63 protein-coding genes (2 of these 63 only partly in view) are annotated in these 54563 nt (G+C 71.0%); 41 read left to right on the top strand and 22 right to left on the bottom strand.

The window, feature by feature from the left end:
* A protein-coding gene (locus IH26_RS0138095; protein WP_169789876.1) for an Ig-like domain-containing protein crosses the window boundary here: on the bottom strand, window positions 1-14 show its 5' portion. 5620 nt of this gene lie to the left of the window's left edge; the window shows 14 of its 5634 coding nt (coding positions 1-14); the start codon lies at window positions 12-14; the stop codon falls past the left edge of the window.
* Window positions 15-102: 88 nt separating this feature from the next.
* Between IH26_RS0138095 and IH26_RS0138090 the strand changes: the two genes are divergently transcribed.
* Both IH26_RS0138090 and IH26_RS0138085 read left to right on the top strand, forming a co-directional pair.
* Window positions 103-1938 (top strand): glycerol-3-phosphate dehydrogenase/oxidase, encoded by a 1836-nt coding sequence (locus tag IH26_RS0138090; protein ID WP_245665865.1) that lies wholly within the window; start codon window positions 103-105, stop codon window positions 1936-1938.
* Entirely contained in the window at window positions 1935-2201 is a 267-nt protein-coding gene (locus IH26_RS0138085) for a DUF4031 domain-containing protein (RefSeq protein WP_030441143.1), read from the top strand. Before IH26_RS0138090 ends, IH26_RS0138085 begins: the two co-directional genes overlap by 4 nt.
* Here the strand turns inward: IH26_RS0138085 and IH26_RS0138080 are convergent.
* Window positions 2169-2822 (bottom strand): HD domain-containing protein, encoded by a 654-nt coding sequence (locus IH26_RS0138080; protein ID WP_030441142.1) that lies wholly within the window; start codon window positions 2820-2822, stop codon window positions 2169-2171. The genes IH26_RS0138085 and IH26_RS0138080 overlap by 33 nt on opposite strands.
* A gap of 21 nt (window positions 2823-2843) precedes the next feature.
* On the opposite strand from IH26_RS0138080, the gene IH26_RS0138075 reads away from it, so the two are divergent.
* Both IH26_RS0138075 and IH26_RS54470 read left to right on the top strand, forming a co-directional pair.
* Window positions 2844-4019 carry an FUSC family protein gene (locus IH26_RS0138075; RefSeq protein ID WP_034216796.1) on the top strand — a complete coding sequence of 392 codons (1176 nt, stop codon included), beginning with the start codon at window positions 2844-2846 and terminating at the stop codon, window positions 4017-4019.
* A 14-nt stretch (window positions 4020-4033) separates the two neighbouring features.
* On the top strand, window positions 4034-6016 hold the full coding sequence (locus IH26_RS54470; RefSeq protein ID WP_030441140.1) for a PrsW family intramembrane metalloprotease: 1983 nt from the start codon (window positions 4034-4036) through the stop codon (window positions 6014-6016).
* Window positions 6017-6029: 13 nt separating this feature from the next.
* Here the strand turns inward: IH26_RS54470 and IH26_RS0138065 are convergent, their stop codons facing one another.
* A complete protein-coding gene (locus IH26_RS0138065) occupies window positions 6030-6326 on the bottom strand; it encodes a GroES family chaperonin (protein WP_051809257.1) in 297 nt (98 codons plus the stop codon).
* A 148-nt stretch (window positions 6327-6474) separates the two neighbouring features.
* Here IH26_RS0138065 and IH26_RS0138060 point away from each other — a divergent pair, with 148 nt between their 5' ends.
* Entirely contained in the window at window positions 6475-7740 is a 1266-nt protein-coding gene (locus IH26_RS0138060; protein WP_030441138.1) for an AI-2E family transporter, read from the top strand.
* Between the two features lie 47 nt (window positions 7741-7787).
* Here IH26_RS0138060 and IH26_RS0138055 read toward each other — a convergent pair whose 3' ends face one another.
* The 5 genes from IH26_RS0138055 to IH26_RS0138040 all read right to left on the bottom strand — a co-directional run bounded on the left by IH26_RS0138055 (window position 7788) and on the right by IH26_RS0138040 (window position 11119).
* Window positions 7788-8117, bottom strand: coding sequence for a DUF1416 domain-containing protein (locus IH26_RS0138055; RefSeq protein ID WP_034216794.1), 330 nt, complete (start codon window positions 8115-8117; stop codon window positions 7788-7790).
* A gap of 2 nt (window positions 8118-8119) precedes the next feature.
* Complete coding sequence (locus IH26_RS0138050; protein ID WP_030441136.1) at window positions 8120-8968, bottom strand: sulfurtransferase; 849 nt, start codon at window positions 8966-8968, stop codon at window positions 8120-8122.
* A 155-nt stretch (window positions 8969-9123) separates the two neighbouring features.
* Window positions 9124-9201, bottom strand: coding sequence for an Ms5788A family Cys-rich leader peptide (locus IH26_RS64305; protein ID WP_317620705.1), 78 nt, complete (start codon window positions 9199-9201; stop codon window positions 9124-9126).
* A gap of 70 nt (window positions 9202-9271) precedes the next feature.
* Complete coding sequence (locus IH26_RS0138045; protein WP_051809247.1) at window positions 9272-10009, bottom strand: LmeA family phospholipid-binding protein; 738 nt, start codon at window positions 10007-10009, stop codon at window positions 9272-9274.
* A 117-nt stretch (window positions 10010-10126) separates the two neighbouring features.
* Complete coding sequence (locus IH26_RS0138040) at window positions 10127-11119, bottom strand: hypothetical protein (RefSeq protein ID WP_034216793.1); 993 nt, start codon at window positions 11117-11119, stop codon at window positions 10127-10129.
* A 291-nt stretch (window positions 11120-11410) separates the two neighbouring features.
* On the opposite strand from IH26_RS0138040, the gene IH26_RS0138035 reads away from it, so the two are divergent.
* Together IH26_RS0138035 and mshD are read left to right on the top strand one after the other, a co-directional pair.
* The gene (locus IH26_RS0138035) at window positions 11411-12127 is read left to right on the top strand and encodes a winged helix-turn-helix transcriptional regulator (RefSeq protein WP_034216791.1); all 717 of its coding nucleotides are present in this window, start codon (window positions 11411-11413) and stop codon (window positions 12125-12127) included.
* 11 nt (window positions 12128-12138) lie between these two features.
* Window positions 12139-13002 carry a mycothiol synthase gene (gene mshD, locus IH26_RS0138030; protein WP_030441132.1) on the top strand — a complete coding sequence of 288 codons (864 nt, stop codon included), beginning with the start codon at window positions 12139-12141 and terminating at the stop codon, window positions 13000-13002.
* Window positions 13003-13011: 9 nt separating this feature from the next.
* Here mshD and IH26_RS0138025 read toward each other — a convergent pair whose 3' ends face one another.
* Entirely contained in the window at window positions 13012-13455 is a 444-nt protein-coding gene (locus IH26_RS0138025; RefSeq protein ID WP_030441131.1) for a universal stress protein, read from the bottom strand.
* 423 nt (window positions 13456-13878) lie between these two features.
* Here IH26_RS0138025 and pstS point away from each other — a divergent pair, with 423 nt between their 5' ends.
* The 4 genes from pstS to pstB are packed head-to-tail and all read left to right on the top strand — an operon-like array spanning window position 13879 to window position 17977.
* Window positions 13879-14973, top strand: a complete 1095-nt coding sequence (gene pstS / locus IH26_RS0138020; RefSeq protein WP_030441130.1) for a phosphate ABC transporter substrate-binding protein PstS — start codon at window positions 13879-13881, stop codon at window positions 14971-14973.
* Window positions 14974-15030: 57 nt separating this feature from the next.
* Complete coding sequence (pstC, locus tag IH26_RS0138015) at window positions 15031-16104, top strand: phosphate ABC transporter permease subunit PstC (RefSeq protein WP_030441129.1); 1074 nt, start codon at window positions 15031-15033, stop codon at window positions 16102-16104.
* Window positions 16105-16139: 35 nt separating this feature from the next.
* Complete coding sequence (pstA, locus tag IH26_RS0138010) at window positions 16140-17189, top strand: phosphate ABC transporter permease PstA (protein ID WP_425394432.1); 1050 nt, start codon at window positions 16140-16142, stop codon at window positions 17187-17189.
* An 11-nt stretch (window positions 17190-17200) separates the two neighbouring features.
* Window positions 17201-17977: a phosphate ABC transporter ATP-binding protein PstB gene (gene pstB / locus IH26_RS0138005; protein ID WP_030441127.1), complete on the top strand. Its 777-nt coding sequence runs from the start codon at window positions 17201-17203 to the stop codon at window positions 17975-17977.
* Between the two features lie 9 nt (window positions 17978-17986).
* Here the strand turns inward: pstB and IH26_RS0138000 are convergent, their stop codons facing one another.
* Entirely contained in the window at window positions 17987-18820 is an 834-nt protein-coding gene (locus IH26_RS0138000) for an NUDIX hydrolase (RefSeq protein ID WP_051809255.1), read from the bottom strand.
* A 95-nt stretch (window positions 18821-18915) separates the two neighbouring features.
* Between IH26_RS0138000 and IH26_RS0137995 the strand changes: the two genes are divergently transcribed.
* Genes IH26_RS0137995 through IH26_RS0137985 form a run of 3 tightly spaced genes read left to right on the top strand, consistent with a single transcriptional unit; the run spans window position 18916 to window position 22600 of the window.
* Window positions 18916-19893, top strand: a complete 978-nt coding sequence (locus tag IH26_RS0137995) for a Gfo/Idh/MocA family protein (RefSeq protein ID WP_030441125.1) — start codon at window positions 18916-18918, stop codon at window positions 19891-19893.
* 13 nt (window positions 19894-19906) lie between these two features.
* On the top strand, window positions 19907-20953 hold the full coding sequence (locus IH26_RS0137990) for a LacI family DNA-binding transcriptional regulator (protein WP_030441124.1): 1047 nt from the start codon (window positions 19907-19909) through the stop codon (window positions 20951-20953).
* Window positions 20954-20983: 30 nt separating this feature from the next.
* Window positions 20984-22600: a glycoside hydrolase family 13 protein gene (locus IH26_RS0137985; RefSeq protein ID WP_030441123.1), complete on the top strand. Its 1617-nt coding sequence runs from the start codon at window positions 20984-20986 to the stop codon at window positions 22598-22600.
* 6 nt (window positions 22601-22606) lie between these two features.
* Here IH26_RS0137985 and IH26_RS0137980 read toward each other — a convergent pair whose 3' ends face one another.
* From IH26_RS0137980 to IH26_RS0137970, 3 genes are all read right to left on the bottom strand, one after another.
* Entirely contained in the window at window positions 22607-23608 is a 1002-nt protein-coding gene (locus IH26_RS0137980) for an inorganic phosphate transporter (protein WP_030441122.1), read from the bottom strand.
* A 3-nt stretch (window positions 23609-23611) separates the two neighbouring features.
* The gene (locus tag IH26_RS0137975) at window positions 23612-24238 is read right to left on the bottom strand and encodes a DUF47 domain-containing protein (RefSeq protein ID WP_030441121.1); all 627 of its coding nucleotides are present in this window, start codon (window positions 24236-24238) and stop codon (window positions 23612-23614) included.
* 82 nt (window positions 24239-24320) lie between these two features.
* Window positions 24321-25280, bottom strand: a complete 960-nt coding sequence (locus IH26_RS0137970; RefSeq protein ID WP_034216787.1) for a PI-PLC domain-containing protein — start codon at window positions 25278-25280, stop codon at window positions 24321-24323.
* 91 nt (window positions 25281-25371) lie between these two features.
* On the opposite strand from IH26_RS0137970, the gene sigJ reads away from it, so the two are divergent.
* Entirely contained in the window at window positions 25372-26256 is an 885-nt protein-coding gene (gene sigJ / locus IH26_RS0137965; protein ID WP_030441119.1) for an RNA polymerase sigma factor SigJ, read from the top strand.
* Here sigJ and IH26_RS0137960 read toward each other — a convergent pair.
* Window positions 26239-26745 carry a DUF402 domain-containing protein gene (locus IH26_RS0137960; protein ID WP_030441118.1) on the bottom strand — a complete coding sequence of 169 codons (507 nt, stop codon included), beginning with the start codon at window positions 26743-26745 and terminating at the stop codon, window positions 26239-26241. The two genes, sigJ and IH26_RS0137960, sit on opposite strands and share 18 nt — an antisense overlap.
* Before the next feature lie 55 nt (window positions 26746-26800).
* Here IH26_RS0137960 and IH26_RS0137955 point away from each other — a divergent pair, with 55 nt between their 5' ends.
* The gene (locus tag IH26_RS0137955) at window positions 26801-28861 is read left to right on the top strand and encodes an ATP-dependent DNA helicase (protein WP_030441117.1); all 2061 of its coding nucleotides are present in this window, start codon (window positions 26801-26803) and stop codon (window positions 28859-28861) included.
* 348 nt (window positions 28862-29209) lie between these two features.
* Here IH26_RS0137955 and IH26_RS0137950 read toward each other — a convergent pair whose 3' ends face one another.
* On the bottom strand, window positions 29210-29605 hold the full coding sequence (locus IH26_RS0137950; RefSeq protein ID WP_063763794.1) for a helix-turn-helix domain-containing protein: 396 nt from the start codon (window positions 29603-29605) through the stop codon (window positions 29210-29212).
* Between the two features lie 102 nt (window positions 29606-29707).
* Here IH26_RS0137950 and IH26_RS0137945 point away from each other — a divergent pair, with 102 nt between their 5' ends.
* Window positions 29708-30547, top strand: a complete 840-nt coding sequence (locus tag IH26_RS0137945) for a hypothetical protein (protein ID WP_245665863.1) — start codon at window positions 29708-29710, stop codon at window positions 30545-30547.
* A gap of 51 nt (window positions 30548-30598) precedes the next feature.
* On the opposite strand, the gene IH26_RS0137940 is transcribed toward IH26_RS0137945, so the two are convergent.
* On the bottom strand, window positions 30599-30973 hold the full coding sequence (locus IH26_RS0137940; RefSeq protein WP_084599427.1) for a DsrE family protein: 375 nt from the start codon (window positions 30971-30973) through the stop codon (window positions 30599-30601).
* Between the two features lie 14 nt (window positions 30974-30987).
* Here IH26_RS0137940 and mtfM point away from each other — a divergent pair, with 14 nt between their 5' ends.
* Window positions 30988-31092, top strand: a complete 105-nt coding sequence (mtfM, locus tag IH26_RS64085; protein WP_020513070.1) for a small membrane protein MtfM — start codon at window positions 30988-30990, stop codon at window positions 31090-31092.
* A complete protein-coding gene (locus IH26_RS0137930; RefSeq protein WP_030441113.1) occupies window positions 31089-31691 on the top strand; it encodes a heme-binding beta-barrel domain-containing protein in 603 nt (200 codons plus the stop codon). The genes mtfM and IH26_RS0137930 overlap by 4 nt, the downstream gene beginning before the upstream one ends.
* Before the next feature lie 213 nt (window positions 31692-31904).
* Here IH26_RS0137930 and IH26_RS0137925 read toward each other — a convergent pair whose 3' ends face one another.
* The gene (locus IH26_RS0137925) at window positions 31905-32636 is read right to left on the bottom strand and encodes an aminotransferase class IV (protein WP_030441112.1); all 732 of its coding nucleotides are present in this window, start codon (window positions 32634-32636) and stop codon (window positions 31905-31907) included.
* A 58-nt stretch (window positions 32637-32694) separates the two neighbouring features.
* Here IH26_RS0137925 and IH26_RS0137920 point away from each other — a divergent pair, with 58 nt between their 5' ends.
* The 10 genes from IH26_RS0137920 (at window position 32695) to IH26_RS0137875 (ending at window position 39370) form a co-directional block, all read left to right on the top strand.
* On the top strand, window positions 32695-33087 hold the full coding sequence (locus tag IH26_RS0137920) for a Fur family transcriptional regulator (protein ID WP_030441111.1): 393 nt from the start codon (window positions 32695-32697) through the stop codon (window positions 33085-33087).
* A 4-nt stretch (window positions 33088-33091) separates the two neighbouring features.
* Window positions 33092-34132, top strand: coding sequence for a CAF17-like 4Fe-4S cluster assembly/insertion protein YgfZ (gene ygfZ / locus IH26_RS0137915; protein WP_030441110.1), 1041 nt, complete (start codon window positions 33092-33094; stop codon window positions 34130-34132).
* A 15-nt stretch (window positions 34133-34147) separates the two neighbouring features.
* On the top strand, window positions 34148-34981 hold the full coding sequence (locus IH26_RS0137910) for a beta-keto acid cleavage family enzyme (protein WP_030441109.1): 834 nt from the start codon (window positions 34148-34150) through the stop codon (window positions 34979-34981).
* The gene (locus tag IH26_RS0137905; protein WP_030441108.1) at window positions 34978-35892 is read left to right on the top strand and encodes an asparaginase; all 915 of its coding nucleotides are present in this window, start codon (window positions 34978-34980) and stop codon (window positions 35890-35892) included. Before IH26_RS0137910 ends, IH26_RS0137905 begins: the two co-directional genes overlap by 4 nt.
* A 63-nt stretch (window positions 35893-35955) precedes the next feature.
* Entirely contained in the window at window positions 35956-36342 is a 387-nt protein-coding gene (locus IH26_RS0137900) for a helix-turn-helix domain-containing protein (RefSeq protein ID WP_030441107.1), read from the top strand.
* The gene (locus IH26_RS0137895; RefSeq protein ID WP_030441106.1) at window positions 36339-36794 is read left to right on the top strand and encodes a hypothetical protein; all 456 of its coding nucleotides are present in this window, start codon (window positions 36339-36341) and stop codon (window positions 36792-36794) included. The genes IH26_RS0137900 and IH26_RS0137895 overlap by 4 nt, the downstream gene beginning before the upstream one ends.
* 74 nt (window positions 36795-36868) lie before the next feature.
* Entirely contained in the window at window positions 36869-37183 is a 315-nt protein-coding gene (locus IH26_RS0137890) for a DUF2516 family protein (protein ID WP_030441105.1), read from the top strand.
* Window positions 37180-38064, top strand: a complete 885-nt coding sequence (locus IH26_RS0137885; RefSeq protein WP_030441104.1) for an alpha/beta fold hydrolase — start codon at window positions 37180-37182, stop codon at window positions 38062-38064. The genes IH26_RS0137890 and IH26_RS0137885 overlap by 4 nt, the downstream gene beginning before the upstream one ends.
* Before the next feature lie 80 nt (window positions 38065-38144).
* Window positions 38145-38549 (top strand): hypothetical protein, encoded by a 405-nt coding sequence (locus tag IH26_RS0137880; protein WP_030441103.1) that lies wholly within the window; start codon window positions 38145-38147, stop codon window positions 38547-38549.
* 23 nt (window positions 38550-38572) lie between these two features.
* Window positions 38573-39370 (top strand): EI24 domain-containing protein, encoded by a 798-nt coding sequence (locus IH26_RS0137875; protein ID WP_030441102.1) that lies wholly within the window; start codon window positions 38573-38575, stop codon window positions 39368-39370.
* Here IH26_RS0137875 and IH26_RS0137870 read toward each other — a convergent pair.
* From IH26_RS0137870 to IH26_RS0137860, 3 genes are all read right to left on the bottom strand, one after another.
* Complete coding sequence (locus tag IH26_RS0137870) at window positions 39335-40345, bottom strand: LacI family DNA-binding transcriptional regulator (protein ID WP_030441101.1); 1011 nt, start codon at window positions 40343-40345, stop codon at window positions 39335-39337. The genes IH26_RS0137875 and IH26_RS0137870 overlap by 36 nt on opposite strands.
* A 4-nt stretch (window positions 40346-40349) precedes the next feature.
* Window positions 40350-41774 (bottom strand): GH1 family beta-glucosidase, encoded by a 1425-nt coding sequence (locus IH26_RS0137865; protein ID WP_051809243.1) that lies wholly within the window; start codon window positions 41772-41774, stop codon window positions 40350-40352.
* 103 nt (window positions 41775-41877) lie between these two features.
* Window positions 41878-42696 (bottom strand): maleylpyruvate isomerase family mycothiol-dependent enzyme, encoded by an 819-nt coding sequence (locus IH26_RS0137860; protein ID WP_030441099.1) that lies wholly within the window; start codon window positions 42694-42696, stop codon window positions 41878-41880.
* 59 nt (window positions 42697-42755) lie between these two features.
* On the opposite strand from IH26_RS0137860, the gene IH26_RS0137855 reads away from it, so the two are divergent.
* Window positions 42756-43826 (top strand): UDP-N-acetylmuramate dehydrogenase, encoded by a 1071-nt coding sequence (locus IH26_RS0137855; RefSeq protein ID WP_084599425.1) that lies wholly within the window; start codon window positions 42756-42758, stop codon window positions 43824-43826.
* Window positions 43827-43966: 140 nt separating this feature from the next.
* On the opposite strand, the gene IH26_RS0137850 is transcribed toward IH26_RS0137855, so the two are convergent.
* Both IH26_RS0137850 and IH26_RS0137845 read right to left on the bottom strand, forming a co-directional pair.
* A complete protein-coding gene (locus tag IH26_RS0137850; RefSeq protein WP_084599423.1) occupies window positions 43967-45232 on the bottom strand; it encodes a carbohydrate-binding protein in 1266 nt (421 codons plus the stop codon).
* Window positions 45233-45305: 73 nt separating this feature from the next.
* Complete coding sequence (locus IH26_RS0137845; protein WP_030441096.1) at window positions 45306-45809, bottom strand: CAP domain-containing protein; 504 nt, start codon at window positions 45807-45809, stop codon at window positions 45306-45308.
* A 295-nt stretch (window positions 45810-46104) separates the two neighbouring features.
* Between IH26_RS0137845 and IH26_RS0137840 the strand changes: the two genes are divergently transcribed.
* From IH26_RS0137840 to IH26_RS0137790, 11 genes are all read left to right on the top strand, one after another.
* Entirely contained in the window at window positions 46105-46803 is a 699-nt protein-coding gene (locus tag IH26_RS0137840) for a response regulator transcription factor (RefSeq protein WP_020513053.1), read from the top strand.
* Window positions 46804-46890: 87 nt separating this feature from the next.
* Window positions 46891-49254 (top strand): chemotaxis protein CheW, encoded by a 2364-nt coding sequence (locus tag IH26_RS0137835; RefSeq protein ID WP_030441095.1) that lies wholly within the window; start codon window positions 46891-46893, stop codon window positions 49252-49254.
* The gene (locus IH26_RS0137830) at window positions 49255-49692 is read left to right on the top strand and encodes a chemotaxis protein CheW (protein WP_030441094.1); all 438 of its coding nucleotides are present in this window, start codon (window positions 49255-49257) and stop codon (window positions 49690-49692) included. It abuts the gene before it with no gap.
* On the top strand, window positions 49692-50564 hold the full coding sequence (locus IH26_RS0137825) for a hypothetical protein (RefSeq protein WP_030441093.1): 873 nt from the start codon (window positions 49692-49694) through the stop codon (window positions 50562-50564). The genes IH26_RS0137830 and IH26_RS0137825 overlap by 1 nt, the downstream gene beginning before the upstream one ends.
* Window positions 50565-50577: 13 nt before the next feature.
* Complete coding sequence (locus tag IH26_RS0137820; protein WP_030441092.1) at window positions 50578-51516, top strand: chemotaxis protein CheB; 939 nt, start codon at window positions 50578-50580, stop codon at window positions 51514-51516.
* Entirely contained in the window at window positions 51513-52358 is an 846-nt protein-coding gene (locus tag IH26_RS0137815) for a CheR family methyltransferase (RefSeq protein WP_030441091.1), read from the top strand. Before IH26_RS0137820 ends, IH26_RS0137815 begins: the two co-directional genes overlap by 4 nt.
* Before the next feature lie 14 nt (window positions 52359-52372).
* Window positions 52373-52750 (top strand): response regulator, encoded by a 378-nt coding sequence (locus tag IH26_RS0137810; RefSeq protein WP_245665861.1) that lies wholly within the window; start codon window positions 52373-52375, stop codon window positions 52748-52750.
* Window positions 52747-53235, top strand: a complete 489-nt coding sequence (locus tag IH26_RS0137805) for a chemotaxis protein CheX (protein WP_030441089.1) — start codon at window positions 52747-52749, stop codon at window positions 53233-53235. The genes IH26_RS0137810 and IH26_RS0137805 overlap by 4 nt, the downstream gene beginning before the upstream one ends.
* The gene (locus IH26_RS0137800) at window positions 53232-53594 is read left to right on the top strand and encodes a response regulator (RefSeq protein ID WP_030441088.1); all 363 of its coding nucleotides are present in this window, start codon (window positions 53232-53234) and stop codon (window positions 53592-53594) included. Before IH26_RS0137805 ends, IH26_RS0137800 begins: the two co-directional genes overlap by 4 nt.
* 7 nt (window positions 53595-53601) lie before the next feature.
* Window positions 53602-54090 carry a hypothetical protein gene (locus IH26_RS0137795; RefSeq protein WP_030441087.1) on the top strand — a complete coding sequence of 163 codons (489 nt, stop codon included), beginning with the start codon at window positions 53602-53604 and terminating at the stop codon, window positions 54088-54090.
* A 162-nt stretch (window positions 54091-54252) separates the two neighbouring features.
* Window positions 54253-54563: the 5' portion of a flagellar hook assembly protein FlgD gene (locus IH26_RS0137790; protein ID WP_030441086.1), read on the top strand. It continues 190 nt past the right edge of the window; 311 of the gene's 501 nt are visible here — the first part of the coding sequence; its start codon is at window positions 54253-54255; the stop codon falls past the right edge of the window.

The following is a 54563-nucleotide window of genomic DNA, read 5'->3' as shown; positions in this document are numbered from 1 at the left end:
CGGCGGACCCCCACGACCCGAATCTATTTCACAAATGCGTGCGAAAAGGGAAGAACGAGCGCGGGGCCGACAGTGAGATTTTCATCCGCCGAGGTGACGCTCATGAGCGCTAACGTGGGACGGGTGCGCGAACCCTCCGTCTCCCGCTATTCCGCCGGCCGGCTCTCCCCGATCCGCCGGATAGCCGATCTCCGGCGCCTCCACGATGAGCAGTTCGACGTCCTGGTCGTCGGCGGCGGGGTCACCGGCGCCGGCGCGGCCGTCGACGCCGCCTCCCGCGGGCTCAAGGTCGCCCTGGTCGAGGCCCGTGACCTGGCCGCCGGCACGTCCAGCCGGTCCAGCAAGCTGATCCACGGCGGCCTGCGCTACCTCGAGCAGCTCGAGCTGCACCTGGTGCACGAGGCGCTGACCGAGCGTGGCCTGCTCTCCACCCGGCTCGCGCCGCACCTGGTGCGCCCGGTCCCGATCCTGGTGCCGCTGCCGGCCTCGAACCCGCCGGCCCGGGTCTGGCACCGCGCCTACTACGGGCTCGGCGTCGCGGCGTACGACGCGTTCGCCGGCGTCTTCGGCAAGGGCCGGGGCATGCCGCTGCACAAGCACCTCACCCGCGACGGCGCCCGGCACCTGTTCCCGAGCCTGCGGGCCGACGCGGTGACCGGCGCGATCCGCTACTACGACGGCCAGGTCGACGACGCCCGCCTGGTGGTGACCCTGGCGCGGACCGCGGCGAGCCTGGGCGCGGCCGTGGTGACCAGCGCCCGGGTGGTCGGCTTCGTGCGCGAGGCGCGCGAGGTGGTCGGCGTCCGGGTGCGCGACCTGGAGGCGCCCGACTCGCCGGAGTTCGAGGTCCGCGCCCGTACGGTGGTGGCCGCCACCGGCGTGTGGAGCGACGACATGTCGCAGATGCTCAGCGACGTCGGCGTCCGTCCCGGCATGCGGGTGCGCGCCTCCAAGGGGGTGCACCTGGTGGTGCCCCGCTCGGCGATCACCGGCGAGGCGGGACTGATCCTGCGTACGCCCACGTCGGTGTTGTTCGTCATCCCGTGGGGCGGCCATTGGATCATCGGGACCACCGACACCGACTGGAAGCTCGACCGCTCGCACCCGGCCGCCTCGGCCCGCGACATCCGCTACCTGCTCGACCAGGTCAACACCGTGCTCGATCGCCCGCTGACCACCGACGACATCGAGGGGGTGTACGCCGGACTGCGCCCACTGCTCTCCGGCGAGGCCGACTCGACGTCCAAGCTCTCCCGGGAGCACGCGGTGGTCGAGCCCATGCTCGGCCTGCTGCTGGTGGCCGGCGGCAAGTACACGACGTACCGGGTGATGGCGGCCGACGTGATCGATCACGCGGTACGCCGGCTCGGCGGCCCGGCCCGGCCCTCACGCACCGACGAGTTGCCGCTGCTCGGCGCGGACGGCTACGCGGCCGCCTGGCGCGACCGGCAGGACATGGCCCGGCGGCACGGCGTCAGCGCCGGGGTGGTCGAGCATCTCCTCGAGCGGTACGGGACGCTCGCCGTCCACCTGCTCGCGATGATCGCCGCCGAGCCGGGGCTGGCCACGCCGCTGACCGGCGCGCCGGAGTACCTGACCGTCGAGGTGGCGTACGCGGCGCTGGCCGAGGGCGCGCTGCACCTCGACGACGTGCTGACCCGCCGCACCAGGATCTCGATCGAGACGACCCACCGCGGCAGCGAGTCGGCCGCGCACGCCGCCGCGGTAATGGGCGACGCGCTCGGCTGGGACAAGGTCGTCCGCGACCGGGAGATCGAGCATTATCTGGCCCGGGTGGCCGCCGAGCGGCAGTCGCAGACGATGCCCGACGACCTGACCGCCGACGCGGCCCGGATAGGCGTGCCCGATGTCCGCGGTTTCGCGGCCGACCGGGCGATCGACCTGCTGGCCGACCTGCCGCTGCTGGGCGATCTTTGATCCTTGTCGACGAGCCGCTCTGGCCCGCCCGCGGACGGCTCTGGTCGCATCTGGTCAGCGATCTGTCGTACGCCGAGCTGCACGTGTTCGCGGAGATGCTGGGCGCCCCGCGGCGGGCCTTCGACCGGGATCACTACGACATCCCGGAGCAGCGGTTCCGCAGCGCGGTGTGGCTCGGCGCGACCCTGCTGCCGTCCCGGGAGCTGGCCTTCCGGCTGCGCGCGGCCGGGTTACGCCGGCCGAAGCACCTCCAGCTCCCGTGACAGGTTGGCGCGGGCCTTCTCCTCCCAGGCGGCGCGCAGCGAGTCGAGGCGGTAGATCGAGGGCAGCTCCAGCAGCGCCTTGAGCACCTGGGCCCGGCCGTCGCGGAAGGCGTCCTCGGGCACGTGTGCGTACTCCCGGCGGATCGCGGCGGTGTACGACGCGTACGCCTCCTCGTCGCCGGCCAGGACGGCCAGGTCGGCGTCGCAGAGCAACTCGCCGTCCGGGTCGTCCGCCTCGGTCGCGTGCCCGGCGGTCAGCCCGACCAGCCGCGCCACCTCGGCCGCCGTTCCGGCCGGCACCCCGAGCATGGCCAGCAGGCCCTCGGCGAACTCGGCGCTGTCCCGCTCGTTCGCGTCGCCGAGCGCCCGCGGGTCGTAGACGGCGTCGTGCAGCCACGCGGCCAGGCGGACCCGTTCCGGATGCGGAGCGAGTCGCGCATGGCTTTCCACCACATCCAGTACGGCGGACAGGTGCGCCACGGTGTGGTAGTGGCGCTGCGGCTCCGACCAGCGGGCGAGCAGGTACTCACCGGCGGCCGCGAGGTCGGCGTCGTCCGCGGTCGCACCGGCCTGCCGGGCCGCCGCGCGGAACCCGTCCACGAGAGAAGTCACGCCCGCCATCCTGTCAGTAGGGTCGTGACCATGACGTCCGCCCCGGCCCGGCTGCTCGCCCGGTCCCGCGCCGGGTTCGCCGCCGGCCTGCACCGGGTGCGCGGCGGCCTGGCGCTCGCCGTCCAGTCCGGCGTGGCCGCCGGGATCTCGTGGTTCCTGGCGCACGACGTGATCGGCCGGCCGGCGCCGTTCTTCGCCCCGATCGCCGCGGTGATCACCCTGGCCTCCTCGGTCGGCCAGCGCGCCCGCCGTACGGTCGAGCTGGTCATCGGCGTGGCGATCGGGATCGGCATCGGGGACGCGCTGATCCTGCTGGTCGGCACCGGCCCGTGGCAGATCGGCCTGGTCGTGCTGCTCGCGATCCTGGTCGCCACCGCGGTCGGCGGCGGCACCCCGCTGGTGATGCAGGCCGCCTCCTCGGCCGTGCTGGTCGCCACCCTCACCTCGGCCACCGGCCTGCCCTGGACCAGGTTCTTCGACGCGCTGGTCGGCGGCGGGGTCGGGCTGGTCGTGATGACCGTCCTGCTGCCGCTCAACCCGCTGACCGTGGTGCAACGGGCGGCCGACCCGGCGCTGCGCGCGCTCGCCGACGGGCTGCACGACGTCGCGACCGCCCTGCGCGCCGCCGACCGGGATGAGATCGAGGCGACGCTGCTGCGGCTGCGGGCGGCCGAGACGTCGTTCGCCGCCTTCTCCGCGGCGGTCACCGCGGCCCGGGAGAACGTCGCCTTCGCCCCGGCCCGCTGGCACACCCGCGGCCCGCTGGCCCAGTACGTGCTGGGCGCCCCGCAGGTCACCTACGCGCTGCGCAACACCCGGGTGCTGATCCGCCGGGTGGGCACCGGGCTGGGCGACCAGGAGAAGATGCCCGAGGTGTTGGCCACCTCGATCGGGCTGCTCGGGGACGCGGTCGACCTGCTGCGGCAGGAGTGGGCGAGGGCGGCCGAGCCGATCGCCGCCCGGCAGCGGGCGCTGAGCGCGGTCAGCGAGGCCGCCAAGGCGTACGACGACGGCCTGGGCTTCTCCGGCGGGGTGGTGGTGGCGCAGATCCGCTCGGCGGCCACCGACCTGCTGCGGGCGAGCGGCGTCGACTTCGCCGAGGCCCCGCGCCTGGTCCGCCGGGCGGCCGGCTGGCACGACCGCCCGCGCGTCTCCCGGCGGGGGCGCCGGGGCCACCCGCCGGGCGGCCCGCACCCGGCCGGGTGACTACGCTGGCGGTCATGGCCGACGTTTCGCCGGGCGGGCCGCCCGACCCGAGCGCTCCGCCGGCGGCCGGCTCGCCGGGCGGGCCGCCCGACCCGAGCGCTCCGCCGGCGGCCGGCTCGCCGGGCGGGCCGCCCGACCAGAGCGCTCCGCCGGCGGCCGGCTCGTTCCCGCCGCCCGGCCCCGACCTGCTGCCGGTGGGCACCCCCGCGCTCTATCCCGGCGCGCCGGCGGCCATCGACTGGTCGCCCGAGCCGCGGCAGCCCGCGTGGCGGCGCTACGCCCCGATGGTCGGCGTCATCGGCGTGCTGCTGGTCGCCGCGATCAGCCTGCTGCTCTACCTCGGCCACAACATCGGCATCACCGGCCTGGTGGTCGGCCTGATCGCCGCCTTCATCCCGGTCCCGCTGCTGGTGTCGAGCTTTCTCTGGCTCGACCGCTACGAGCCCGAGCCGGTGCGCTACCTGGCCTTCTGTTTCACCTGGGGCGCCGCGATCGCCACCTCGGTGGCGCTGTTCGTCAACACGATGACCGAGAAGCTCTTCACGCACTGGGGGTGGCCCGACGCGCTGGTCGCGGTGCTGGTGGCGCCCTTCATCGAGGAGTCGATGAAGGCGGCCGGCCCGATCCTGCTGTCCTGGCGGCGGCGCAGCGAGTGGTCCGGCATCACCGACGGCATCGTCTACTGCGGCATGTCCGCGCTCGGCTTCGCCATGGTGGAAAACATCCTCTACCTGGGCAAGCACGGCTACGCGGCGGGCGCCGAGGAGTACGGCCCGGCGACCGGCCTGCAAAACCTCTTCCTGATCTTCATCGTGCGCATCCTGTTCACCGGCTTCGCGCACCCGCTCTTCACCTCGATGACCGGCATCGGCCTCGGCGTCTCGGTCCGCTCGGCCGACCGGCGGGTCCGCTGGCTCGCCCCGATCGCCGGCCTGCTGCTCGCGATGATCCTGCACGGGACGTTCAACCTGCTGCCCACGCTCGCCGCGAGCCTGAACAAGCCGATCATCATGCTGTACGGCTATCTGGGCTTCATGGTGCCGTTCTTCTTTGCGGTGGTCGGCTTCGCGATCGCGCTCCGGGCGTGGGAGGGCCGGCTCACCGAGCGGGTGCTGCCCCTCTACGTGCGCTCGGGATGGTTCTCCCCACCCGAGGTGGCCAGCCTGGGCAGCCTCGGCCGGCGGCACTCGGCCCGGCAGTGGGCGCGGCGGGTGGCCGGGCCGCTCGGGCAGAAGGCGATGCGCGACTTCCAGTTCGCGGCGACCCGGTTGGCGCTGCTGCGCGACGGCATGCAGCGTGGCCTGCGCAGCACGCCGAAAGACCAGCTCAAGACCAGTACGGAGGAGCAGCGGCTGCTCCAGGACGTGCAGTCTTACCGGCAGGCGTTCACGGCCAAGGATCCGACCACCCCGCAGGCCTTCTGGGACGGCCTGAATTACCACGTGATCTTCCCGGACGGCGTGCCCCGGACGATCTCCCCGCCGGCCGACCCGGTCGTTCCGGTGCCGATCCGGCTGCCGGTGTATGCCGCGCCCGGCCCAACATATCCGACATATCCGGGGTCGCCCTACGGTGCGCCGGGGTACAGCGGCTCGCCGGGCTACTCGCCGCCGCAGCCGGGCTATCCGCAGCCGGGTTACCAGCAGCCGGGCTATCCGCAGCCGGGTTACCAGCAGCCGAGTTACCAGCAGCCGGGCTACCAACAGCCCAACTACCCGCCGCAGCAATCGGGCTATGCCCAGCAGCCATATCCGATATATCCGACAAATCGGCCGAGCGGCTCGGGCGGGCCGACCTACTACCCGACCCCGTCGCCGTTCGCTCAACCGCAGCAGCAGCAGCAGCCGCCGCCGCCGGTGACCGGGCAGCCGCATGCGTGGCCGACGCCGAGCGCTCCGCCGGCGCCGCCGGCCCAGACGGATCCCTGGCAGTCCCCGTACCCACCGCCGTCGGAAAGCCCGACCACGACGCCGCCGGACCCGAACCGCCCGGGGTGACCCACCGCAGAGTTCAGAGGTAGAGGCCGGTCCCGTCGGACTCGACCCGGCTGGCCGCCACCGCGTGCACGTCCCGCTCGCGGAGCAGCACATACTCCCGCCCGTGCAACTCGACCTCGGAGCGGTCGTCCGGATCGAACAGCACCCGGTCGCCGACCACGATCGACCGCACGTTCGGGCCGATCCCGACCGCCGTGGCCCAGGACAGCCGCCGCCCGACTGACGCGGTAGCCGGGATCACGATGCCGGCCGACGACCGTCGCTCGCCCTCGGCTCCGTCCTGGCGAACTAGCACGCGGTCATGCAACATCCGGATCGGCAGTCCGGCCTCGGTAACGGAACTCACGAGTCCAGACGGTACGCCGCCGCCGACCCGGCGTGATCGGCAGGACGACCCCTACTACGGTGGTTACCGCGCGCCACAACGCGGCGCCGCTTCGGCAAGGAGGTTGGCCGGTTTGAGCCGTTTCCAGCGAGTCCGCGACAACCTGCGCCGCGCCTACGACTCGGGCCGTGAGTCGGTGCGGCAGGCGCGTGCCGACGAGGGGGTGGCCGGCCGGCCCGAGCCCGACGACGACTTCGAGCCCCCACCGCGCCCGCCGGAGGTCGTGCACGACTCGACCATCAGCCAGGACGACGCCGAGGTGCCGCACTCGCTGCGGATCGCCGCGGCCTGGAGCTGGCGGCTGATCGTGGTCGGCGTGGTCGGCTGGGCGCTGCTGCACTTCGTCGGCATCGTCAGCTTCGTGGTGATCCCGCTGGCGATCGCGCTGCTGCTCTCCGCGCTGCTCGCCCCGGCCGTGGGCTGGCTGCTGCGGTTGAAACTGAACCGGTCGCTGGCCACGTTCCTGGTGCTGATCTTCGGGCTCGCCGTCATCGCCGGCACGCTCACGCTGGTCATCTCGCAGTTCATCGACGGCGCCGCGGAGCTGACCCAGAAGGCGAGCGACGGCGTACGGCAGATCCAGCAGTGGTTGAAGACCGGGCCGCTGCACCTGTCGGACGCCCAGGTCACCCAGGCGATCAACAACGCGCAGGACTGGGTCAACGCGCACACCTCGCAGCTGACCTCGACCGGCATCGCCACCGCGGCCACCCTCTTCGAGGTGGTCACCGGCATGCTGCTGGTGCTGTTCTCGACGTTCTTCTTCCTGCGCGACGGCCGCAAGATCTGGCGGTTCATCGTCCGGCTGCTCCCGGTGAACGCCCGCTGGTCGGTGGCCGACGCCGGCGACGCGTCCTGGGCGACGCTCGGCTCCTATGTGCGGGCGACCGTGCTGGTGGCGTTCATCGACGCGGTCGGCATCGGCACCGCGCTGGTGATCCTGAAGATCCCGTTCCCGTTCCCGCTGGCCGCGCTGGTGTTCCTGGGCGCGTTCATCCCGATCGTCGGCGCGAGCGTGTCGGGTGCGGTCGCGGTTCTGGTGGCGCTGGTCGATCAGGGCTGGGTGATCGCGCTGATCGTGCTCGGCGCGGTGATCCTGGTGCAGCAGGTCGAGGGGCACGTGCTGCAGCCGCTGATCATGGGCCGGGCGGTGGCGATCCACCCGCTCGTGGTGATCATCGGGATCGCCTGCGGCGCCACGCTGGCCGGGATCATCGGGGCGCTGGTCGCGGTGCCGCTGATCGCCGTGCTGAACACCGGCGTCCGCCGGCTGTCCCGCAGCCGGCCCGAGGTGCCGCCCAACGCGGTAGTGGTCGGCGGCACCAGCGCCACAAACTGAAGGGCGGGACCCCGATCGGGGATCCCGCCCTGTATCAGAGCGTGGGCTCAGGCCGCGACCACGCTGATCGCGACCTCGTTGACGCCACGGGTGGCGTCGACGACCAGGTCGCCGTTGCCGGCCCGGCTCAGCGCCCGCAGGGTCCACGACCCCGGCGCGGCGAAGAACCGGAACACGCCCTCGGGCGACGTGACGACCTCGGCGGTGAACTCGCCGGAGCCGTCGAGCAGGCGCACGTACGCGCCGCCGACCGGCTCACCCTCGACGTTGTTCACGATGCCGGTGATGACGGTTTCCTTCTCCAGGTCCACGCCGGCGGGGAGGGGCGCGGACTGGTCGGGGGCGGCGCAACCGGCCGCGACGTTCGGAGACGTCATGATCACGCCTCCCCGGGCTGGTCGCCGAGCGCGATCGGCACGCCGATGAGCGAGCCGTACTCGGTCCAGGAGCCGTCGTAGTTCTTCACGTTCTGCTGGCCGAGCAGCTCCTTGAGCACGAACCAGGTGTGCGAGGAGCGCTCGCCGATCCGGCAGTAGGCGATCGTGTCCTTGCCGCCGTCGAGGCCGGCCTCGCCGTAGATCTTGGCGAGCTCGTCGTCCGACTTGAAGGTGCCGTCCTCGTTCGCGGCCTTGCTCCACGGCACGTTGATCGCCGTGGGGATGTGGCCCGCCCGCTGCGACTGCTCCTGTGGCAGGTGCGCCGGGGCGAGCAGGCGGCCCGCGAACTCGTCGGGGCTGCGCACGTCGACCAGGTTCTTCGCGCCGATCGCCTGGACGACCTCGTCGCGGAACGCGCGGATGGTCAGGTCGGGCTCCTTGGCCGAGTACGAGGTCTTGGCCCGGACCGGCACGTCCTTCGAGTACGGGCGGGCGTCGAGCTCCCACTTCTTGCGGCCGCCGTCGAGCAGCTTGACCTGCTCGTGGCCGTACAGCTTGAAGTACCAGTACGCGTACGCGGCGAACCAGTTGTTGTTGCCGCCGTACAGCACCACGAGGTCGTCGTTGCCGATGCCGCGCTCGGAGAGAAGCGCGGAGAACTGCTCCCGGTTGACGAAGTCGCGCCGGACCGGGTCCTGCAGGTCCTTCTTCCAGTCGATCTTCACGGCGCCGGGGATGTGCCCGCCGTCATACGCGGTGGTGTCCTCGTCGACCTCGACGAAGACCACGCCCGGGGCTTCGAGGTTCTTCTCGGCCCAATCGGCCGAGACGAGTGCGGTGTCGCGACTCATCGATTCACTCCCTTGGATGGGTGGGGGAGAGTCAGCGCACGGAGGTTTTGTCGCACCCCGCGCGGGACCCTGGATTCAAGATCTCGTGCTTGTGCGACGGCGCCACTGCCGGGCTTGGGATTACGAGCAGAAGATGCTCAGCACTAGTGGCCCCGTCAGAGGACAGGGCGACACAGGCAGGCGGCCATGCGGCACAGGTCGACCGCACGCCTCTTGGTGAGCAACGGGCTCATGGAAACCGACCCTACCAGCGGTTCCACACCCCGGAACAGCCTCGACCACGATCCGGGAAGGAGTCCGGGGTCACAGCCCGCCGGAGTTCAGCGAGACGTGGCTCGCCTCCGCGGTGACTTTCAGGCCGTCGGCCTGCGGTTCCACACTTTTGACCTTCAGATCGAGCGGCAGCGCCGGGACCCGCAGATTGAAAGCCAGCTTCTGGACGTACGTGTTGACCAGTCCACGCACGAGCGTGTTGTCCGGCAGACCCTCCGCCTTAACGTTGCTGAAACGGACCTGGACGAGGTCTCCCTGCACGTTCAGGTCGGCCGTGGCGCTGATCGTGAAGGTCTGGCCGAGCGCCTGCACCGGCGCCGAACCGACCAGCTTGCCGTTCTGCTCGGTCAGCTTCACGCCCGGCTGGCCGGAGAGCTGCGCGATCTGCGCGTAGTCGATGAGCCCGGTGCCGATGATCGAACCGGCGGTGACCTCGCCGTTCCCGGAGCGGATCGTGGTGAGCGGGGCGCGTACGTCGTTCGCGGTCGCGTCCAGCTCCTTCATCTTGATCGTCCGGCCCTCGCCGACCGGCCCGGAGAAGTTCACGAGGTCGATCCGGATCTGCTGGTACTCGCCGCGGGCGACCTGGGTGAGGAACGGGATCCCCTCGATCGTCACCTTCGGCTGCTCGCTGGTCGCCTTCTGCTGCGCGACCTGCTGGGCGACCCGGTCACTGATCTTGCGTTCGGCGTAGGAGGCGGCGAACCGGTCGGCCACCGCCAGCGCGGCCCCGAGGATCAGCACCAGCACGATCAGTGTGAAGAGCACCCGCCGTCCTCGCCGTCGCGGTCGCGCTCCGTACGCCTCGGCCACCGGTTCTCCCGTCCGTCGACTCTGCTGGACGGTACATGCCCGGTACCAGGGCGCGGCAAAACGCGACGTGGGTCAGGACAGATACCAATGCGCGAGCGCGTACGCGGCCGGCGCGGTCAACGCGAAGGCGCCCAGCGGACCCCTCATGTGCCGGGCCACCCAGAACGTCGGCGCGTCCCCGGCCAGCCGCCGGCCCGCCTCGCCGAAGTTCCCCGCGAGGTCGACCACGCTCGCGATCACGGCGGCGACCAGGCCGATCACCGCGCCCTTGGCCGGCGTGAACGGCAGCACGAGCACGCTGCCCAGCCCGGCCGCGCCGAGCGTGCCGAGCATCGCGCCGAGCACCACGCCGGTCGCGCCGCGCGGCACCTGCGGGGCGATCCGCGGCTTCGGGAAGATCGCGTCGGTCACCCGGGCGACCAGCAGCGCCACCCCCGCGCCGGCCGAGCTGACGATCACCGTCTGGGTGCCCACCGGCTGCCGGGTGAGCAGGACCGGGATCGCGTACCCGACCACGCCCAGCACGATCAGCAGGGTGGTCCGCCAGGAGTCCTTGATCCGGCTGCGGTCCTCGGCCCGGAAGACCTGCCCGATCAGCGCCGCCGCGAAGCCGCCGAGCGCGACGAGGAACAACGGCCACAGCCCGGCGGGCGTCTTGTTGACGGCGAGGTAGTCGGCCACCACCGCGACCGCCGCGCTGATCCCGGCCGTGGCGGCCGCCGCCGGCGGGTGCAGCGCCATGATGCAGGCGAGCAGATAGAGCAACTGCACACCGAAGAGCACGATGGCGTACGGCAGGCGATTGTCCGGTGCGGAGGTCTGCGCCCCGAGCGCCAGCCCCAGGCCGAGCAGCCCGGCGAACCCGGCGATGGCCAGCGACAGCTGTCGCCGCACCGGGACGACCTCGACCTCTTCCTCCTCCGCCTCATCCGGCTCGCCGTCGTCCTTCAACGCCGGCTTCTCGTCGGGCACGGCACCGTAGAAACCGGCCGGGGGCCGGCCGGGCCCGGAGCGTGCGATCTCGCGCGAGGCGTCGGCATCCCAGGCGTCGTCGTCCTTGGGCATGGAGGGGAACACCCTGTAGATCGTGCCAGAACGAGCCGCCGGACCCAATTTCGGAGAAGTGCGGCCGCCATGTAAAAGATCTGTTACGGCTCGGCCGTTTGTCCGCACTTACAAGCGTTTAGTACGTCACTCAGGCGAACGGATAGAGCCTTCGGCCTGATGTATCGGTTAAGGTAACGCCAGCCCTCCCGTCGGTGACGCCGGGGAAACAATCCTCCGGGCGCGGTTCGTAATTCACCGCATACCGGGTCACCTAGGGCGGCTCTGACGCCGCTCGGACGGAGGTTGAGCGTGGAAATCCTTCTTCTGGTGACGGCACGTGCCGGCGAGCCCTCGGCCGTGCTTCCCGCGCTGGATCTGCTTCCCCACTCCGTGCGCACCGCACCCCGCGACGTCCGCACCCTGGTGTCCGGGCCCAGCCCCGACGCCGTGCTGGTGGACGCCCGCTCCGAGCTCTCCGAGGCGCGCGCCACGTGCCGCATGCTGCACGCGACCGGCATCGGGGTCCCGCTGGTCGCGGTCGTCACCGAGGCCGGGCTGATCGCGCTGAACGCCGACTGGGGCGTCGACGACGTCATCCTGGCCAGCGCCGGGCCCGCCGAGGTCGAGGCCCGCCTGCGGCTGGGCGTCGGCCGGCTCAACAACGCGACCGCGGGGGCCGGCGGCTCGATCCGGGCCGGCGAGCTCACCATCGACCCGGACACGTACGCGGCGAAGCTCAAGGGCCGCCCGCTCGACCTCACCTACAAGGAGTTCGAGCTGCTCAAGTTCCTGGCGCAGCACCCCGGCCGGGTGTTCACCCGCGACCAGCTGCTGCGCGAGGTCTGGGGCTACGACTACTTCGGCGGCACCCGCACGGTCGACGTGCACGTGCGGCGCCTGCGGGCCAAGCTCGGCTCGGAGTACGAGTCGATGATCGGCACGGTCCGCCAGGTCGGCTACAAGTTCGTGGTCCCGCCGAGCGGCCGCCAGCTGCCCGACAACGAGCCGGTCTCGCTGCCGGTCTAACGTTCTCCGGTATGACGAAGATCCGGTCCGTGGACCGGCCGGATGCCGACACGGTGGCCGACGTTCTCGCGTTGGCCACCGCTGCCGAGCAGGCCGACGGGGTTTATCCGCTCTCCGAGGACGTGGTTCTGCGCGTACGCAATGGTGGCGGAACCCACCTGCTGGCGTATGCGGACGACGGCGCCCTCGCCGGTTATGCGTTCGTCGAGGCCGGCTCCGGCGAGCTCGTCGTTCATCCCCGCTACCGGCGGCACGGGTACGGCTCGGCTCTGCTGGCCGCCGCCGGTGACGGCCCGCTGGCCTTCTGGGCGCACGGCGACAATGCAGCTATTTTTGCCGAAAAGTCTGGATTTATCAGGTCGCGGGTGCTCTGGCAGATGCGTCGGTCATTGGTCGACTTTTCGGAAATGTCGGTCATGCCGGACGGGGTGACCCTGCGCCACTTCCGGCCCGGTCACGACGAGGAGGCCTGGCTCGCGGTCAACGCCCGGGCCTTCGCCCATCACCCCGAGCAGGGCCGCTGGACCCTCGACGACCTGCGCCTGCGCGAGGCCGAGCCGTGGTTCGACCCGGCCGGTTTCCTGCTCGCCGTCGACCTCGAGGACACCTTGCTCGGCTTCCACTGGACCAAGGTGCACCCGCCCGCCGGCGACGCCCCGGCGATCGGCGAGATCTACGTCCTCGGCGTCGACCCCGGCGGCCACCGTCGCGGCCTCGGCGCGGCGCTGAGCGTGGCCGGCCTCCAGCATCTCGCCGAGACCGGCCTCACCCAGGCGATGCTCTACGTCGACGAGTCGAACACGGCGGCGGTCGCCCTCTACCGCAAGCTCGGCTTCGAAATCTACAAGACCGACGTCATGTACGCGCGGAGCTGAGCTCCCTCCTCAGGGAACGACGGTGACCGGCCAGCGGCCGTGGCGGACCAGGCGGACGGCCAGCGAGCCGGCGATGCGGTGGCCCAGGCTCGCCGAGGAACCCACGATCACCGCGTCCGCTCGGGTTTCCTCGGCCACCTCGGAGAGGACCGTGAGGGGGTCGCCCTGGCGGACGATCAGCCGGCTGTCGGCGCCCCAGCCGTCGATCTCGAGCCGCAGCTGGCGTTCCAGGTCCTCCTGGGCCTCGAGGACCGCGTCCATCGCCAGGCCGCTGTGGTCGGCCAGGGTGATCAGCGTGGTCGGGGCGCCGCGGGCCCAGACCGCGATCAGCCGGGTGCGCTGTCGCCGGGCCAGGCCGGCCGCGTAGGCGGCGGCGCGCATCGAGGTCGGGGAGCCGTCGACGCCGACCAGGATCGCGCCCGGGCCGTCGGTGCCGAGTTCGAAGGAACCCATGGCCAAACCTAAGCGCCGGGCCGATGGCGCGGGAAGCCACCATTGGCCGACGCGCCGGTGGCCGCCGGACGTCCGGCATCGACCGGCCCGATAGTCATGGGCGAGATCACACCGGGAAACCATCCCCCAAAAGGGGCATACCTCATGCCTGTATTATGCAGCGAACAGCCCCGATCGAGCGTCACGGGACGGACAAGCGGGGATCTCGGGGCGGTAAACACGCGGTGGAAATTCCGTACATGTCCGACTTATTTCACCCAGTTCACGGAACGGACAACTCGGGATCAGTAGAAAGCAAACTCGACGCGGATACGAGTTCACCACGCGTTCATTTCCGGCCGGGTAACCGGCTACCTGCTCCTCCTAGCTTCGGGGGGTGTCGATGCGAGATCGGCATGTGCACCTCACCCCGAAGGGAAAATCGTGAAGCTCCAGCGGACCGGCTACCTCGCCGGTATTGCTTTGACTGCGACGCTCGCGCTCGCCGCCTGCGGCTCGGACAACACTTCGACGCCAAGTGGGAGCACCGCTTCCGCCGCCCCGGGTAGCTGCGGCACGGGCAGCCTGACGGCGCAGGGCTCGACGGCCCAGAAGAACGCCATGGACGAGTGGACGAAGAAGTACAGCGCCCAGTGCTCCGGCGCTTCGGTGAACTACCAGGGCACCGGCTCCGGCGCCGGCGTGCAGGCCTTCATCCAGGGCACCGCCGACTTCGCCGGTTCCGACTCGTACCTGAAGCCCGACGAGCAGAAGCAGGCCGACGCCAAGTGCGCCGGCGGCCCCGCGCTCAACATCCCGATGGTCATCGGCCCGATCGCGGTCGTCTACAACCTGGACGGCGTGACCGGCCTCCAGCTCGACGCCCCGACGCTCGCCAAGATCTTCTCCGGCAAGATCACCAAGTGGAACGACCCGGCCATCGCCGCGCTGAACTCCGGCGCCAAGCTGCCGTCGACGGCGATCCAGGCCGTGCACCGCTCGGACGAGTCGGGCACCACCGACAACTTCACCAAGTACCTCAGCAAGACCGCCACCGCCGACTGGACCTACGACCACGCGAAGGCGTGGAAGGCCCCGGGCGGCACCGGCGCGGCCAAGTCCGACGGCGTGGCCGCCCTGGTCAAGAGCACCCCGGGCACCATCGCCTACGTCGAGTTCTCGTTCGCGCAGAACGGCAGCCTCTCGATGGCGAAGATCAAGAACGGCGCGGGTGAGTTCACCGAGCTGACCGGCGACAGTGCCGGCAAGACCATCGCGGGCGCCAAGGTCGTCGGCACCGGCAACGACCTCAAGATGGACATCGACTACACCACCACCACCCCGGGTGCGTACCCGCTCGTGCTGGTCACCTACGAGATCGCCTGCAGCAAGGGCTCCTCGAAGGCCGCCGACATCAAGGCGTTCCTGACCTACACCTCGAGCTCCGCCGGCCAGTCCGCGCTGAACGACCTCGGCTACGCGCCGCTGCCCGCCGAGATCCAGACGAAGGTCGCGACCTCGGTCGCTTCCATCAGCTGACGCTGACCCGCCCCCCAAACGGGAAAACATCCCTCCGAGACGACAGCGAGCGAGCAGATGGGTGACAACCCCTCCCGCTCGACGGACGCCACCGCCGGCGGCTCGGGTGTGACAGGACGTCACGCCCGGCCCGCCGGCACCGGCGTTTCGCCGAGTAGTTACCAAGAACCCCCGATCGGCGGCGGTGGCGCCCCCTTGCAGAGGAAGGCCCGGTTCTCGATGGAGACCGGGTTCAGAGGCCTGTCCGTCTCGGCGGGCGCGATGGTGCTGGTCATCATCGTGGCCATCGCGGTCTTCCTGATCTCGAAGGCCGTTCCGGCCCTCCAGGCGAACACGGCCAACTTCTTCACCGACACGAAGTGGTTCCCGAACGACGCCCAGCCGAACTTCGGCATCGCGGCGATCGCCTTCGGCACCGTGCTGTCGTCGGTGATCGCACTGATCGTCGCGGTCCCGATCGCGCTGGGCATCGCGCTGTTCCTGTCGCACTACGCGCCCAAGCGGCTGGCCACCCCGCTCGGCTTCGTGATCGACCTGCTCGCCGCCGTGCCCAGTGTCGTCTTCGGCCTCTGGGGCCGGGACGTCTTCTCCCAGCCGGTGAAGGACTTCTCGGTCTGGCTGAACCACTACTTCGGCTGGATCCCGCTGTTCGGCGGCGACGGCCCGTTCGGCCGCTCGATCCTGCTCGGCTCGCTGGTGCTGGCGATCATGGTGCTGCCGATCGTCACCTCGCTCTCCCGCGAGGTCTTCCAGCAGACCCCCGGGATGAACGAGGAGGCGGCCCTCGCGCTCGGCGCCACCAAGTGGGAGATGATCCGCACCGCCGTGATCCCGTACGGCAAGCCCGGCGTGATCGCCGCCGTGATGCTCGGCCTGGGCCGCGCCCTCGGCGAGACGATCGCCCTCGCGCTCACCCTCGGCACGGTCTTCACCATCTCGTTCAACCTGATCCAGACCGGCGGTAACTCGATCGCCGCCAACATCGCCAACACCTTCGGCGAGGCCAACGCCATCGGCCGGGGCGCGCTGATCGCGTCCGGCCTGGTGCTGTTCGCCATCACGCTGGTGGTCAACATGGCGGCCCGGGCGATCATCTACCGTCGTCGCGAGTTCCGGGACAGTGCCGCATGAGCATGATGACGCGAAGTGACCTCGCCGGCGTCGCGATGACGCCGGACAACATCCGCACCAAGAAGCTGCCGCTGGGTGTCAGCCTGCTGGTCGCCGTCGTCGCGTTCGGCCTGGCCGCCGCGATCGTCTACGGCGCCGGCATCGGCAACTGGGTGCTGGTCGTCGTGCTCGGCTGGATCCTCTACCTGGTCGGGCTGTTCCTGGCCGCGAGCCGGGTGGAGGGCAGTCGCGCCGCCCGCAACCGGTCCTGGCAGTCGCTGATCTACTCGGCCTGTGTGCTGGCGATCCTGCCGCTCGCCTCGGTGGTCTGGACCCTGGTGTCCAAGGGCGTCGAGCGTTTCGACGCGAACTTCTTCAACACGTCGATGAACAACATCGGCGCCCGTGACGCGAACGGCGGCGCGTACCACGCCATCATCGGCACGCTCGAGCAGGTCGGCATCGCCACCCTGATCGCCGTGCCGCTGGGCGTGCTCGGCGCGATCTACCTGGTGGAGTACGGCCGAGGTAAGTTCGCCAACACGGTCCGCTTCTTCGTCGACGTCATGACCGGCGTCCCGTCGATCGTGGCCGGCCTGTTCATCCTGTCGTTCTGGGTGCTGATCGTGAGCCCGTGGTTCAACAACGGGCAGCCGCGCTTCTCCGGCTTCGCCGCGGCGCTGGCGCTGTCCGTGCTGATGTTGCCCACGATCGTGCGGTCGACCGAGGAGATGTTGCGGCTGGTGCCGGGTCCGCTGCGGGAGGGCGCCTACGCGCTCGGCGTGCCGCAGTGGAAGACGATCCTCAAGATCGTGATCCCGACCGCGCTGCCCGGCATCGTCACCGGCGTCATGCTGGCGGTCGCCCGCGCCGCCGGCGAGACCGCTCCGGTCCTGCTGGTCGCCGGCGGCGCCGACGCGATCAACTTCAACCCGTTCGACGGCAACCAGTCCTCGCTGGCACTTTTTGTGTACCAGCAGGCCGGGGACGCCTCGAAGTACGCACCGGCGCGGGCCTGGACCGCCGCGCTGACCCTGGTCGCGCTCGTGCTGATCCTCACGATTGCCGCCAAGATGCTCGCCCGTCGCAACAGTTTGACCCGTTAAGAGGTAATCCCATGGCCAAGCGCATCGAGGCGAGCAACGTCACCTCGTACTACGGCTCGTTCAAGGCGATCGACAGCATCTCCATGACCGTCGAGCCCAAGACCATCACCGCCCTCATCGGCCCGTCCGGTTGCGGCAAGTCCACGTTCCTCCGGTCGATCAACCGGATGCACGAGGTGCTGCCCGGCGCCCGCATCGAGGGCCGGCTGACCATCGACGAGCAGAACATCTACGACCCGGATGTGGACGTCACCGCGGTCCGCCGGCTGATCGGCATGGTCTTCCAGCGCCCCAACCCGTTCCCGACGATGTCGATCTACGAGAACGTCGTGGCCGGCCTCAAGCTCAACGGCGTCAAGAAGAAGTCCGTCCTGGACGATGCCGCCGAGCAGTCACTCAAGTCGGCGAACCTCTGGGAAGAGGTCAAGGACCGGCTCGGCCGGCCCGGCGCCGGCCTCTCCGGCGGTCAGCAGCAGCGTCTCTGCATCGCCCGCACCATCGCGGTCGAGCCGCAGGTCGTGCTGATGGACGAGCCCTGCTCGGCGCTCGACCCGATCTCGACGCTGGCGATCGAGGACCTGATGTTCAAGCTGAAGGACCGCTTCACGATCATCATCGTCACGCACAACATGCAGCAGGCCGCCCGGGTCAGCGACAAGACCGGCTTCTTCTCGATCGACAAGACCGGCGAGCCCGGCCGCCTGATCGAGTACGACGACACCCAGAAGATCTTCAGCAACCCCAGCCAGAAGAAGACCGAGGACTACATCACCGGCCGCTTCGGCTGATCGCTCCGTCTAATGCGACGGGAGCGCCACATGCAACACGGCGCTCCCGTCGTCCTTTACTTCCACGCGAGGCATGACCGGGCTTGCGGCATTCCGGCGACTCGCGGCCGCGATGACTTCCGCAATGCGACCGTACGGGAGAAGAGAGTTAACGGTCGACCTCGTAGGTGGGAGCATGGCCAGGCCGTTGGCGGCTTCCGGGCTGATCCAGGTGGCGGACTCACTCTCACCGGAGACGTCCCGCGCCGTCTGGCCTTCCGGCAGGAGAGCGACGAAGAACCAGGTATCGAAGCGCTTGGGCTCGAACTCCGGCGTGATCCATCGCGCCCAGGGCAGCAACAGGTCGTCCCGCAGCCGCAATCCGCGCCGCTGCAACAGCTCGGTCATGGTCAGCTTGCGTGCCGCCAGGGCCGCGCGGTCCTCCTCCCAGTCCTCGGCGCTGACGTCGCCCACCACGCCATTCCCGCCGGCCGCTTCGCTGCCGTGCGTCACCACGCCGGTCAGGCTCCCGTCGCTGACCGTGCGGTCGAGTTCGTCGACCGGGCCGGCCAGCAGCACGCCGGCCTCCTCGAAGAGTTCGCGGGCGGCGGCGCCGACGATCGCGCGGGCCTGTTCGCCGGGGACGCCGAGCAACTCGGCCCAGTCCGTGCGGATGGTCTCCGGGCGGTCGGACGGGTCGACACCACCGCCGGGGAAGGCGTGCAGTCCGCCGAAGACCATCGTGGCGGCCCGCTTCAACACGTACAGCTGAAAGGTCTGGCCCTCGGGACGCAGCAGGACGACGGTGGCCGCGGGCCGGGTGGGCGCCGGCTCGCCGCGGAACTCGCGGGCCCGGCGCACCATCACCTCCGGCAGCGGAAAGGAGAAGGTCGCGGGTGTCGAGTCGGTCACCCGTCGATCCTGCCACCACGGGCAAGGGGAAGACTACGGTAAAGATCATGACCGAACAGAAGGTCCGCTGGGGCATCGTCGGCCCCGGCGGGATCGCCGCCCAGTTCGCCAAGGATCTTCCGCTGGTCGCCGGGGCCGAGCTCGCCGCCGTCGGATCGCGCTCCCGGGAGACCGCCGTCGCGTTCGCCGAGCGGAACGGCTTCGCCCGCGCGCACGGCTCCTACGCCGATCTCGCCGCCGACCCGGACGTCGACGTCGTCTACATCGCGACCCCGCACGCCCAGCACTTCGACGCCGCCCTGCTCTGCATCGAGGCCGGCAAGGCGGTGCTGGTGGAGAAGCCGATCACGCTGGATCTCGCCTCGGCGGCCCGGCTGGTGCAGGCCGCGCACGCCCACGACGTCTTCCTGATGGAGGCGATGTGGATGCGCTTCAACCCGGCCGTACGGAAGATCCATGAGCTGGTCGAGGAGGGCGCGATCGGCTGGGTCAGCGCGATCCACGCCGACTTCGGCCTGGCGGGCCCGTTCCCGCCGGAGCACCGCCTGCGCAATCCGGCGCTCGGCGGCGGCGCGCTGCTGGACCTCGGCGTCTACCCGATCAACCTGGCCCACCTGTTCCTGGGCAGTCCCGCCGCCGTACGGTCATGGGCGCATTTGACCCCGGAGGGCGTGGACGAGAACACCGGCGTGCTGCTCGGCTGGCAGCCCGGCGCGGTGGCCGCGTTGACCTGCAGCATCAACGGCGAGAGCCGGACCGCCGCGTCGATCACCGGGACCGAGGGGCGGATCGACCTGCCGCCGAACTTCTTCGTGCCGCGCGAGTTCACCCTCACCCGATCGGGTAAGGCGCCGGAGACCTACCACTTCCCGTTCGAGGGCAACGGCTACCAGTTCGAGGCGGCCGAGGTGCAGCGCTGCATCCTGGCCGGGGAGTTGGAAAGCCCGCTCATGCCGCACGCCACCACCTTCGAGATCATGGGTCTCCTCGACACCATCCGCGAAGAGATCGGCGTGACGTACTGACTATTGTGGGCTGATGCCGTCGAGGAAGGTCGGCGGCAAGCCGACTTCGAGCGATGTGGCAGCGGCCGCGGGGGTTTCCCGGTCCGCCGTCTCGTTCGCGTTCAACAGTCCCCAGCGCATCTCGGCGGCCACCCGCGAACGGATCCTCGCGGCGGCCGCCGAGCTCGGTTACACCCCGAACACGCTGGCCCGGATGCTGCAGGCCGGGGCCACCACCTCGCTCGGCGTGCTGCTGCCGCAGCGGCTCGCGCAGATCCTGGAGAACCCGTACTACGCCCGCTTCCTGATGGGCGTCGGGCAGATCTGCGACCAGGAGGGCTACACGCTGCTGCTCACCCCGCCGCTGCAGGACTCGGTGCTCAAGGCCATCCCGTACGCGGCGGTGGACGGTTTCATCGTCTGCGGCCTGGAGACCGAGGGCGCCGAGGTGGTCGAGCTGGAGCGCCGGCAGATCCCGTTCGTGCTGATCGACAGCGACCGGTACGAGAACGCGCCGAGCGTCGAGGTGGACGATCGCGGCGGCGCCCGCGAGGTCACTCGGTATCTGCTGGAGCTGGGGCATCGCCGGCTGGGCGTGCTCTCCATCGACCCCGGCCCGGAGGTCGCCACTCGCGGTTACCGCGGCCCGCTCGGCCGCCGGATGGCCGGCATCGCCGAGGCCTTGGCCGGCTTCGGCCTGACCATGGCGGACGTGGCGCTCGCCGAGGTGCCGGTCACCCGGGTCGACGGCTATCGGGCGACCAAGCAGCTGATGGCCCGGGACCCGCGGCCGACCGCGATCCTGGCGCTCTCCGATATCCACGCGTACGGCGCGGTCGATGCTCTTGAAGAACTCGGGCTGTCGGTGCCCGATCAGGTCTCGGTGACCGGTTTCGACGACCTGGCCGAGTCGGCGTGGTTCCGGCCGCGGCTGACCACGGTGCGGCAACCCACCGTCACGAAGGGGCGAAGTGCCGCCTCGTTTCTCATCTCCGCCATCCGTGGCGAGGACCAGCACCCGCATCAGCTGCTCGGCACCTCGCTCATCGTGCGTGACTCGGCTGTTAAACCAGTGATGTAACACGAGTTAGTAACCTGATACCGTCGCGTCATGAGCGATCTTCCCCCGGCCTGGTGGCGGGACGCGGTGATCTACCAGATCTACCCGCGTAGCTTCGCCGACGCGAACGGCGACGGCATCGGTGACCTGCCCGGCATCCGCAGCCGGCTGCCCTACCTGCGCGACCTGGGCGTCGACGCGGTCTGGCTGTCCCCCTTCTACCTGTCCCCGCAGGCCGACGCCGGCTACGACGTCGCCGACTACCGCACCGTCGACCCGATCTTCGGCTCGTTGGACGACGCCCGGGGCCTGGTCGCCGACGCGCATGACCTGGGCCTGCGCGTGCTCGTCGACCTGGTCCCGAACCACTCGTCGGACCAGCACGCGTGGTTCCGGCAGGCGCTCGCCGAGGGCCCCGGCTCGCCGCTGCGGGCCCGGTATCACTTCCGCGACGGCCGGGGCGCTCTTCCGCCGAACGATTGGCCGTCCATTTTCGGCGGCCCGGCCTGGACCCAGGTTCCCGACGGGCAGTGGTACCTGCACCTGTTCGCCCCCGAGCAGCCCGACTTCAACTGGGCGCACCCGGCGGTCGCCGACGAGTTCCGGACGATCCTGCGGTTCTGGCTCGACCTCGGCGTCGACGGCTTCCGGATCGACGTGGCGCACGGCCTGGTCAAGGAGGAGGGCCTGCCGGACATCGGCCAGGAGACCTCGTGGCACCTGCTGGACGTCGGCGAGAGCCCGTGCTTCGACCGGCCCGGCGTACACGAGATCTACCGCAGCTGGCGCACGATCCTGGACGAGTACCCCGGCGACCGGATCGCGGTGGCCGAGGCCTGGGCGCCGACGCTGGCCCGGGTCGCCGACTACGTCCGCCCCGACGAGCTGCACCAGGCATTCAACTTCAGCTACCTGAGTACGGCGTGGAACGCGCCGGCCCAGCGCGCGATGATCGACGCCTCGCTCGCCGCCAACGACGCGGTCGGCGCACCCACGACCTGGACGCTCTCCAACCACGACGTGGTCCGGCACACCAACCGGCTGATGCGGGACGACCAGGGCGAGGTCGCCGGCAAGAAGCCCACCGCGGTCGACCCGGTCGCCGGCCTGCGCCGGGCCCGCGCGGCGTCGCTGCTGCTGCTGGCGCTGCCCGGCTCGGCGTACCTCTACCAGGGCGAGGAGCTGGGCCTGCCCGAGGTCATCGACCTGCCGCCTTCGGTGCGGCAGGATCCGGCCTTCCATCGTGCGACCGGCCAGGACGGCTATCGCGACGGCTGCCGGGTCCCGATCCCGTGGTCGGGCACCACCGCACCGTACGGCTTCGGCCCGGACGGCGGCCCGTCATGGCTCCCGCAGCCCGACTCCTGGGCCGACCTGAGCGTGGCGGCCCAGGACGGGGTGGCCGGCTCGACGCTGACGATGTACCGGGACGCGCTCGCCCTACGCCGCAAGGCAGTCGCCGGCCAGGCCCCGCTGACCTGGCAGGACGCGCCCGAGGGGCTGCTCGTCTTCGACCGTGGCACCGACTTCCGCTGCACAGTCAACATGAGCCCGGCTCCGCTCTCCCCGGAAGCGCCCGGCGAACTGCTCCTCGCCAGCGCCCCGATCACGGTCGACGGCGGCACGGCCGTCATTCCGCCGGACACCGCGGTCTGGTGGTCGCTCTGAGACTGGTCAGGTGAAGAGGGGGCGGGTGATCAGGTAGCCGACGGCGGCGATGGCGCCGGCGCCCGGGAACGTCAGGATCCAGGCGCCGACGATGTTGCCGGCCACGCCCCAGCGGACCGCCGAGAGCTTTTTCGTGGCGCCGACGCCCATGATGGCCGAGGTGATCGTGTGGGTGGTGCTGATCGGGGCGCGCAGCCAGATGCCGAAGGTGAAGAGCAGGGTGCTGGCCACGGTTTCGGCGGCGAACCCCTCGGGCGGGCCCAGGTCGATGATTTTCCGGCCCAGGGTGCGGATGATGCGCCAGCCGCCGGCGTACGTGCCGAGGGCCAGCACCGTCGCCGAGGTCCAGTAGGTCCACTGCGGGATATCGTTCGTCGAGTTCTGGTAGCCGCCGACGTACAGCGCCAGGACGACGACGCCGATCGTCTTCGCCGCGTCCTGGAGGCCGTGCCCGATCGACATCGCCAAGGCGGAGAGCGTCTGGGCGAACCGGAAGCCGCGGTTGAGCTTGGCCGGGCGACCGTTCCGGAAAATCCACATGATCGCGACCATCACGAGGAAGCCCGCCACGAAGCCCACCAGCGGCGAGGCCACCATCGGGATGATCACCTTGCTGCCGACCGCGCTCCAGTTCACGCGGTAGCCCCCGGTCAGGGCCGCGCCGACCAGCCCGCCGATCAGTGCGTGCGAAGAAGAGGAGGGCAGCCCGAAGTACCAGGTGATCAGGTTCCAGGCGATCGCGCCGAGGACGGCCGCGAAGACCACCGCCAGGCCGGCGGTCGAGGGCGGCACGGTGATGATGCCGCTGACCGTCTTCGCGACGTTCCCGCCGAGGTGGGTGCCGATGAAGTTGCCGGCGGCGGCCATCAGCAGGGCCACCCGTGGGGTGAGCGCGCGGGTGCTGACGCTGGTGGCGATCGCGTTGGCCGCGTCGTGGAAGCCGTTGGTGTAGTCGAACACCATCGCCGCCACGATCACCGCGAGGACGGCGACTAATTCGGCGGACAAGGTCTACGACTCCTTGACCGCGATGGTCTCGACGGTGTTCGCCACGTGCTCGAAGGCGTCGCAGGCGGCCTCCAACTCGTCGGCGACCTCCTTCATCTTGAGGACGGTCAGCGCGTCGTACTCGCCGGAGAAGAGCCGGACCAGCAGCATCCGGTACGCCCGGTCGCCGTCGTTCTCCAGCCGGTTGATCTCGATCCAGTACTCGTCGAGGCCCTTCATCGAGCGCAGCCGCGGCATCGCCTCGGCGGTCACCCTGGACTGCTGGTCGAGCACGTTGATCAGCTCGTGCATCTCCCGGGGCAGCGACGGGAGCTCGGTCAACCCGTACAGGTAAAGGAGGTTTCCGACCGCCTCGAGGTGGTCCATCACGTCGTCGAGCTGCGATCCGAGGGAGTAGATGTCGGCCCGGTCGAACGGCGTGATGAAGGTGGAATTGATCTTCTTGTACAGGTCGTGGGTGATCTGGTCGCTGTCGTGCTCGACGTCGGTCAGCCGCTCGCTCACCGACTGCACGTCGACGCCCGGCAGGGCCAGCTCGTTGAGCAGCTCGGTGCCCTTGACCAGATTCTGCGCGGCGGACGTGAAGAGATCGTAGAAGGCGCCCTCGACGGGGCGGAAGGAGAACTTCACGGCGCGGACCTCGATCGACGGGCGTGGAATGGATCTCCAGGCATGCTACTTGTCTTTCCTGGTTCACCTCCCGTTCGCCGGCTTACACCGGCTCGTGCCGCCGATCGGGACGCGGCGCGTGCGGCCGGGGCGAGGTGCGGCGGACCGCCCGGGTGGGCAGCGTGGCCGGCTCGACCCGCCGGCTGACCGGATGCCGGCGCAGGTGGCGAGCCAGTCCGCGCTGGTCCCGGTCGGCGATCACGTCGACCCCGGCGAGGCCCAGCTCGGTCCAGACCGCCCGGCGGGCCGAGCGGGAGCCCGACGGCAGGCCGGCGATCCGGACCGTACGCCCGTCCTCGTGGGCCTGCCGGACCATGGCGTGCAGCAGGTGCCGCTCCTCGGCCGGGATCGGCTCGCGGCCGTCCCAGCCGAACCGCCGGCTCCACGGCTCGCTGATCACCGGGACCAGGGTGGGCGGGGCCGAGCGGGAGCCGAGGTCGTCGAACGAGCCGTCGGCGAACGCGTACCGGATGTCCTGCCCGGCCAGCAGGTCGCGGACGTCGACGATGCCGGACACCGACACGGTCACGGCGCCCGGCACGAGGGTGTCGCCCTCGCAGTGGCTGAGCAGCGCGGCATGGTCGCGCAACTGCTGATCGAGCATCCGGTACGCGCGCAGCAGCGTCTCCGCCTCCCGGTTGGCGCCGGCGAACTCGACGACCAGCCGGAACGGCACCTGCTGCTCGCGGGCCAGCCGGCCGCCGCGGCTCTTGGCCCGGGCGAAGAGCGGGGTCAGCACGAGCCGGCGCAGGGTGCGACCGGGCTGCGGCCCGCCGGGCCCGAGGAACAGCTCGCCGTGCGGGCCGGGCGTGACCGGCACGGTCAGGCCGCCGAGCCCGCGGTGAAGCACGCCGGGCAGCGGGTCGACGGCCCTGGGCGAGGCGATGGCGTGCCCGGACGGCTGGAAGGATCCGGGCCGGCGCAGCAGCACGGCGCCGGTGGAGAGCACCCCGGCCAGCCCGGCCGCGCCGGCCAGGCCACCGGCAATCGTCGCAGCGTTCACACTGGCCCTCTTCCGATTCGTCCGAAATGCGGGTTTCTTACTGTGGCACATCCGATACCCGCGCCCGGGCAATGTCGCGCAGAATTCCCCCATGCCGTCCCTGACCGCCACCGAGTTCGAGGCCGAGCGGCCGCACCTGCTCGCCGTCGCCTACCGGATGCTCGGCAGCCGCGCCGAGGCCGAGGATGCGGTGCAGGAGGCCTGGCTGCGCTACGCCAAGGCACGAGACGGCGGCGAGATCCACGACCCGCGCGGCTGGCTCACCACGGTGACCGGGCGGATCTGCCTGGACGTGCTCAAGTCGGCCCGGGTGAGCCGCACCGCCTATCCGGGACAGTGGCTTCCGTCGTACGTGGTGGAACCCGACGCCGGACCCGACGCCCGCGCGGAGATGAGCGACCAGGTCGGCCTGGCCCTCCTGGTGGTGCTCGAGAAGCTCAGCCCGGAGCAGCGGGTTGCGCTGGTGCTGCACGACGCGTTCGGCATGCCGTTCGAGGAGGTCGCCACCGTGCTCGGCACCACCGAGAGCGCGGCCCGGCAGCACGCCTCCCGCGGCCGGCGCGCCGTCGCCCAGGACACCATCCGGCACACCGCCGACCTCGCCGAGCAGCGCAAGGTGCTCGGCGCGTTCCTCGAGGCGGCCAATGGCGGCGACCTGCAGGCGCTGGCCGCGCTGCTCGCCCCGGACGTGGTGGCGATCGGCGACGGCGGTGGCCTGATCCCGGGCGTCGGCAGCCGCCCGATCCTCGGCGCCGAGAAGGTGTCCCGTTTCTACCTCGGCATCGCCGCGGGCCTCGCCGACGTCCAGGTCGAGACCGTGCTGATCAACGGCTCGCTGGGGTTGCTGGCGCGAGGCCGGCATGCGAACGGGCGGCCGCTCTTCTCGGTGCTCGCGGTGGCGATCGACAACGGCCGGATCACCGGCTTCTTCAACCAGCTCAACCCCAGCAAGCTGGAGCTACGCGACCTCGGTTAGGTATTTGTGGTACTGCCCGGCGAACGGCTCGCTGCCGTCGCCGAGGGCGGTCATCAGCCGGCCCGCCGCGGCCCGGGCCTCGGCGACCAGGTCGTCGGGGTAGCCGAACTGCATCCGGTGCTGGTCGAACTCGTCCTCGTCGCGCAGCTCCACCAGGCCGGTCTCGCGCCGCCGCACCACATCAAGATCAAGATCGATGATGTGTACGGTGTCCCCCTCCCAGCGCGCGGGCGTGGTGATGTCGCAATACACCTCGCTGGTCCGCGGCGGCGGGTTGAACATGCCGGTCCACCAGGCGTGGTGCGGGATCAGCAGGACGAACGGGATCTGCTCCACCGACGGGCGGCCGTGGTAGACCGACGGCGTCCCGCGCGTCACGCCGACCCAGACGCCCAGGTCGTCGGAGTCGAAGCGGCGCGCCGGATAGTCCCGGTGGGCCGAACCGTCGTACTTCGTGTAGACGACCCGGACCATGTCGTGCGACGGCATGCGAGAACACTAACGGTGGTCGGCTTCTGTCGGTGGTGGCGGGTACCGTCTCACCGTGCCCGCAGCTACCCGGAAAAAGGCGACCGCCGACCAACTCCTCGCCGCCGCCGTCGGTGCGGTCCCCGGCGGCGCCGCCCGCCCCGGTCAGCAGGCGATGGCGAGCGCGATCGACAAGGCCGTGCGCGACCGGGAGCACCTGCTCGTCCAGGCCGGCACGGGCACCGGCAAGTCGCTGGCGTATCTGACGCCCGCCCTGCTCGTCGACGGCCCGGTGGTGGTCTCCACTGCCACCCTGGCCCTGCAAAATCAGCTCGTCGAGCACGATCTGCCCCGCCTCGCCGACGCGGTCGAGCCGGTCCTCGGCCGCCGGCCCACGTTCGCCGTGCTCAAGGGCCGGCACCATTACCTGTGCCTGGCCAAGATGGAGCATGCCGACGAGGAAGGGCCGGTCACCGACACCCTCTTCGACGACGCGCCGCCCAAGACCACCCAGTGGCTGGGCGAGGCGGGCAAGCTCGGCAAGCAGATCCAGCGGCTGCACGCCTGGTCGGAAAAGACCGCGACCGGCGACCGCGACGAGCTCGACCCGGGGGTGGACGACACGGCCTGGCGGCAGGTGTCGATGCCGGCCCGAGACTGCGTGGGCGCCGCGAAATGCCCGTATGGCGCGGAGTGTTTCGCCGAGGCCAGCCGCGCCCGGGCACGCGAGGCCGACGTGGTGGTCACCAACCACAGCCTGCTCGCCGTCGACATGCTCGCCGACCGGCACATCGTTCCGCCGCACAAGCTGCTGATCATCGACGAGGCGCACGAGCTGGCCGACCGGGTCTCCTCGGCGGCGCAGGCCGAGCTGACCCCCGACGCGATCGAGCGGTCGGCCCGCCGCGCCGGCAAGCTCATCCCGCAGGCCGCGGCCGAGTCGCTGGCCGAGGCGGCCGACGCGCTCACCGTGGGCCTGGCCGACATCCCGGCCGGTCGGCTCACCGAGGGGCTGCCGCCCCCGCTGCATCAGGCGGTCACCCTGCTGGAGTCCGCCGCGCGGGCCGCGCTTAGCGGGATCGGCGAGATCAAGAGCGACGATCCCGATCCCGTACGCAAACAGCAGGCCAAGGCCGCCCTCGACGACCTCTTCGAGACCGCCCAGCGGCTCCTGGAGGAATCCGACTTCGACGTCGCCTGGGTGGAGAAGTCGGATATGGGCACCGGCCGGCGCGCCCTGGTCGTCGCCCCCCTCTCGGTGGCCGGCACCCTTTCCCAGGGCCTGTATGCGGACCGTACGGTGGTCGCCACCTCGGCCACGCTGACCCTGGGCGGCCGCTTCGACACGGTGGCCCGCTCGCTCGGCCTGCCGGTGGCCGCCCCCACGGTCCCGTCCGCCCGCGGCGCGGTCGCCGAGTCGGCGGCCCCCGGCGCGCTCACCCCCGACGCCCCGCCGGCCTCCGGTGACGGCTGGACCTCGCTGGATGTCGGCTCGCCCTTCGACTATCCCAAGCAGGGGATTCTGTACGTGGCGGCGCACCTGCCCCGCCCGATGGCCTCCGGTCTGCCCGACCCGGCCGGCGAGGAGCTGCTCAAGCTGGTCACCGCGCTGGGCGGCCGCACCCTGGGCCTGTTCTCGTCCCGCCGGGCCGCGACCCAGGCTGCCGAGCTGCTGCGCGCCCGCACGGACCTGCCGATCCTGCTGCAGGGGGAGGAGGCGCTGCCGCTGCTGGTCCGCAAGTTCCGGGAGGACAAGCCGAGCTGCCTCTTCGGCGTGATGTCCCTGTGGCAGGGCGTCGACATCCCCGGCGACGCCTGCCAGCTGGTCGTCATCGACCGCCTGCCGTTCCCCCGCCCGGACGAGCCGCTGGCCGCGGCCCGCTCCGCCGCCGTCGACGCGGCCGGCGGCTCGGGCTTCGCCTCGGTCAGCGTCCCGATCGCCGCGATCCGCCTGGCCCAGGGCGTCGGCCGGCTGATCCGCTCGACCGGCGACAAGGGTGTCGTCGCGGTGCTGGATTCACGGCTCGAGACGGCCCGGGGCTACGGCGCTTTCCTGCGGAAGTCGTTGCCACCGTTCTGGTACACGACCCGCCCCGACGTCGCGGTCGGCGCCCTCCAACGCCTCGCCAAGAGCTGAACCCGGCGCCGGACCGCGCTTCCCCGTGCCGCGCTGCCCCCGCCGCGCTGCCCCCGCCGCGCCGTGCCGCGCTGCGCCGTGCCGCGCTGCGCCGTGCCGCGCTGCGCCGTGCCGCGCCGGCCCCGCGCCGTGCCGCCCCGCGCCGCCCCGCGCCGTGCCGCGCCGTGCCGCGCCGTGCCGCGCCGTGCGGCGCCGCGCCGCCCCGCGCCGTGCCGCGCCGTGCCGCGCTGCGCCTGCGCTGCCCCGCACCGCCCCGTGCCGCGCTGCCCCGTGCCGCGCTGCGCCGCCCCGCACCGCCCCGTGCCGCGCTGCCCCGTGCCGCGCTGCGCTGCCCCGCGCCGCGCTGACTCAGTCGTCTGGTGTTTCGCCGCCGGCTGACCCGGGCGCCTCGTCCGGAGCTGGCGCCGGCGTCGTGCACCACGTCAGCCACAGGCTGCCGAAGGTCGCGACTACTTCGAGCCGGCCGCCCAGGCCGGTCACGTAGGTGCGCAGCGCGTCCAGGCTGACCGGCTCGCCGCGCTCGATCTGGCTGATCCGGCCACGGGGCAGGCCGATGGCGGCGGCCATCGTGGCCTGGGTCAGCCCGCGGTCCTTGCGGATCTCGGCGAGCCGGCCGCCGTTCACCGAGGCCAGCATCTGCTCCTTGACCCGCCGGCGTTGTTCGACGCGACCGGGGTCGTCCCGCGCCGGATCGAGGTCGTGAGCTTCGGCCTTCACGTTCTCCCAGTACGTCGACCCACTCATGTGCGTACCTCCCGCATCGATAGTAGTCCAACGACTAGTTGGCGTGCGACACCGTACCCCGAGCCGACGACGACGATGCCGCGGCGTGTCACCATGGCTGCCGTGACGGGACAGCAGCTCGGGGCTCCGCCGCCGGCCCGGAAGCGACGGCGGTGGCTGGTCGGGCTGGTGTTCGGGTGGATGGCGGTCGTCGTGGTGCTCGGGACCTGGTCGGTCTGGCACTCGCCGCCGACGGTGCCGGAGCAGCGGGACATCGCGCAGGCCGTGCCGGAGCTGCAGCGGGCCGCGGGGGCGGCGTATGCGGCGGCCGACGGCACCGGTCGGGTGGTCGACCTCGGGCAGTTGGAGCTGATCGGCGACTGCCGGATCACGCCGGTGCGGCACGGGTATGTCGCGGCTCGAGACCTCACCGTCTACGTGCGCGAGGGGGACGCCCGGGCGATGCTCGACGCGATCGCCGGCGCGCTGCCGGAGGCATACCACGCCGAGGTGTCGGAGAGCCGGGGCGGGACGAGGCTGACGATGCACGCCGACGCCGGAAACTTCATCGGGATCGACACCACGCTGGACGCCACCGCCAAGGCGATCACGCTACGGCTGACCAGCGGGTGCCGGCCGGGGCCGGCGAGCGCGGTCGACAAGCGGGATCCGGCGGCCGCGGCGGCGCCGGCGGAATTGCGGGCCGTGCTGGCCGCGCTGGGGGGCGCCGACGCGCCGCCCCAGGTGCGGGCCGTGGCCTGCCCGGATGGCGGGGTGGCGGCGAGTTACGCCGTGGCGGTGGCGCCGCCGGCCGATCTGGCGAGCCGGATGCGCGCGGTCAGTGCGGGGGCGGCCGTCGTGCGGTCGGACGACGCCGCGTGGGCGTACCGGAAAAATGGGGTTTCGGTGGTGGTCGTGCCGGACGGCAAGCAGGTCCGCGTCAGCGTCGGGACCGCCTGCTAGTCGGCAAAGAGGGCTGGTCAGCCAACAAGAGCCGGTCAGCGAGCAACGGAGTCAGTAGACCAGGGCCTGGGCGCCGTCGGTGGTGACCTCCTCGACGAAGACCGCGGCGCCGGCGATGCGGATGCCGGGCAGCACGTCGTCGGGGGTGATCGCGCGGCGGGCGGCGCACTGCGTGCAGGCGGTCACCTGGCCGCTGGCCAGCAGCAGGTCGAGCAGGTCGGGCAGGGGCGCGGCGTGCGGCAGCTGGAACTCGGCGGCCCGGCCGGGCAGGGCGAACCAGGTCGACTCGCCGGTCAGCCAGAAGGACACCTTCACCCCGGACGCGGCGGCGGTCGAGGCCACGGTGAACGCCTGCGAGCAGCGCTCGGGAGCATCCGCGCCGGCGGTTGCCTTGACGACGAGCAAGCGAGCCATGGGGGTCAGCATAGGATGGGCCGGTCATGGTTACGGAGATCGGGTTCGTGAGCCTGCTGGTCGCCGGGTTGGGCGCACTGGCGGGCGGGTTCGGCTATCTGGCGATTCGGATTTCGAGGGGGCGTTGGTGAGCGGCGAGTCGGAGAACCCGTTGGGCCCACCGCCCTGGCTGAACGCGCCGCCGGTCGCCGAGTCGCCGTATGAGGACACTCACGACCTGCGCAAGGGCCCCGACCTGCACCCGGCGCTGCTCGGGCTGCTGCCGTTCGTGGGCCTGTGGCGCGGGCGGGGGCAGGGTGGCTTCCCGGCCGACGACGACTACAACTTCGCGCAGCAGATCCGGATCAGCCACGACGGGCGGCCGTTCCTGCGCTTCGAGTCGACCTCGTGGCTGCTCGACGACGAGTCGAAGCCGGCCGGGGAGTGGCTGATCGAGTCGGGCTTCTGGCGGCCGGTGCTGGTCGACGGGCGGCCCGGCGAGGAGATGGAGGCCGTGGTGGTGACGCCGGAGGGGACGGCCGAGCTGTATCTCGGCAAGACCATCGGCACGACCCGGCTCGAGATGGCGGCGGATGCCACGGCGTACACCCCAACGGGTTTGCATGTCACCGGCGCGCAGCGGCTCTTCGGCATCGTGGAGGGCGCGCTGCTCTACGCGCACGAGGTGGCGGTCGACGACAGCGGGCTGCGGCCACACATGTCGGCCCGGCTGCTCCGCATCGGCGGCTGATGGCCGAGCAGGCCGAGGCGTCGGCGGCTGATGGCCGAGCAGGCCGAGGCGTCGGCGGCTGATGGCCGAGCAGGCCGAGGCGTCGGCGGCTGACGGCCGAGCAGGCCGAGGCGTCGGCGGCTGACGGCCGAGCAGGCCGAGGCGTCGGCGGCAGACGGCCGAGCAGGCCGAGGCGTCGGCGGCAGACGGCCGAGCAGGCCGAGGCGTCGGCGGTTAATAGCCCAGCAGGTCGAGCAGGATCGGCGTCCAGCGGGAGGGGCGCCGCGGGGCGCCGTCCAGCGCCTTGACGAAGGCGAGCCCGCGCAGGGCCGAGGCCAGCCAGATCGCGTCCGCCCCGCGCAGCTGCTCGATGGTGATCATGCGGTAGGCCGGGCTCAGGCCGACCGACGGCGCCAGCTCCAGCAAGCGGGCGGTGGTCGTGCCGGCGAGGATCGGCGCCTCGTCCGGCGGGACGGTGCACAGCTCGTTTCCGGCCAGCCAGACCAGGGACGCGGTCGGGCCCTCCAGGGCGTGCCCGTCGGGGGAGAGCCAGAGCGCGTCGTCGGCGCCGCGCTCGCGGGCCCAGCGGCGGGCGGCGAAGTTCTCCGCGTACGACAGGGTCTTGGCCTTGGCGAGGGACCACGGCGGCGGGCTGCCGACGCCCGCGCTCACCACCCGGATGCCGGAGAGCCGCTCACGCAGCGTGCCGGCGGGAATCGGCGAGATCGTGACGTGCTGTGACTGCCGGGTGCAGATGACCCGCAGGGCGCTCTCCGGACCGTCGGAAACCAGACCGGCGAGCCGCCCCGCGAGCGGCGGGATCTCGAGCTCCAGGAGCGCCGCCGAGCGGGCCAGGCGGGCGAGATGCTCGTCGAGCAACCACGGGCCGGACGGCCGCAGGTGGATCGTCTCGAAAACACCGTCGCCGAACAGCTCGCCGGGGGAGATCGGGGCTTCGTCGGGCACGGGCGGAGACTACCCGTCGGCCTATGCTTGTCAGGTGTCCGCCACTTCGCTAGCCGAGATGCTCCGGGAGCGCGGGCTGCGCCTCACGCCGCAGCGCCAGCTGATCCTGGAGGCGGTGCACGAGCTCGGTCACGCCACGCCCGAGCAGGTGCACACGGCGGTGCGGGAGCGCGTCGCCGGCGTCAACATCACCACCGTCTACCGCACGCTCGAGCTGCTCGAGGAGCTCGGTCTGGTCAACCACACGCACCTGTCGCACGGTTCGCCGACCTATCACGCCGCGGGTGAGGATCAGCACGTTCACCTGGTCTGCCGTGGCTGCGGCTCGATTTCTGAGGTAGACCCGACGGTGATGCTGCCGGTGACCGACCGGCTGCTCGCGGAGCGGGGCTTCCGGGTCGATGTCGGCCACGTCTCGCTCTTCGGCGTCTGCGAGGAGTGCAAGGAGTAGCGAGATGACCGTGGTGATGGTCGAGGACCTCGATCCCTCGTCCGCCGACGCGGGGGTGGCGGCGCACTACGGCGACCCGATGCGGGAGCAGCGCACCCTGGCCGCCGCGGTGGGCCTGGTCGACCGCTCGAACCGCGACGTGATCGCGGTGCCCGGCGAGGAGCGCGCGTCCTGGCTGCATACTCTGACTACCCAGCACCTGTCGGACTTGTCGGCGATGTCCGGCTCGGAGCTGCTGGTGCTGTCCCCGCACGGGCATGTCGAGCAGCACGCCTACGTCACCGAGGACGGCGCGACCGCCTGGCTCGACACCGAGCCGGGGGCGGGCGCCGGCCTGCTCAAGTACCTCGAGATGATGCGCTTCTTCACCAAGGTCGAGCCGCGCGACGCCTCCGCCGAGCTGGCGGTGTTGTCGCTGGTCGGCCCCGGTGCGGCCGATCTCTTTCCGGAGCTTGCCGCCCCGGTGGTGGCGGCCGTGCCAGGTCCGAAGTTCGCCGCCGGCTCCGTGCCGCCGCGGGCGACCAGCATCTATGCCGTACGGGAATGGGAAGGTGGCCTGGCTCGGCGCGTTCCGCTCGGGGTTGATCTTCTGGTTCCACGGGAAACACGCACGGCGGTCATCGAGAAACTCGGTGTGCCGCTGGCCGGCTTGTGGGCTTACGAGGCGATCCGCGTCGAGCAGCGCATCCCTCGCCTAGGTTGGGAGACCGACCACCGGACGATCCCGGCCGAGGTTGATTTAACCGAAAAATCCGTACACCTCGACAAGGGCTGCTACCGCGGGCAGGAAACGGTGGCCCGGGTGCACCACCTCGGCCGGCCGCCCCGCCGCCTGGTCCTTCTGCACCTCGACGGCATCGCCACCGACCAGCCCCCGGCCCAGGGCACCCCGGTGACCCTCGGCGAGCGCGAGGTCGGCTTCGTCGGCACCGCCGTCCGGCACCACGAGCTCGGGCTGGTCGCCCTGGCCGTACTCAAGCGGAACGTGCCCGACGACGCCGAGCTGCGAGTGGGAGAGTCGGTCGCCGCGATCGACGTGAGCTGAACTAACGTTCACCGTATGACCGGGACCGTGATCACTGTCGCTCCGACCGGCGCGGAAGTCAGCAAGGCGGACGTGCCCGCCCTACCCGTCACCATCGACGAGCTGGTGCGCACCGCCAAGGAGTGCGAGGCGCTGGGTGCCTCGATCATCCACGTGCACATCCGCGACGACGCCGCCGAGCCCACCCTCGACCAGGGCCGCCTGCGCGCCACCGTGGCGGCGCTGCGCGAGGCCACCGACCTGATCGTGCAGCTCTCCTCGGGCGGGGCGGTGACCGACCCGGAGTCCGACCGGCTGGCCGTGCTCGACGCGGGGCCGGAGATGGCCTCCTGCACGATGGGCACGGTCAACTTCGGCGACGGCGTGTTCCTGAACCGCTGGGAGTTCATCGTCGACCTGCACGGCCGCATGCAGGAGCGGGGCATCGTGCCGGAGTACGAGATCTTCGACCTGGGCCAGCTGACCACGCTGCAGCGGCTGCTCGGCAAGTACGGCCTGCCGGCCGGCGGCCACGTGCACGTCGACCTGGTGATGGGCGTGCCCGGCGGGATGCCGGGGACGGCCGGTGCGCTGGTCGCGTGCGAGCAGGCCATCCGCGATCTGCCCGCGGGCACCACCTTCTCGGCCACCGGCATCGGCCGGAGCTCGATTCCGGTCATGCTGGCGTCGCTGTCGGCGGGCGGGCACCTGCGGGTCGGGATGGAGGACACCATCACGTACACCAAGGGCCAGCCGGTCGACTCGAACATGCAGCTGGTGGCCCGTGCCGCCGGGTTCGCGCAGCTCGCCCAGCGGCCGCCGCTGACCACCGCGGCGGCCCGTGAGTTGCTCGGCGTACCGGCCCGGTGATCGTAGCGGAGGTGGTGCGCTCGGGCTTCGTGGAGAGCGTCCACCACGGCTCGGTCGCGGTGCTCGGCGGCACGAGTCGTGGCGACGTGACCACGCCGATTTTTCCGCGCTCGTCCAGCAAGCCGTTGCAGGCGGTCGGGCTGGTGCGGGCCGGCCTGGTCCCGCGCGACCGGTCCGACCTGGCCCTGATCGGCGGCAGCCACTACGGTGAGCCGCCGCACGTCCGCCGGGTCCGCGACATCCTCGAGGCCGCCGGCCTGGAGCCGGCCGCGCTGCGCTGCCCGGCCGCGTACCCGCTCTCCGCCGCGGCGCGCGACGACTGGCTACGGCGGCAGGGCGGCCCCGAGCCGATCCTGATGAACTGCTCGGGTAAGCACGCCGGGATGCTCGCCACCTGCGTCGCCAACGGCTGGCCCTGGGAGACCTACCTGGACCCGGCCCACCCGGTGCAGGTGGCGATCACCGAGGCCATCGCCGACCTGGCCGGCGAGCCGATCGCCGCGGTCGGCGTGGACGGCTGCGGGGCGCCGGTGCACGCCTATTCGCTGACCGGGCTGGCGCGGGCGTTTCTTCGTTTGGTCGATGCCGCCCCGGGTACGGAGGAGCGTCGGGTCGCCGACGAGATGCGTGCCCATCCCGAACTGGTGGCCGGCACCGGCGCCGACGACACGGTGCTGATGGCCGCCGTGCCCGGCCTGCTCGTCAAGGGCGGGGCCGAGGGCGTGGTGGCGGCGGCCATGCCGGGCGTGGGCGCGGTCGCCATCAAGATCGAGGACGGCGGCCAGCGGGCCCGGACCCCGGTCCTGCTCGATGAGCTGCGCCGACTCGGGATCGACGTACCCGTGATCGAGGAATTGATCCTGGGTGGCGGCGAGCCGGTCGGCGAGGTGCGCGCGGTGCGGGTGAGCTGATTCACGCTTGCTGGAGTTAGCATTCCGCTTGCAATAGCTAGCACTCCGAGCTAGCTTCGAGGTATGGCCACGCCGAAGGATCTGCCGCAGGACATCGGAAGCTTCATCCGTGACCTGCGGGAGAACGCCAAGATCTCGCTGCGTCAGCTCGCCGACAAGGCGGGCGTGAGCAATCCGTATCTCAGCCAGATCGAGCGTGGCCTGCGCAAGCCGAGTGCCGAGGTGTTGCAGCAGATCGCCAGCGCGCTGCGGGTCTCCACGCCCGCGATGTACCTGCGTGCCGGTCTGCTGGACGGCGAGGGTCAGCAGGGGGTGCTGGCCGCGATCGCGGTCGATCCCGACCTCACGATCGCCCAGAAACAGTCGCTGTCGCAGATCTACGAGACGTTCCGCAACGAGAACGCCCGGCACACGCCCGAGACGCCTGACACCGCCGAGGAGACAAAATGACCGACCAGACCAAGACCAAGCTTCCCACCCCGCTGTACGCCGCCGCCGGCGCCGGTGACCTGGCCTACCAGCAGCTGCGCAAGCTGCCGGCCGTGCTCACCGAGCTGAGCGAGAAGGCCGCCGCGTCCCTGCGTACCTACAACGAGCAGGCCGGCGCCAAGGCGACCGAGCTGGGCGCCAAGGCCACCCAGCTGCGCGAGAAGGCTCAGGCCACCGACTTCGACGCCCTCCGGGGCAACGCCGCCAGCGTGGCGACCTCGCTCGCCCAGCTGGCCCAGGAGCGCACCGTCGCGGCGTACACCGCGCTGGTCGCCCACGGCGAGAAGGTGGTCGGCACCGGCATCGTGACCACCGCCGACGTGGTGAACGCGGACATCGAGGCCACCGAGGCGCCGAAGGCCGTCGAGGCCCCGAAGCCGCGCAAGCGCGCCACCAAGCCGGCCGAGAAGTAATCGGACCGCACGGTCAGCAATCGTGATCAGCGGGCCCCGGCAGATGCCGGGGCCCGCGGCATAGACTTCCCGTCATGGCCTATTCCGCGCCGATCTTCTACCTCGATGTGCAGCGGTACATCGTGATCCTTCTGCTGATCTTCTCGTTGGTGATACAGGCGGTCGCGCTGATCCACTGCCTGACCCAGCGGGGCGACGGATTCCAGGCCATCGGCACCCTGCCGAAAGGCGCCTGGGCGGCGATCCTGGCGGTCTGCATCGTGCTGACCCTGCTGGTGAGCGGAGCGATCGGCATCTTCAGCCTGGTCGGCATCGCCGCCGCGCTGATCTACCTGCTCGACGTCCGTCCCGGGCTGAAAGACCTGTCGGACGGCAAAGGCTTCTGGTGAGACGGTTCGGTCCGCCTCCACCCGACGGCGGGCCGCGCCTGCACCGCCTCGATCCGAGCGGCCCCCGGTCCGGGCGGCCGACCCTGCCGGGCCCGTCCACCGAGCTGATCTCCACCCCGTCCGGCGTACGGCTGGAGCAGCTGATCGCCGGCGTCGGCGAGCCGGTCACCGTCTTCGGGCACGGCCTGGGCGGCGACATCGCCGGCACCCGTCCCCTGGCGAGCGCGGTCACCGGCCGCCGGGTCTTCTTCCACTTCCGCGGGCACGGCCGCTCGGACGCGCCGGTCGGCCCGTGGACCTTCGGCGACCTGGCCGACGACATGCGCGCCGTGGCCGACCTGGCCGGCGCCACCCGGGCGCTCGGCGTGAGCATGGGCTCGGGGGCGCTGTGCCGGCTGCTCAGCGAGACACCCGAGCGCTTCGAGCGAGTGGTCTGCTATCTGCCGGCCCCGCTGGACGGCACCCGCCCGGGCGCCGCCGAGGCGCGGGTCGAGCGATTGATCGCCGCGGTGGAGTCGGGTGAGGCGGCGTCGATCGCGGCCGCCGTCGAGCTCGAGCTCCCGCCCTCGCTGCGCAACACCCCGACCGGCTGGAGCTATCTGCGCCAGCGGGTCGAGCAGCTGCAGCGGGACGGGCTGGCGGCCGAGCTGACCACGCTGTGGCACCAGCCGGCGGTGCCGGACGAGTCGGCGCTGCGCGCCTTCCGGGGCCGGGCGCTCGTGCTGGGCTGCCTGGGCGACGAGGTACACCCGGCGGCCTGGGCGGAACGGCTGGCCGGCCTGCTGCCCGGGGCCGAGTTGCAGGTGTACGACCGGCCGGCGGTGCTCTGGACAAGTCGCGCCGAACTACGCGAGCGGATCTCGACCTTCCTCAATTCCTGACCGCGCGCCCGTAACTTTTGTGGCGTTCGAGCGGTGTTCTCGGCGTGCGCTTATCCCCTAAATCCATCTTTTTCGGACTCGTGGCGCTTGGGCTGCCGATCGCGGTGGCCGCCGGCTGGACCCTCGCCACCCCGGCCCGCAAGCCCACCGAGGTCAGCGCGCCGGCCGGCACCGGTGGCATCGGCGCCGGCGGCAGCGACGGGATCGGCCGGGCGCCCCACCGGCCCGGGATCCCCCAGCCGCTGACCGCCGTGCAGCTCACGCCCCGCCCGACGGCGACCGCGACCCTCCCGCCGGTCACCGCCCCGTCCGGGGCGCCGATGCCCACCTCGGCCGCGCCGACGGCCGTCGAGGCCTCCACGGTCTCGCTGCCCCCGGTGCTCAACGAGCCACCCGTCCCGACGCCCACCGAGATCACCGAAATGCCGAGCCCGTCGGCGACCCCCAGCGCCCCGCCCAGCGCATCGCCCTCCACCAATCCGTAGGAAATTGGCGCCCAGGCAATAGGCTGCCGATCGTGAAGCAGTTCTTCCTCGGCGCTTCCCTGCTCGGCCGGGGCCTGGTCCTCGTCCTGCGCAGCCCCAAGCTGCTGTTCCTCGGCCTGCTGCCGGCCGTGATCGCGGGCCTGCTCTACGCTGCCGCGCTCGGCGTGCTGATCGACTTCCTGCCCCGGCTGTCCCGGGACGTCACCTGGTTCGCCGACGGCTGGGCCGAGGGCTGGCGGGAGCTGACCCGGGCGCTCGCCGGGGCGGGCCTGCTCGGCGTGGCCGTCCTGCTCGGCGTCCTCACCTTCACCGCAGTGACGCTGCTCGTCGGGGACCCGTTCTACGAGCGCATCTCCGAGCTGGTCGAGGACCGGTTCGGCGGGGTGCCGGGCGAGGTCGAGGTCGGCTTCTGGCGGTCGCTGGCCCGCGGCCTGGCCGACTCGCTGCGGCTGATCGTGCTCTCCGTGCTGGTCGGCATCCCGCTGTTCCTGCTCGGCTTCCTGCCGGTCGTCGGGCAGACAGTGATCCCGGTGCTCGGCGGCGCGGTCGGCGGCTGGCTGCTCGCGGTCGAACTGACCGGGGTGCCGTTCCAGCGCCGCGGCATGCGCCTGGCCGACCGCCGCGCCCGCCTGCGCACCAACCGGCCGCTCGCGCTGGGCTTCGGCGTCGCGGTCTTCTGCTGCTTCCTGATCCCGCTTGGCGCCATCCTGCTGATGCCGGCCGCCGTCGCCGGCGCAACCTTGCTTTCCCGTACGGTGTTGGGTCAGCCGATCGCGGAGCTGCCCTCAAGCCGACTCGCGGATCACCAGCTCGGTCGGTAGAACGACGGCGTCGGCCTGGTGGGGCTCGCCGTTGATGAGACCCAGCAGCTGGCGGGCCATCGTGCGGCCCATCTCCACGATCGGCTGGCGGACCGTGGTCAACGGGGGCTCGCTGTAGCGGCTGATGTCGAAGTCGTCGAAGCCGACCACTGCCACGTCCGACGGCACCCGGCGGCCGGCGTCCTTCAGGGCGAGCAGCGCGCCGTGCGCCATCATGTCCGAGGCGACGAAGACCGCGTCCAGGGCCGGGTCGTCGGCGAGCAGGGCGCGCATCGCCGCTATCCCCGACTCGCGGGTGAAGTCGCCGATCACGACGTGCGGGGCCAGGCCGGAATCCTCGAGTGTGGCACGGTAGCCGGCGAGCCGGTCGATGCCGGCCACCATGTCCTGCGGGCCGGCAATGGTGGCGATCCGGCGGCGGCCGGCGGCGACCAGGTGCCGCACCGCCGAGCAGACGCCGCCGAAGTGGTCGACATCCACGTACGGGACCGAGGAGTCGCCGATCGGGCGGCCACTGCAGATCACCGGGATGCCGAGGCGGACCAGGGTGCCGGGCAGCGGGTCGGCGCCGTGCATCGAGGCGAACATGACCCCGTCCACGTGGCCGGCGACGGCGTACCGCTCGACCCGGTCGTGGCTCTTCGCGGAGCCGGCCATCATCAGCACCAGCTGCTTGTCGGCGGCCTCCAGCTCGCCGCCCACGCCGCGGATGATCGCCGGGAAGAACAGGTCGTCGGAGAAGACCCGGTTGGCCGTCTCCGGCAGGATCAGCGCGATCGACTCGGTGCGCTGGGTGACCAGGCTGCGGGCGGCCTGGTTGGGCACGTACCCGAGCTCCTCGACCGCCCGGTTGACCGCCTCGCGGATCGAGGCGGCCACCGACGTCGAGCCGTTGACGACGCGGGAGACGGTCGCCCTCGAGACGCCGGCGCGCCGCGCCACTGCTTCCAGGGTCGGCCGCTCCCGCGTCACCACCAGGTCACCCCTCGCTCTCTCCCGGGTCGGCGATGCCGTTGCGCCGGATCACCTCCCGGTACCACTTCGCGCTGTCCTTGAGGACGCGCTGCTGCGTCGTGTAGTCGACGTGCACGATCCCGAAGCGCTTCGCGTACCCCTCGGCCCACTCGAAGTTGTCCATCAGCGACCAGACGAAGTATCCGCGCAGATCGACGCCGGCCGCCAAGGCATCATGGCAGGCCCGGAGATGGCCGTCGAGGTACTCGATGCGACGGGTGTCGTGGATGCCGCCGTCCGCGGCCGGCCCCTCCGGGTACGCCGCGCCGTTCTCGGTGATCAGCATGGGGATGCCGTCGTAGTCGTCGTGGATCCGCTTGAGCAGCCGGGTCAGGCCGGACGGCTCGATCAGCCAGTTCATGTCGGTGACCGGGCCGTCGGGGTCGCGGAAGGCGATGCCCTCGCTGCCCGGCTGGTCGGGCGCGGCGGGGGTGCCGGGCCGGGCCGACACGTACGACGGCTGGTAGAAGTTGATCCCGAGCACGTCGATCGGGGCCTTGATCGTGGCGAGGTCGCCGTCCTGGAGGTAGGACAGATCGGTGAACCGGGCCATGTGCGCCAGCATGTCCGCCGGGTAATGCCCCTTGAGCAGCGGGTCGAGGAACATCCGGTTGGACAGCCCGTCGATGATCCGGACGGCCTCGCGGTCGGCGGCGTTCTCCGGGTCGACCGGGAAGACGACCGACGGGTTCAGCGTGATGCTGAGCGAGCGGGCGCCCGCCGAGCGCAGCGCCCGGGCCGCGAGGCCGTGGCCGAGCAGCAGGTGGTGCACGGCGGCGAAGGCGGCGGCCGGCTCCCGGCGGCCGGGCGCGTGCCGGCCGCTGGCGTAGCCGAGGTAGGCCGAGCACCACGGCTCGTTCAGCGTCGTCCAGGTGCCGACCCGGTCGCCGAGCCTGGCGTACATGATCTGGGCGTACTCGGCGAAGGCCTCCGCGGTCAGCCGGTTGGCCCAGCCGCCCAGGTCCTCCAGCGTCTGCGGCAGGTCCCAGTGGTAGAGCGTGGCCACCGGGTCGATGCCCTTGCCGAGGAGTTCGTCGGTCAGCCGGTCGTAGAAGTCCAGGCCCTTGATGTTCACCGGGCCGGTGCCGTCCGGCTGGATCCGCGGCCAGGCGATCGAGAACCGGTAGGACGCCAGGCCCAGATCGGCCATCAGCGCCACGTCCTCGACGTAGCGGTGGTAGTGATCGCAGGCCACGTCGCCGGTGTGCCCGGCGTGGACCCGCCCCGGCGTACGGCTGAAGGTGTCCCAGATGGACGGGCCTCGACCGTCCTCCCGCACCGCGCCCTCGATCTGGTACGACGCGGTGGCCGCGCCCCAGACGAAGCCGTCGGGAAAGGTGATCCCGGCGAGGGCCGGCCGGACCGACGTGGACGTGAAGGTTGCCGTCATGCGGTTCCCACTTCCTGGTGTGCTCCCGAGGGCTCAACTTAACCGGTTAATCATAGGGGCCCATACGAACCCGCGAGACGCCGGTAAGACGAATTTAATCGGGTCAGCCCGTCCGCAAGGCGCCGATCAGCCGGGGATCACCGGTGACCACCAGGCGATCCAGCCGCTGCCGGCCCATCAGCGCGAGCAGCAGGTCGCTCGCCGTGCCGGTCGCCTGCGCCCGGGCGTGGTGATCGTCGGAATCCAGGATCGTGGCGGTGTCGAGCAGCGCCACCCCGGGGCCGCGCAGCCGCACGAACCACTCGTGCCCGGCGTCGCTGGCCATCAGGTGGACCACGCCGTGCAGGTCGGTCGGGCCCTTGCGCTTGCCGGCCGGCAGCCAGGTGTCGAGCACCTCGCTCACCCCGTCGGCGGCCAGCTTGGTCTCGATCGGGGTGGGGCGGCCGGCCGCGGCCTCGGCATCCCAGCGGTGCACCGAGACCTCGTGGGCCATCCGGCGGTGCCAGAAGCCGGCCTGCTTGCTCTGCGGCGCCCAGTTCCACGCGGGGAAGTCGGACTCCACCGCCTCGAGCGTCTCGATCGTGCCGGTCAGCTCGCGGCGCAGCTCGTCGAGCGCCTGCTCCCAGGCTCTGCTGCTACCGGCGCCTGGTCCTTCGGACGGCGCGGAGAATCCGGGCCCCTTCGGGGCCGTGCGGTAGTCGCCGGGTCGCGTGGTCGGCGGGCCGGTCGTGCCGCGCGGCACCGTCTCGCGCACCCAGTGCAGCAGGGTGGTCACGTGCTCGACCAGGTCGGCACCGGTCCACCCCGGGCAGGAGGGCACCTCGGCATCCGGCCCGGCCTGCGCCACCGCATCCTGCAAGGCGGGACTGTCCGCCCGCAGGGCCGCGAGCCAGAAGTCCTTCGTCGCGTGCATCCTGTTCATCGCGATTCTCTCCACTCCACCGGACCGCCGATGAGTGCCCTTGGCCCGTTGAGCCTAGGGTGAACGTCGTGCCTGACGTTAGTCGCCCACGCCAACTCGACACACCCGCCTACTCGCTCGGGGCGTACACGACGCTACGCCTCGGCGGTCCGGCCGGCACGCTGACCGTCGTCACCGAAACGGACCGAGCGGTCGCTACTGTGCGTAACGCCGCGGCCGAGGGGCGCCCGCTGCTGGTGCTGGCCGGTGGCAGCAACGTCGTGATCGGCGACGCGGGCTTCCCCGGCGAGGCGCTGTTGCTGCGTACGCGCGGGATTGAGGTGGTGGAGACGCGGGCCGGGAGTGTGGTGCTGCGGGTTGCCGCGGGCGAGCTCTGGGACGATTTTGTGGAGTACGCCGTGAGCAACGGCTGGTCCGGGGTCGAGTGCCTGTCCGGCATCCCGGGTTCGGCCGGCGCCACCCCGATCCAGAACGTCGGTGCGTATGGGCAGGAGGTCGCCCACACCATCGTGGCCGTGCACGCCTACGACCGGGAGCACGACACGATCCGGGCGATGTCGCCGCTGGAGTGTGCGTTCGCGTACCGGTCGAGCGTCTTCAAGCACAGCGACCGCTATCTGGTCACCGAGGTCGACTTCCGGCTCACGGTCAGCGGCGACTCCGCCCCGATCCGGTACGCCGAGCTGGCCCGCGGCCTGGGCGTGGAGGCCGGCGACCAGGTACCGCTGCGGCAGGCCCGCGACACGGTCCTTAAGTTGCGGGCGGGCAAGGGGATGGTGCTCGACCCGGACGACAAGGACACCTGGTCGGTCGGCTCGTTCTTCACGAACCCGGTGGTGTCGGCGGAGCGCTGGGCGCAGTTGGGGCTGGCGCACGCGCCGCACTGGCCGGGCGAGGACGGCACCGTGAAGATCCCGGCGGCCTGGCTGATCGAGCACGCGGGCTTCCCGAAGGGCTTCGCCGGGGACCGGGTGGCGATCTCGAGCAAGCACACGCTGGCGCTGACCAACCGGGGCGCGGGTACCACCGAGGGGCTGCTCGGCCTGGCCCGCACGATCCGCGACGGGGTACAGGACCGGTTCGGGATCGAGCTGCACCCCGAGCCGGTGCTGGTCAACTGCGAGCTTTGACCGCTGCCGGCCCCACCACTCACGCGAGAGTCGCGTCCACGGCCTTTCGTCGCGGGTGGTCGCGTTGGGCAGGCGGGGGCCACCGGATCGGCGGTGACCCCCTTCCTCGTACGTCCGCATGGTTTTGACGTGCATGGTTCCTAGAGCGGCAGCCAAAGAGCGAGAACGTTCGGCGGCTCCCAGCCCGGCAGGGACGTGTGCGACTGGCGGCACTGGTAACGCTTGCCGTCGTAGGTGACGATCTGCCCGACCGTGTAGGCCGTGTAGGGCGCCCAGGTCGTCGTCCCCGGCGCGGTGGTCGGCGGCGTCGTGGGCGGGTTCGTGGGTTTCGTGGTCGGTGGCGTGGTCGGCGGGGTCGTGGGCGGGGTGGTCGTCGTCCCGGAGGTGAACGACTGCATGGTCTTGCTGAACTGCCACGTGCTCTGGGCGACGCCGGAGCAGTTGTCCGCCGCGCCACCGCCCGGGCAGCCCCCGTTGTCCCGCTGCAGCGCCCAGAACGACAGCGACCGGATGCCCTGGCTCTTCGCCCAGTTCGTGACCGTCTGCGCGTTGGCCAGGGTGAAGGTCTCGGCCGCGCCGTAGTCGTCGATGCCGATCATCTCGGTGATGCCGACCATCTGCCACAGCTGCGCGGTGGTCTTGCCGGGGTAGAGCGCCTTGAGCTGGCCGACCAAGCCGTTGGCCGAGGTCTGGGTGTCGGTGGCCATGTTGTGCGCGGCGCCGTCGTAGTAGTCGAAGGTCATCATGTTGACGATGTCGACCCGGGCGCCGTTGCTGACCGCGCTGCGCAGCACGGCGAGGCCGGAGTCGGCCAGGCCGGCCGTGGTGGTCGGCAGGGTGTAGCTGAACTCGACGAGCCGGCCGTTCGCGGCCGCCCAGTCCTCGACCTTCTTGATCGCCTTGTTGCGGCGGTCGATGCCGGCCGTGTTGGTCAGCGAGTTGTCCTCGATGTCCAGGTCGAGCCGGGTGACGTCGTAGGTGGTGATGACCTTCTCGAACTGGGCGGCGATCGAGTCCACGCTGGTGCAGCTGTCGGCGATCTCGGTGCCGCCGTTGTCGGCCGCGTAACCGCCGAACGACGGGATGACGTCGCCGCCGGACGCCCGGATCGCGCTGATGTCGGAGCCGAAGGTGCCCGACGCGATCGGCATCGAGGTGTCGCCGTTGAAGTAGACCGTGCAGGAGCCGCGGCTCGGGGTCTGCACGAAGGCGAGGGTGAGGAACTTGTCGCCGGACTGGCTGGACAGCCCGGAGAGGCTGTCGCCGTTGTACGCCTCGAAGTACGGCGCGAACACGTGGGCGGGGATGCGTGAGGTGGTGGCGGCCTGGGCGTCGGGAGTGGTGGCGGCGACGAACGCGGTCGCACAGGCGGCGGCCGCGGCTGCCGCCACGAGGGATCGGCGCATGGGGACCTTCTTCGGGAGAAGTCAGGTTAGTTAACCTAACTAATAGAAGGGCCCAGCGAGGCTTGTCAATAGATCACTGGTATCCGAAGACCTGGGTGTAATACGGCAAACCGTTCTGGCCGTACGCGACGCCGGTCCCGATCGAGCGCGCCTCGCAGTTCAGGATGTTCTCCCGGTGCCCCGGGCTGGCCATCCATGCCGCCATCACCTCGGCCGCGGTGCGGTATCCCCAGGCGATGTTCTCGCCGGACGGCTCGGCGTACCCGGCCGCGTGCGAGCGGGCCACGAACGTCGTCCCGTCCCGCCAGACGTGGCTGAACAGGCCGGTCCGGGCCATGTACAGGCTCTGCCGGACCGAGGCGACGGTCAGCTCCGAGTCCACCGCGAGCTGGCCGCACCCGTTGGCGTGCCGCTGCTGGTTGGTCATGGTGACCACCTCGGACATCAGCTCGGCCGGTGTGACGGCGGTGGCCGGTGCGTCCGCGGGCAGGGGTGGCGCCGGCACTGCCGCCCACGCCGGCGAGCTGGTCAGCAGCAGCGCGGGTGCGGCCGTGAGCAGGGCGAGACGTCGTAGCACGGGGTGCCTCCGGGGTCCGGGGTGGGCCTGATCGCCCACCAGGGATATCGCACCCGTTTCTCGGCCGTACGTCCCTTATTTGGCGGAAACCGGCATTGGCCTACGCAAAAGTGTCAGGCTGGTGGGATGGCCCGGCGCACCCGCCTCGGCCGTCACTCAAACCCCCGGCCGGATCCGCCCCCGTGGGCCGGATAGCTCGCTAGACTGTCACTGTCCGTAAATAGGCCGTGACATCACGCTATCGGGGTCTTTGCGTGGATAAATACGGCGAGGGATGGGGCGGGGTGAGCACACGATGAGTCGCCTTCTCGTCGTCGAGGACGACCCGGACATCGCGCTTGCTCTGCGGCTGTTGTTCAGCCGGGCGGGCTACGAGGTGGCGCACGCCGGCGACGGCCGGACCGGGCTCAAGGAGGCGTACGCCGAGCACCCCGACCTGGTCGTGCTCGACGTCGGCCTGCCCGAGATGGACGGCTGGCAGGTGCTCGAGCGGCTGCGCGACGTCTCCGACGTGCCGGTGCTGGTGCTGACCGCGCACGGCCAGGAGGCCGAGAAGGTGCGCGGCCTGCGCGGCGGCGCCGACGACTACCTGACCAAGCCGTTCGCCAACAACGAGCTGCTGGCCCGGGTCGAGGCCCTGCTCCGCCGCTCGTCCAGTGGGCAGAACAGCTGGGCCAGCCAGGTCTACGACGACGGCCTGGTGCACCTCGATCCGACCAAGCGCCGGGTGTACGTGAAGGGCGACGAGAAGCGCCTGACACCCACCGAGTTCCGGCTGCTCAACGCGCTGGTCCGGCACGCCGGCGCGGTGTTGAGCCCGAACCAGCTGCTGACCCAGGCCTGGGACGACCCCACCGGCATCGGTCAGGAACGGGTGAAGTTCGCCGTGCTGCGGCTGCGCCGCAAGCTCGGCTGGTCCGATCCCGACGAATCCCCCATCGAGTCCGTCCGCGGATTCGGCTACCGCTACCGCCGGCCCGGCGGCGAGTCCTGATTTCCGTCGTCTTGGTCACCGGTGTTCTCAGATGACGGGCGTAACCGTCGATGAGAGCTCTGGAAGCCGAGTTGGAGGTACATGAGCGTGGAAGACCTTGGTGAAATCGTCGGCGAATTCCTCATGGAGAGCCACGAGAACCTGGACCAGATCGACCGCGACCTGGTCTCCCTCGAGCAGGAACCGGACTCGCGCGACCTGATCTCCCGCATCTTCCGGGCGATCCACACGATCAAGGGCACCAGTGGGTTCCTGGCGTTCAGCCGCCTGGAGAAGCTGGCCCACGCGGGCGAGTCGCTGCTGTCGAAACTGCGGGACGGCGTGATGCCGGTGACCCCTTCGACGATCACCACCCTGCTGGCGACGATCGACGGCGTACGCTCGATCCTCTCCTCGATCGAGGAGACGCAGGCCGAGGGCGACGTCGACATCGACAGCATCATCGCGCAGGTCAACGCCCAGATGAAGGCGGGCGAGGGAGCCCCGGCCGCCGAGGCCCCGGCCGCCGAGCCGCCGGCCGCGAAAAAGCCGGCCGACGAAAAACCCGAACCCCTCGACGAGACGCCCAAGCGGGCCGCCCCCGAGCCGGTCGAGAACCAGCGCAAGCCGCTCGGCGAGATCCTCGTCGAGCAGGGCGGGGCCCAGGCCTCCGACGTCGGTTCGGCGCTGGCGCAGCAGATCGAGGGCGACGAGCGCAAGCTCGGCACGATCCTGCTCGACGAGGGCAAGGCCAAGCCGGCCGCGGTCAGCGATGCGCTGCAGCAGCAGGCGCCGAAGCGCAGCATCGCGGACAGCGCGATCCGGGTCGACGTCGACCTGCTCGACACGCTGATGAACATGGTCGGCGAGCTGGTGCTGGCCCGGAACCAGCTGGTCCGCGGCGTGATGGAGGTCGGCGACGCGACGCTCGTGCGCAGCGCCCAGCGGCTCGGCATGATCACCAGTGAGCTGCAAGAGGGCATCATGAAGACCCGGATGCAGCCCATCGAGCACATCTGGTCCAAGCTGCCCCGAGTCATCCGGGACCTGAGCAACTCGCTCGGCAAACAGGTCCAGCTGGTCATGGAGGGCAAGGAGACCGAGCTCGACCGGAGCCTGCTCGAGGCGGTCAAGGACCCGCTGACCCACCTGGTGCGCAACGCGGTCGACCACGGCATCGAGGAGCCGGAACGCCGTGCGGCGGCCGGCAAGGGTCCCGAGGGCACGCTGACGCTGCGCGCGTACCACGAGGGCGGGCACGTCGCGGTCGAGGTGGCCGACGACGGCGCGGGCCTGAACGTGGAGCGGATCGCGCAGAAGGCGGTAGAGAACGGGCTGCTCCGCGCCGAGCAGATCCCGAACATGGACAAGCGCGACATCATGGCGATGGTCTTCCAGCCGGGCTTCTCCACCGCGGCCAAGGTGACCAACGTGTCCGGCCGCGGCGTCGGCATGGACGTCGTGAAGACCAACATCGAGAACATCGGCGGCGCGGTCAGCGTCGACTCGACGCCCGGCGAGGGCACGGTCTGGCGGCTCACCATCCCGCTGACCCTGGCGATCATCCAGGCGCTGACCGTCGACTGCGGCGAACAGCGGTATGTGGTCCCCCAGGTCGCCGTGCTCGAGCTGGTGTTCATCGACGGAAATTCCACCAAGATCGAGTACGCGTCGGGCGCGCCCGTCTACCGGCTGCGCGGCAAGCTGCTCCCGCTGGTCCGGCTGGACAAGGCGCTCGGCCTGGAACCCAGCGGCGACCAGGGCGTCTACATCATGGTGCTGCAGGCCGACGGCCGGCGCTTCGGCCTGGTCGTGGACCGGGTGCTGAACACCGAAGAGGTCGTGGTCAAGGCGCTGAACAGCCGGTTCAAGGACATCGGCCTGTACGCCGGCGCGACCATCCTGGGCGACGGCAAGGTCGGCCTGATCCTCGACGTCTCCTCGCTGGCCCGGCGCAGCCACCTCACCGCCGACGCCGAGCGGCAGAACATGGAGGCCTCGGCCCGGGCGAAAGCCGGCAGCGGCACCGGGGAGCGGCTGCTGGTCACCGCGGTCGGCGAGCGGCGGGTGGCGATCCCGCTGGACACGGTCACCCGGCTCGAGGAGTTCCCGCGCGACCGGATCGAGCACGCCGGCTCCCGCGAGGTGGTCCAGTACCGCGGCCAGATCCTGCCCCTGGTGCGGCTGTCGCACCTGCTCGGGGCGTACGGCGAGGAGCCGGAGGGCGACACCGTGTCGGTGGTCGTCTACAGCGAGGGCGGACGGAGCGTGGCGCTGGTGGTGGACCGGATCGTGGACATCGCGGAGAACTCGACCACCGCGCGCCGGGACGCCGAGGAGGACGGCCTGGTCGGCACCGCGGTCATCCAGCAGCGGGTGACCGAGCTGCTCGACGTGCGCCGGGCCATCCTCGCCGCCGACCCGAACTTCTACACCGACCTGGAGAACGACGACATGCTGGTGGAGGCCTAGATGGCGAGCCGACAGTTCGCCACCTTCGAGGTGGCCGGTCAGCTCTTCGGCGTCGAGGTGCACACCGTGCAGGAGGTGCTCTCGTACAACGAGTACACCCCGGTGCCGCTCGCGCCGCCGGCCGTGGGCGGGCTGTTCAACCTGCGCGGCCAGGTGATCGCCGCGGTCGACCTGCGGGTCCAGCTGGGCATGGTCCGCAAGGCGCTGGAGGGCCCGGTGATGAACGTGATCCTGCGCGGCGACGGCGAACCGGTCAGCCTGGTGGTCGACAAGATCGGCGAGGTGGTCGACCTGGACGACGAGCGGTTCGAACCGCCGCCGGACACGCTCAGCGGGCCGACCCGGGAACTCGTCGTGGGCACCTTCAAACTGGACGGGCGGTTGATGCTCGCGCTCGACGTCACCGCCGCCGTCGACACCACCCGTGCCACCACCTGATGTACAGCCTCGTCAGCGCCCCGGTCCTCGGCTTCGACCTGACCCGCCTCGCCGGCGGGTCGGCCACGGCCGAGGTGGTGCTGCGCGGTCTGCGCCTGCAGACCGACGACCTGCCGATCCTCGCCGAGCGGTTGCCGGACGAGGGTGTCCGCGGCCCGCTGTGGGTCGAGGTGGAGAGCGCGGCCCGCCGGATGCCGTCGCTGAAGGGCATGTCCAAGGAGGACCCGGCGAGCAGCCTCGCGCTGGTCGAGCGGGCCCCGATCGGCTCGGTCGACGCGCTGCTGACCTGCCTGCGGTACGACGTCATGTCGTGGACCTGGACCGGCACCGGCCGGGAGGCGCGACAGAGCGACACGGCCGCCGCGGCCACCGCCCTGCTCTGCGACGCGGCGGTGGGCAGCTACCTGCGTGAGGTGCTGGACGACGACAGCCGCCGGCGCCTCGGTGCGGGCTGGGTGTCGGCCATGCGCAAGCTTCCGGTCGGCGCGCCGATCGACCTGGGCCCGCACCACTACACGGTGTCGGCCCTGCTGGACCGTCTCCGCTCGCTGCGGTCGACGGACCTGAACCGGCTGGTGTCCTCGGCGGAGGACGCGCGACGGAACGCGGGCGGCTGGTCTCCGGCCGTCCATTCGGCTTCCTGGGCCGCGTATCTCTCGGAACGGGTCCGCACCGCCGCCGCGGCGCAGATGCTGTTGGTACAGGCCGTCGACACGGCCGACATTCCGCTGGCCGATCGGGCCGGTGGCGTCTGGAACATGCTCAGCGGTGCCGTGCAGGCGCTGGTGGTCCGTGACCTGTTGGACACCTCCACCGCGCATCGGCTGCTCGCACCGGTCGTGGCGGCACTGGGCCCCGCGTGGCTCGGGTGAAGGGGGTGGTCGGATGATTCGGGTCCTGGTCGTAGACGACTCCGTGGTGGTCCGTCGGCTCATCGTCGACGCCCTCGGCGGCGCCGAGAACATCGAGGTCGTCGGCACGGCATCGAACGGACTGCTGGCCCAGGCGAAGATCGACCAGCTCAAGCCCGACGTGATCACGATGGACATCGAGATGCCGCAGATGGACGGCATCGCCGCGCCCCGGGGGGCCCCGGCGCGCCGCCCGCCGCCGCCCCGGCCGGCGGCCCCGGCCCCGCCCCCCGCGGCCCCCGCCCGGCGGGGTCCCCCGCCCGCCGGTCCGCCGGCCGCCGCGCCCCGGGCCGGCGCCAAGCGCGCCCCCGGCGGCAAGGTCGACATCCTGGCGATCGGCTCGTCCACCGGTGGCCCGGACGCGCTCACCAAGGTCTTGACCGGCATACCGGCCGATCTGCCGGTGCCGATCGTGATCACTCAGCACATGCCGCCGGTCTTCACCCGGATGTTCGCCGAGCGGCTGGACCGCAGCACCCCGCTGCACGTGGTCGAGGCCACCGACGGGATGGAGCTGACCGCGGGCTGGGCGTACATCGCCCCCGGCGACTCGCACCTGGTGCTGCACCGCCGGGGCACGGCGACGCTGACCCAGCTCAGCGGCGCGCCCCCGGAGAACTCCTGCCGCCCGGCCGTGGACGTGATGTTCCGGTCGGTCGCGGCCCTCTACGGGGCATCGGCGTATGCCACGGTACTGACAGGAATGGGACAAGATGGACGAGGTGGTGCGAAGGTGCTGAGGGACGCAGGTGCCGAGATCCTGGCTCAGGACGAGGCCACCTCCGTGGTCTGGGGCATGCCGGGCGCCGTGGTCAGCGCCGGCCTGGCGGACGAGATCCTGCCGCTGGACCGGATCGCGGCCTTTCTGGTCAACCGGGTGAAGACCGGCCGATCCGCGGCGGTGGCGCGATGACACTTTCCCAGACCGAATTCGCCTTCGTCTCGACGCTGGTCCGGAAGGAGGCCTCGATCGTCCTGGCGCCGGGCAAGGAGTACCTGGTCGAGGCCCGGCTCATCCCGGTCGCCCGGGCGGTCGGCGCGGCCAACGTCAACGAGTTCCTGGCCGAGCTCCAGCGCCGGCCGAACCCGGCGCATCAGCGCAAGATCATCGACGCGCTGACCACCAACGAGACCTCGTGGTTCCGGGACCGGGAGCCGTTCGCGGCGCTCACCGACGTGATCCTGCCCGAGCTGGTCAAGTCACGCTCGGCCGCCCGCAAGGTCCGGTTCTGGTCGGGCGCGAGCTCCAGCGGGCAGGAGGCGTACAGCCTCGCCATCACGCTCTCGGAGGCGCTGCCGCCCGGGTGGTCCTACGAGATCGTCGGGACCGACATCTCCACCGAGATGGTGAAGCGGGCCGAGACCGCCGAGTACAGCCAGGTCGAGGTCAACCGCGGTCTGCCGGCCAGCCAGCTGGTGCAGTACTTCGAGCGGGCCGGCGCACACTGGCGGGTCACCCCGCAGCTGCGCAAGAACGTGTCGTTCAAGCTGATGAACCTCACCGCGCCGCTCCCGGCCATGCAGCCGTTCGACGTCGTGTTCATGCGCAACGTCCTGATCTATTTCGACGTCGCGACCAAGCGGACGGTGCTGCAGAACGTGGCCAAGCTGCTCCGCCCGGACGGGTGGCTCTTCCTCGGCGCGGCCGAGACCACCATCGGGATCGACGACAACTACGAGCGGGTGGCCGCCGGCCGCACCTCCGCCTACCGAGTTCGTACTGGGGCGCCCGCAGGCGCCGCGAGAAGGGGATGACGCAGATGCGCGCCATGGTGATCGACGACTCCCGCGCGATGCGCATGATCCTCAAGCGCATTGTCACCAAGCTCAACTTCGACGCGGTGGAGGCGGGCGACGGCCAAGAGGCACTCAACCTGCTCGCCGACATGACCGAGGTGCCGGATCTGGCCCTCATCGACTGGAACATGCCCAACATGAACGGGCTCGAGTTCGTCACGAACGTCCGGGCCGACCCGCGTCTGCGCGAGATGACGCTGGTCATGGTCACCACCGAGAGCGAACAGAGCCAGATCGTGCGAGCGCTCGCCGCGGGCGCCCACGAGTACGTGATCAAGCCCTTCACCGAGGGCGCCATGATCGAAAAACTGGCCCTGCTGGGCCTCGTCCCGACCGGAGCGAACTCATGAGCGTCGAAGTCGAGGTCAACGAGAACGACCTCGCCGAGATGGTGGAACAGGTCTGGGAGTCGTACCTGGATCCGGAGGGCATCAACCCGCTGATCCCGACGTACGACGAGAACCAGCCCTCCGAGGTGCACTCCTCGGTCTCCATCACCGGGTCATGGACCGGACACATCGTGTACGCGTCCTCCACCGAGGCCGCCCGCCGTGCCGCCGCCGCCTTCCTGGCGATGGAGGCCGAGGAGGTCAGCCAGGAGGACCTCACGGACGTGCTGGGCGAACTCGCGAACATCGTCGGCGGCAACGTGAAGGCGATGCTGCCGCCCGGCGCCTTTCTCTCCCTGCCCCAGGTGGTGCTGGCACCCGAATCGTCCGCGCGGTTCCCGAACACCACGCGGATCAGCGGCGTCTACGGCATCTGGGACGGCGAACCCGTGTCCATTTCCATGTGGCACAGCAGCTCGGACAACAACCAGGAGGAAGGCGCATGAAGATACTCATCGCCGACGACAGCCGCGTGATGCGGCAGATCGTGGTGCGCACCCTGCGCCAGGCCGGTTTCGGTGACCACGATCTGATCGAGGCCTCGAACGGGCGCGAGGCGTTCGACATGGCCAAGTCGGAGAACCCGGATCTGGTCCTCTCGGACTGGAACATGCCCGAGATGACCGGCATCGAGGTGCTGCGGCAACTGCGCGCGTCGGGCAGTGACGTCAAGTTCGGTTTCGTGACCTCGGAGAGCACGCCGGAGATGAAGGACCAGGCTCAGGCCGCCGGCGCACTCTTTTTCATCGTCAAGCCCTTCTCGGCTGAGCGATTCGATGAGGTCTTCGCTCCTATTTTGGGATGATTACGACATGTCCGATGTCTCGGTTCTTCCTGGCACTCTGGCCGTTCGCAACCTCTTCGAGGACCTGCTCGGCCGCGAAGTGACCGTCAGCCCCGGCGATCCGATCTCCGCCGAGGAGATCCCGACGGCCACGGTCGCGATTTTCACCGACACCGCGCAGAAGGTGTACGGCGTACTCGGCATGGATCTGCCGCTGGCCGCCAACGCGGGCGCCGCACTGGGCCTGCTCCCGGCCGGCGCGGCCGAGGACAGCATCGACGAGAAGCAGCTGTTCCCGAATCTCGCCGAGAACGTCTTCGAGCTGTGCAACGTGCTGACCAGCCTGCTCAACCGGGAGGGCGGTCCGCACATCAAGCTTTACCAGGTGGTCTACCCCGGCGACCCGCTGCCGGCGGACGCCCGGGCCAACCTGATGGCGCTGGGCCGCCGGGTCGACCTGCAGGTCGAGGTCAACCGGTACGGCAAGGGCAAGTTCAGCCTGTCCCTCGCGCCCTGACCGAGCGCATCGCGTCGCGGGTCCGCCTCACGGCGGGCCCGCTTTTTTTGGGTCTTCAGTTCCGCTTGTGGGTGGTGGGCGGGGCGGTCGGAAGGTTGTGGCTAAGCAAAATCGGGGTGCGGTCGAAGCTTAGGTCGAGCAAGCAAACGGACAGGAGAAGTCATGACCTCGCCGACCTCGGGAGTTTCCGGAATCACCGGTCCGACGTCGTCCGTCTCGGGCGACAAGGCCAAGTCCAAGGAGCTCGGAGACAAGGACACCTTTCTCAAGCTGCTCGTGGCCCAGCTCAAGTACCAGGACCCCAGCAACCCGGCCGACTCGACCCAGTTCCTGGCGCAGACCGCCCAGTTCACCCAGGTCGAGAAGCTCGGCGACATCGCCGACCTGCTCAAGTCGCAGCGCCTGACCGGCGTGAGCGGCTTGGTCGGTCACAACGTGACGTACATGGACGAGAACGGCGCTCAGCAGTCGGG

This window comes from Actinoplanes subtropicus (assembly GCF_000721705.1).
GTDB lineage: Bacteria > Actinomycetota > Actinomycetes > Mycobacteriales > Micromonosporaceae > Actinoplanes > Actinoplanes subtropicus.
This window is presented reverse-complemented; position numbering and strand designations above follow the sequence as displayed.

Excerpts from the sequence above, each read along its gene's own strand:
- IH26_RS0137830 (WP_030441094.1), top strand. The coding sequence starts at position 49,255 with ATGGCGAGCCGACAGTTCGCCACCTTCGAGGTGGCCGGTCAGCTCTTC.
- sigJ (WP_030441119.1), top strand. The coding sequence starts at position 25,372 with ATGCCGTCCCTGACCGCCACCGAGTTCGAGGCCGAGCGGCCGCACCTG.
- IH26_RS0137895 (WP_030441106.1), top strand. The coding sequence starts at position 36,339 with ATGACCGACCAGACCAAGACCAAGCTTCCCACCCCGCTGTACGCCGCC.
- IH26_RS0137860 (WP_030441099.1), bottom strand. The coding sequence starts at position 42,696 with ATGAACAGGATGCACGCGACGAAGGACTTCTGGCTCGCGGCCCTGCGG.
- IH26_RS0137910 (WP_030441109.1), top strand. The coding sequence starts at position 34,148 with ATGACCGGGACCGTGATCACTGTCGCTCCGACCGGCGCGGAAGTCAGC.
- pstA (WP_425394432.1), top strand. The coding sequence starts at position 16,140 with ATGACGCCGGACAACATCCGCACCAAGAAGCTGCCGCTGGGTGTCAGC.
- IH26_RS0138075 (WP_034216796.1), top strand. The coding sequence starts at position 2,844 with ATGACGTCCGCCCCGGCCCGGCTGCTCGCCCGGTCCCGCGCCGGGTTC.
- mshD (WP_030441132.1), top strand. The coding sequence starts at position 12,139 with ATGACGAAGATCCGGTCCGTGGACCGGCCGGATGCCGACACGGTGGCC.
- ygfZ (WP_030441110.1), top strand. The coding sequence starts at position 33,092 with ATGACCGTGGTGATGGTCGAGGACCTCGATCCCTCGTCCGCCGACGCG.
- IH26_RS64305 (WP_317620705.1), bottom strand. The coding sequence starts at position 9,201 with ATGAGCCCGTTGCTCACCAAGAGGCGTGCGGTCGACCTGTGCCGCATG.
- IH26_RS0138055 (WP_034216794.1), bottom strand. The coding sequence starts at position 8,117 with ATGACGTCTCCGAACGTCGCGGCCGGTTGCGCCGCCCCCGACCAGTCC.
- mtfM (WP_020513070.1), top strand. The coding sequence starts at position 30,988 with ATGGTTACGGAGATCGGGTTCGTGAGCCTGCTGGTCGCCGGGTTGGGC.
- IH26_RS0138025 (WP_030441131.1), bottom strand. The coding sequence starts at position 13,455 with ATGGGTTCCTTCGAACTCGGCACCGACGGCCCGGGCGCGATCCTGGTC.
- IH26_RS0137900 (WP_030441107.1), top strand. The coding sequence starts at position 35,956 with ATGGCCACGCCGAAGGATCTGCCGCAGGACATCGGAAGCTTCATCCGT.
- IH26_RS0137800 (WP_030441088.1), top strand. The coding sequence starts at position 53,232 with ATGAAGATACTCATCGCCGACGACAGCCGCGTGATGCGGCAGATCGTG.
- IH26_RS0137920 (WP_030441111.1), top strand. The coding sequence starts at position 32,695 with ATGCTCCGGGAGCGCGGGCTGCGCCTCACGCCGCAGCGCCAGCTGATC.
- IH26_RS0137960 (WP_030441118.1), bottom strand. The coding sequence starts at position 26,745 with ATGCCGTCGCACGACATGGTCCGGGTCGTCTACACGAAGTACGACGGT.
- IH26_RS0137985 (WP_030441123.1), top strand. The coding sequence starts at position 20,984 with ATGAGCGATCTTCCCCCGGCCTGGTGGCGGGACGCGGTGATCTACCAG.
- IH26_RS0138040 (WP_034216793.1), bottom strand. The coding sequence starts at position 11,119 with ATGCCCAAGGACGACGACGCCTGGGATGCCGACGCCTCGCGCGAGATC.
- IH26_RS0137795 (WP_030441087.1), top strand. The coding sequence starts at position 53,602 with ATGTCCGATGTCTCGGTTCTTCCTGGCACTCTGGCCGTTCGCAACCTC.
- pstC (WP_030441129.1), top strand. The coding sequence starts at position 15,031 with ATGGGTGACAACCCCTCCCGCTCGACGGACGCCACCGCCGGCGGCTCG.
- pstB (WP_030441127.1), top strand. The coding sequence starts at position 17,201 with ATGGCCAAGCGCATCGAGGCGAGCAACGTCACCTCGTACTACGGCTCG.
- IH26_RS0138000 (WP_051809255.1), bottom strand. The coding sequence starts at position 18,820 with ATGGTGCGCCGGGCCCGCGAGTTCCGCGGCGAGCCGGCGCCCACCCGG.
- IH26_RS0137840 (WP_020513053.1), top strand. The coding sequence starts at position 46,105 with ATGAGTCGCCTTCTCGTCGTCGAGGACGACCCGGACATCGCGCTTGCT.
- IH26_RS54470 (WP_030441140.1), top strand. The coding sequence starts at position 4,034 with ATGGCCGACGTTTCGCCGGGCGGGCCGCCCGACCCGAGCGCTCCGCCG.
- IH26_RS0138065 (WP_051809257.1), bottom strand. The coding sequence starts at position 6,326 with ATGTTGCATGACCGCGTGCTAGTTCGCCAGGACGGAGCCGAGGGCGAG.
- IH26_RS0137995 (WP_030441125.1), top strand. The coding sequence starts at position 18,916 with ATGACCGAACAGAAGGTCCGCTGGGGCATCGTCGGCCCCGGCGGGATC.
- IH26_RS0137815 (WP_030441091.1), top strand. The coding sequence starts at position 51,513 with ATGACACTTTCCCAGACCGAATTCGCCTTCGTCTCGACGCTGGTCCGG.
- IH26_RS0137890 (WP_030441105.1), top strand. The coding sequence starts at position 36,869 with ATGGCCTATTCCGCGCCGATCTTCTACCTCGATGTGCAGCGGTACATC.
- IH26_RS0137825 (WP_030441093.1), top strand. The coding sequence starts at position 49,692 with ATGTACAGCCTCGTCAGCGCCCCGGTCCTCGGCTTCGACCTGACCCGC.
- IH26_RS0137865 (WP_051809243.1), bottom strand. The coding sequence starts at position 41,774 with ATGACGGCAACCTTCACGTCCACGTCGGTCCGGCCGGCCCTCGCCGGG.
- IH26_RS0138050 (WP_030441136.1), bottom strand. The coding sequence starts at position 8,968 with ATGAGTCGCGACACCGCACTCGTCTCGGCCGATTGGGCCGAGAAGAAC.
- IH26_RS0137820 (WP_030441092.1), top strand. The coding sequence starts at position 50,578 with ATGATTCGGGTCCTGGTCGTAGACGACTCCGTGGTGGTCCGTCGGCTC.
- IH26_RS0137810 (WP_245665861.1), top strand. The coding sequence starts at position 52,373 with ATGGTGATCGACGACTCCCGCGCGATGCGCATGATCCTCAAGCGCATT.
- IH26_RS0137805 (WP_030441089.1), top strand. The coding sequence starts at position 52,747 with ATGAGCGTCGAAGTCGAGGTCAACGAGAACGACCTCGCCGAGATGGTG.
- IH26_RS0138080 (WP_030441142.1), bottom strand. The coding sequence starts at position 2,822 with ATGGCGGGCGTGACTTCTCTCGTGGACGGGTTCCGCGCGGCGGCCCGG.
- IH26_RS0138090 (WP_245665865.1), top strand. The coding sequence starts at position 103 with ATGAGCGCTAACGTGGGACGGGTGCGCGAACCCTCCGTCTCCCGCTAT.
- IH26_RS0137950 (WP_063763794.1), bottom strand. The coding sequence starts at position 29,605 with ATGAGTGGGTCGACGTACTGGGAGAACGTGAAGGCCGAAGCTCACGAC.
- IH26_RS0137990 (WP_030441124.1), top strand. The coding sequence starts at position 19,907 with ATGCCGTCGAGGAAGGTCGGCGGCAAGCCGACTTCGAGCGATGTGGCA.
- IH26_RS0137850 (WP_084599423.1), bottom strand. The coding sequence starts at position 45,232 with ATGCGCCGATCCCTCGTGGCGGCAGCCGCGGCCGCCGCCTGTGCGACC.
- IH26_RS0137940 (WP_084599427.1), bottom strand. The coding sequence starts at position 30,973 with ATGCTGACCCCCATGGCTCGCTTGCTCGTCGTCAAGGCAACCGCCGGC.